This is a genomic window from Methylobacterium sp. J-001 (assembly GCF_022829565.1).
Classification (GTDB): Bacteria; Pseudomonadota; Alphaproteobacteria; order Rhizobiales; family Beijerinckiaceae; genus Methylobacterium.
The window spans coordinates 110,890-163,139 of sequence record NZ_JAKSYN010000162.1 but is presented as its reverse complement, the minus strand read 5'-3'; the positions used below and the strand labels follow the sequence as shown (position 1 = coordinate 163,139).

52 protein-coding genes and 1 tRNA gene (1 of these 53 running past the window's edge) are annotated in these 52,250 nt (G+C 67.5%); 27 read left to right on the top strand and 26 right to left on the bottom strand.

The features are described 5' to 3' along the window. The 9 genes from MKK65_RS20745 to MKK65_RS20705 all read right to left on the bottom strand — a co-directional run. A partial coding sequence (locus MKK65_RS20745; protein WP_243960012.1) for a sugar transferase occupies nucleotides 1-562 on the bottom strand: 562 nt, incomplete at its 3' end. 565 nt (nucleotides 563-1,127) lie between these two features. Further along, nucleotides 1,128-1,367 carry a hypothetical protein gene (locus MKK65_RS20740; RefSeq protein ID WP_243960011.1) on the bottom strand — a complete coding sequence of 80 codons (240 nt, stop codon included), beginning with the start codon at nucleotides 1,365-1,367 and terminating at the stop codon, nucleotides 1,128-1,130. Between the two features lie 104 nt (nucleotides 1,368-1,471). Beyond that, on the bottom strand, nucleotides 1,472-1,885 hold the full coding sequence (locus tag MKK65_RS20735) for a helix-turn-helix domain-containing protein (protein WP_243960010.1): 414 nt from the start codon (nucleotides 1,883-1,885) through the stop codon (nucleotides 1,472-1,474). A gap of 170 nt (nucleotides 1,886-2,055) precedes the next feature. Beyond that, nucleotides 2,056-2,577 (bottom strand): MucR family transcriptional regulator, encoded by a 522-nt coding sequence (locus MKK65_RS20730; protein WP_409565468.1) that lies wholly within the window; start codon nucleotides 2,575-2,577, stop codon nucleotides 2,056-2,058. A gap of 656 nt (nucleotides 2,578-3,233) precedes the next feature. After that, nucleotides 3,234-3,488, bottom strand: a complete 255-nt coding sequence (locus tag MKK65_RS20725) for a hypothetical protein (protein WP_243960009.1) — start codon at nucleotides 3,486-3,488, stop codon at nucleotides 3,234-3,236. A 220-nt stretch (nucleotides 3,489-3,708) separates the two neighbouring features. Then, entirely contained in the window at nucleotides 3,709-3,933 is a 225-nt protein-coding gene (locus MKK65_RS20720) for a hypothetical protein (protein ID WP_243960008.1), read from the bottom strand. Further along, on the bottom strand, nucleotides 3,930-4,343 hold the full coding sequence (locus MKK65_RS20715; protein WP_243960007.1) for a DUF5681 domain-containing protein: 414 nt from the start codon (nucleotides 4,341-4,343) through the stop codon (nucleotides 3,930-3,932). The genes MKK65_RS20720 and MKK65_RS20715 overlap by 4 nt, the downstream gene beginning before the upstream one ends. 161 nt (nucleotides 4,344-4,504) lie before the next feature. Next, complete coding sequence (locus MKK65_RS20710; RefSeq protein WP_243960006.1) at nucleotides 4,505-4,696, bottom strand: hypothetical protein; 192 nt, start codon at nucleotides 4,694-4,696, stop codon at nucleotides 4,505-4,507. Between the two features lie 533 nt (nucleotides 4,697-5,229). Beyond that, nucleotides 5,230-5,367: a hypothetical protein gene (locus MKK65_RS20705; protein WP_243960005.1), complete on the bottom strand. Its 138-nt coding sequence runs from the start codon at nucleotides 5,365-5,367 to the stop codon at nucleotides 5,230-5,232. 198 nt (nucleotides 5,368-5,565) lie between these two features. Between MKK65_RS20705 and MKK65_RS20700 the strand changes: the two genes are divergently transcribed. After that, nucleotides 5,566-5,826, top strand: a complete 261-nt coding sequence (locus MKK65_RS20700; protein WP_243960004.1) for a hypothetical protein — start codon at nucleotides 5,566-5,568, stop codon at nucleotides 5,824-5,826. A gap of 210 nt (nucleotides 5,827-6,036) precedes the next feature. Here MKK65_RS20700 and MKK65_RS20695 read toward each other — a convergent pair whose 3' ends face one another. Next, entirely contained in the window at nucleotides 6,037-6,300 is a 264-nt protein-coding gene (locus MKK65_RS20695) for a hypothetical protein (RefSeq protein WP_243960003.1), read from the bottom strand. A gap of 1,541 nt (nucleotides 6,301-7,841) precedes the next feature. Between MKK65_RS20695 and MKK65_RS20690 the strand changes: the two genes are divergently transcribed. Continuing rightward, a complete protein-coding gene (locus tag MKK65_RS20690) occupies nucleotides 7,842-8,018 on the top strand; it encodes a hypothetical protein (RefSeq protein WP_243960002.1) in 177 nt (58 codons plus the stop codon). 78 nt (nucleotides 8,019-8,096) lie between these two features. On the opposite strand, the gene wrbA is transcribed toward MKK65_RS20690, so the two are convergent. Continuing rightward, nucleotides 8,097-8,750, bottom strand: a complete 654-nt coding sequence (gene wrbA, locus MKK65_RS20685) for an NAD(P)H:quinone oxidoreductase (RefSeq protein ID WP_243960001.1) — start codon at nucleotides 8,748-8,750, stop codon at nucleotides 8,097-8,099. 9 nt (nucleotides 8,751-8,759) lie between these two features. Beyond that, a complete protein-coding gene (locus MKK65_RS20680) occupies nucleotides 8,760-8,957 on the bottom strand; it encodes a hypothetical protein (RefSeq protein ID WP_243960000.1) in 198 nt (65 codons plus the stop codon). 356 nt (nucleotides 8,958-9,313) lie between these two features. Here MKK65_RS20680 and MKK65_RS20675 point away from each other — a divergent pair, with 356 nt between their 5' ends. After that, the gene (locus MKK65_RS20675) at nucleotides 9,314-9,784 is read left to right on the top strand and encodes a regulator (protein WP_243959999.1); all 471 of its coding nucleotides are present in this window, start codon (nucleotides 9,314-9,316) and stop codon (nucleotides 9,782-9,784) included. Nucleotides 9,785-9,833: 49 nt separating this feature from the next. Here MKK65_RS20675 and MKK65_RS20670 read toward each other — a convergent pair whose 3' ends face one another. The 4 genes from MKK65_RS20670 to MKK65_RS20655 form a co-directional block, all read right to left on the bottom strand. Then, a complete protein-coding gene (locus MKK65_RS20670; RefSeq protein ID WP_243960026.1) occupies nucleotides 9,834-10,112 on the bottom strand; it encodes a hypothetical protein in 279 nt (92 codons plus the stop codon). A gap of 786 nt (nucleotides 10,113-10,898) precedes the next feature. Beyond that, the gene (locus MKK65_RS20665) at nucleotides 10,899-11,309 is read right to left on the bottom strand and encodes a DUF1236 domain-containing protein (protein ID WP_058190974.1); all 411 of its coding nucleotides are present in this window, start codon (nucleotides 11,307-11,309) and stop codon (nucleotides 10,899-10,901) included. A gap of 436 nt (nucleotides 11,310-11,745) precedes the next feature. Continuing rightward, nucleotides 11,746-13,137, bottom strand: coding sequence for an HD-GYP domain-containing protein (locus MKK65_RS20660; RefSeq protein ID WP_243959998.1), 1,392 nt, complete (start codon nucleotides 13,135-13,137; stop codon nucleotides 11,746-11,748). A gap of 534 nt (nucleotides 13,138-13,671) precedes the next feature. Next, entirely contained in the window at nucleotides 13,672-14,775 is a 1,104-nt protein-coding gene (locus MKK65_RS20655) for an SMP-30/gluconolactonase/LRE family protein (RefSeq protein WP_243959997.1), read from the bottom strand. 208 nt (nucleotides 14,776-14,983) lie between these two features. Between MKK65_RS20655 and MKK65_RS20650 the strand changes: the two genes are divergently transcribed. After that, entirely contained in the window at nucleotides 14,984-15,283 is a 300-nt protein-coding gene (locus MKK65_RS20650) for a hypothetical protein (RefSeq protein ID WP_243959996.1), read from the top strand. A 69-nt stretch (nucleotides 15,284-15,352) separates the two neighbouring features. Here MKK65_RS20650 and MKK65_RS20645 read toward each other — a convergent pair. Further along, nucleotides 15,353-15,427: transfer RNA gene (locus MKK65_RS20645), tRNA-Val, on the bottom strand. 318 nt (nucleotides 15,428-15,745) lie between these two features. Between MKK65_RS20645 and MKK65_RS20640 the strand changes: the two genes are divergently transcribed. The 9 genes from MKK65_RS20640 (at nucleotide 15,746) to scpA (ending at nucleotide 28,011) form a co-directional block, all read left to right on the top strand. Next, nucleotides 15,746-16,789, top strand: a complete 1,044-nt coding sequence (locus MKK65_RS20640) for a hypothetical protein (protein ID WP_243959995.1) — start codon at nucleotides 15,746-15,748, stop codon at nucleotides 16,787-16,789. Next, nucleotides 16,789-18,975 carry a glycosyltransferase family 2 protein gene (locus MKK65_RS20635; protein ID WP_243960024.1) on the top strand — a complete coding sequence of 729 codons (2,187 nt, stop codon included), beginning with the start codon at nucleotides 16,789-16,791 and terminating at the stop codon, nucleotides 18,973-18,975. Before MKK65_RS20640 ends, MKK65_RS20635 begins: the two co-directional genes overlap by 1 nt. 190 nt (nucleotides 18,976-19,165) lie before the next feature. Further along, complete coding sequence (locus MKK65_RS20630) at nucleotides 19,166-20,503, top strand: MFS transporter (protein ID WP_058190967.1); 1,338 nt, start codon at nucleotides 19,166-19,168, stop codon at nucleotides 20,501-20,503. Between the two features lie 118 nt (nucleotides 20,504-20,621). Further along, nucleotides 20,622-21,878, top strand: coding sequence for a ubiquinol oxidase subunit II (gene cyoA / locus MKK65_RS20625; protein WP_243959994.1), 1,257 nt, complete (start codon nucleotides 20,622-20,624; stop codon nucleotides 21,876-21,878). Nucleotides 21,879-21,953: 75 nt separating this feature from the next. After that, the gene (gene cyoB / locus MKK65_RS20620; protein WP_058190965.1) at nucleotides 21,954-23,954 is read left to right on the top strand and encodes a cytochrome o ubiquinol oxidase subunit I; all 2,001 of its coding nucleotides are present in this window, start codon (nucleotides 21,954-21,956) and stop codon (nucleotides 23,952-23,954) included. Between the two features lie 4 nt (nucleotides 23,955-23,958). After that, nucleotides 23,959-24,591, top strand: coding sequence for a cytochrome o ubiquinol oxidase subunit III (gene cyoC, locus MKK65_RS20615; protein WP_058190964.1), 633 nt, complete (start codon nucleotides 23,959-23,961; stop codon nucleotides 24,589-24,591). Next, a complete protein-coding gene (cyoD, locus tag MKK65_RS20610; RefSeq protein WP_058190963.1) occupies nucleotides 24,588-24,992 on the top strand; it encodes a cytochrome o ubiquinol oxidase subunit IV in 405 nt (134 codons plus the stop codon). The genes cyoC and cyoD overlap by 4 nt, the downstream gene beginning before the upstream one ends. A 14-nt stretch (nucleotides 24,993-25,006) precedes the next feature. Beyond that, on the top strand, nucleotides 25,007-25,789 hold the full coding sequence (locus MKK65_RS20605) for an SURF1 family protein (protein WP_409565467.1): 783 nt from the start codon (nucleotides 25,007-25,009) through the stop codon (nucleotides 25,787-25,789). Between the two features lie 56 nt (nucleotides 25,790-25,845). Continuing rightward, nucleotides 25,846-28,011 carry a methylmalonyl-CoA mutase gene (gene scpA / locus MKK65_RS20600; protein WP_243959992.1) on the top strand — a complete coding sequence of 722 codons (2,166 nt, stop codon included), beginning with the start codon at nucleotides 25,846-25,848 and terminating at the stop codon, nucleotides 28,009-28,011. A 43-nt stretch (nucleotides 28,012-28,054) separates the two neighbouring features. On the opposite strand, the gene MKK65_RS20595 is transcribed toward scpA, so the two are convergent. Beyond that, complete coding sequence (locus MKK65_RS20595) at nucleotides 28,055-29,179, bottom strand: alpha/beta hydrolase (protein ID WP_243959991.1); 1,125 nt, start codon at nucleotides 29,177-29,179, stop codon at nucleotides 28,055-28,057. 218 nt (nucleotides 29,180-29,397) lie between these two features. Here MKK65_RS20595 and MKK65_RS20590 point away from each other — a divergent pair, with 218 nt between their 5' ends. Then, entirely contained in the window at nucleotides 29,398-31,032 is a 1,635-nt protein-coding gene (locus MKK65_RS20590; RefSeq protein ID WP_243959990.1) for an alpha-D-glucose phosphate-specific phosphoglucomutase, read from the top strand. 66 nt (nucleotides 31,033-31,098) lie between these two features. On the opposite strand, the gene MKK65_RS20585 is transcribed toward MKK65_RS20590, so the two are convergent. From MKK65_RS20585 to MKK65_RS20575, 3 genes are all read right to left on the bottom strand, one after another. Further along, nucleotides 31,099-31,473: a VOC family protein gene (locus MKK65_RS20585; RefSeq protein ID WP_243959989.1), complete on the bottom strand. Its 375-nt coding sequence runs from the start codon at nucleotides 31,471-31,473 to the stop codon at nucleotides 31,099-31,101. A gap of 64 nt (nucleotides 31,474-31,537) precedes the next feature. Further along, nucleotides 31,538-32,233: a helix-turn-helix transcriptional regulator gene (locus MKK65_RS20580; RefSeq protein WP_243959988.1), complete on the bottom strand. Its 696-nt coding sequence runs from the start codon at nucleotides 32,231-32,233 to the stop codon at nucleotides 31,538-31,540. Nucleotides 32,234-32,283: 50 nt separating this feature from the next. Further along, nucleotides 32,284-32,781, bottom strand: a complete 498-nt coding sequence (locus tag MKK65_RS20575) for a GNAT family N-acetyltransferase (protein ID WP_243959987.1) — start codon at nucleotides 32,779-32,781, stop codon at nucleotides 32,284-32,286. Between the two features lie 199 nt (nucleotides 32,782-32,980). On the opposite strand from MKK65_RS20575, the gene rpsD reads away from it, so the two are divergent. Further along, on the top strand, nucleotides 32,981-33,598 hold the full coding sequence (gene rpsD / locus MKK65_RS20570) for a 30S ribosomal protein S4 (protein WP_058190956.1): 618 nt from the start codon (nucleotides 32,981-32,983) through the stop codon (nucleotides 33,596-33,598). A gap of 111 nt (nucleotides 33,599-33,709) precedes the next feature. On the opposite strand, the gene MKK65_RS20565 is transcribed toward rpsD, so the two are convergent. After that, the gene (locus tag MKK65_RS20565; protein WP_058190955.1) at nucleotides 33,710-33,979 is read right to left on the bottom strand and encodes a hypothetical protein; all 270 of its coding nucleotides are present in this window, start codon (nucleotides 33,977-33,979) and stop codon (nucleotides 33,710-33,712) included. 273 nt (nucleotides 33,980-34,252) lie between these two features. On the opposite strand from MKK65_RS20565, the gene MKK65_RS20560 reads away from it, so the two are divergent. The 3 genes from MKK65_RS20560 (at nucleotide 34,253) to katG (ending at nucleotide 38,607) form a co-directional block, all read left to right on the top strand. Next, nucleotides 34,253-34,600 carry a DUF2293 domain-containing protein gene (locus MKK65_RS20560; protein WP_243959986.1) on the top strand — a complete coding sequence of 116 codons (348 nt, stop codon included), beginning with the start codon at nucleotides 34,253-34,255 and terminating at the stop codon, nucleotides 34,598-34,600. Between the two features lie 616 nt (nucleotides 34,601-35,216). Further along, nucleotides 35,217-35,510 (top strand): hypothetical protein, encoded by a 294-nt coding sequence (locus MKK65_RS20555; protein ID WP_243959985.1) that lies wholly within the window; start codon nucleotides 35,217-35,219, stop codon nucleotides 35,508-35,510. A 775-nt stretch (nucleotides 35,511-36,285) separates the two neighbouring features. Further along, entirely contained in the window at nucleotides 36,286-38,607 is a 2,322-nt protein-coding gene (katG, locus tag MKK65_RS20550) for a catalase/peroxidase HPI (protein ID WP_243959984.1), read from the top strand. Between the two features lie 391 nt (nucleotides 38,608-38,998). On the opposite strand, the gene MKK65_RS20545 is transcribed toward katG, so the two are convergent. After that, entirely contained in the window at nucleotides 38,999-40,546 is a 1,548-nt protein-coding gene (locus tag MKK65_RS20545; RefSeq protein ID WP_243959983.1) for an oligosaccharide flippase family protein, read from the bottom strand. A 297-nt stretch (nucleotides 40,547-40,843) separates the two neighbouring features. Here MKK65_RS20545 and MKK65_RS20540 point away from each other — a divergent pair, with 297 nt between their 5' ends. The 4 genes from MKK65_RS20540 (at nucleotide 40,844) to MKK65_RS20525 (ending at nucleotide 44,067) form a co-directional block, all read left to right on the top strand. After that, nucleotides 40,844-41,053: a molybdopterin-binding protein gene (locus MKK65_RS20540; RefSeq protein ID WP_058195152.1), complete on the top strand. Its 210-nt coding sequence runs from the start codon at nucleotides 40,844-40,846 to the stop codon at nucleotides 41,051-41,053. 112 nt (nucleotides 41,054-41,165) lie between these two features. Next, nucleotides 41,166-42,227 carry a tRNA (adenosine(37)-N6)-threonylcarbamoyltransferase complex transferase subunit TsaD gene (gene tsaD, locus MKK65_RS20535; protein WP_243959982.1) on the top strand — a complete coding sequence of 354 codons (1,062 nt, stop codon included), beginning with the start codon at nucleotides 41,166-41,168 and terminating at the stop codon, nucleotides 42,225-42,227. After that, on the top strand, nucleotides 42,224-43,078 hold the full coding sequence (locus MKK65_RS20530; RefSeq protein WP_243959981.1) for a GNAT family N-acetyltransferase: 855 nt from the start codon (nucleotides 42,224-42,226) through the stop codon (nucleotides 43,076-43,078). The genes tsaD and MKK65_RS20530 overlap by 4 nt, the downstream gene beginning before the upstream one ends. Continuing rightward, entirely contained in the window at nucleotides 43,075-44,067 is a 993-nt protein-coding gene (locus tag MKK65_RS20525) for an NAD(P)H-dependent glycerol-3-phosphate dehydrogenase (RefSeq protein ID WP_243959980.1), read from the top strand. The genes MKK65_RS20530 and MKK65_RS20525 overlap by 4 nt, the downstream gene beginning before the upstream one ends. Before the next feature lie 138 nt (nucleotides 44,068-44,205). Here MKK65_RS20525 and MKK65_RS20520 read toward each other — a convergent pair whose 3' ends face one another. After that, entirely contained in the window at nucleotides 44,206-45,237 is a 1,032-nt protein-coding gene (locus MKK65_RS20520; protein WP_243959979.1) for a hypothetical protein, read from the bottom strand. A 246-nt stretch (nucleotides 45,238-45,483) separates the two neighbouring features. Beyond that, nucleotides 45,484-46,341 carry a LysR family transcriptional regulator gene (locus tag MKK65_RS20515; protein ID WP_243959978.1) on the bottom strand — a complete coding sequence of 286 codons (858 nt, stop codon included), beginning with the start codon at nucleotides 46,339-46,341 and terminating at the stop codon, nucleotides 45,484-45,486. A 103-nt stretch (nucleotides 46,342-46,444) separates the two neighbouring features. Between MKK65_RS20515 and MKK65_RS31405 the strand changes: the two genes are divergently transcribed. The 3 genes from MKK65_RS31405 to MKK65_RS20500 all read left to right on the top strand — a co-directional run bounded on the left by MKK65_RS31405 (nucleotide 46,445) and on the right by MKK65_RS20500 (nucleotide 48,502). Continuing rightward, on the top strand, nucleotides 46,445-46,588 hold the full coding sequence (locus MKK65_RS31405) for a hypothetical protein (protein WP_243959977.1): 144 nt from the start codon (nucleotides 46,445-46,447) through the stop codon (nucleotides 46,586-46,588). Beyond that, nucleotides 46,589-47,995: an MFS transporter gene (locus tag MKK65_RS20505; protein WP_243960023.1), complete on the top strand. Its 1,407-nt coding sequence runs from the start codon at nucleotides 46,589-46,591 to the stop codon at nucleotides 47,993-47,995. Between the two features lie 90 nt (nucleotides 47,996-48,085). Continuing rightward, complete coding sequence (locus tag MKK65_RS20500; RefSeq protein ID WP_243960022.1) at nucleotides 48,086-48,502, top strand: EVE domain-containing protein; 417 nt, start codon at nucleotides 48,086-48,088, stop codon at nucleotides 48,500-48,502. A 334-nt stretch (nucleotides 48,503-48,836) separates the two neighbouring features. Here the strand turns inward: MKK65_RS20500 and MKK65_RS20495 are convergent, their stop codons facing one another. Continuing rightward, the gene (locus MKK65_RS20495) at nucleotides 48,837-50,372 is read right to left on the bottom strand and encodes a sensor histidine kinase (RefSeq protein ID WP_243959976.1); all 1,536 of its coding nucleotides are present in this window, start codon (nucleotides 50,370-50,372) and stop codon (nucleotides 48,837-48,839) included. 277 nt (nucleotides 50,373-50,649) lie between these two features. On the opposite strand from MKK65_RS20495, the gene MKK65_RS20490 reads away from it, so the two are divergent. Both MKK65_RS20490 and MKK65_RS20485 read left to right on the top strand, forming a co-directional pair. Then, nucleotides 50,650-51,105 carry a (2Fe-2S)-binding protein gene (locus MKK65_RS20490; RefSeq protein WP_243959975.1) on the top strand — a complete coding sequence of 152 codons (456 nt, stop codon included), beginning with the start codon at nucleotides 50,650-50,652 and terminating at the stop codon, nucleotides 51,103-51,105. A gap of 43 nt (nucleotides 51,106-51,148) precedes the next feature. Beyond that, a protein-coding gene (locus MKK65_RS20485; RefSeq protein WP_243959974.1) for a xanthine dehydrogenase family protein molybdopterin-binding subunit crosses the window boundary here: on the top strand, nucleotides 51,149-52,250 show its 5' portion. Its footprint extends 1,094 nt past the window's final position; only the first 1,102 of its 2,196 coding nucleotides appear in the window; the start codon lies at nucleotides 51,149-51,151; the stop codon falls past the right edge of the window.

Below are 52,250 nucleotides of genomic sequence, written 5' to 3'. Positions count from 1 at the left end.
CCGCGCCCTGCTGCGCCTTCGCCTGCTTCGCCTTGGCTTCGCGGGCCGCTTTCAGCTTCGCTTCGCGAATCTCCTCGAGTCGCTCCTCGCGCTTCTGCTCGCGCAGCTTCTCTTCGCGGATCTTGCGAAGCTTGGCCTCGGCCTCGCGCCAGAATGCGGCCGGTCGCGCCGCCCTGGCGGCCAGATGGGCGGCGAGCACCCCCTCGCCGTCGGCCACCATCGAGCGGAACTTCAGGCAGCCGAAGCTGCGCCCGTCCCGACCCAGCCGCGTGTGCCGGAAGATCGGCGCCTTGCGGTCCCCGGCCCAGACCAGCGCGGCGATCACCAGCATCAGCGGCAGAAGCAGGAACAGCGCGGTGGCCGCCACCCCTATATCGAGCCCACGCTTGGCCGCCCATTCGAGCCGCAGCTCTCGAACCACAAAAGGCGTCTCCGGCAGGGCGGAATCTGCAACCGCGACGCTCACTTGATCAACAAAATGTTCAGCAATATCAACAACTTCGATCCCATGTTGCGGCGCAGTAGTAGCTATGGATGGCGTTGATCCAACCGAGCGCAGCATGATCGAGAGCTCCTCGAAAGTGGGTTAAGCGGGCGTTAAAATTCTATTTTCGGCCAGATAGCAGGGGAAATCATCCTCCACAAGCGTCGATGCAATTGTCTTTCAAGTTAAGAAAGTTTTAAAGTTACGTATATAATCTCACTTTGAAACAGATAGATTGAATTAGGACGAGAATATGACCGAGAAATCAGAATTATTGTCAAAATATATTCGAGATTATTAAAAATAGAAAAATCCGAAAGAGCGTCGTCTTGTTAGTAGTTTTGTTGTGCGCCGCACTCGGCGGTGGTGTAATTGGGTCCATTGTAGGTCTGGAGTGGAGCTGGATTGGTGCGCTGATCGGAGCACAACTCGGCGCGACGATTGGAACGCTCGCCGCAGCGATGATCAGTCGCCCTCGGTAAAGAATACTGAGTTTGCCGTGCGTGAGCCCTTGGCCGTCAGGCTGGTCTGCTCTGCAAGATGTAGACGGACGACGTTAGAATCCACGACGCCCAGGGGCGAACGCCCTCACAGGGCGGTTGGAACAGGCATCTCTAGTGAAGTTCAGCGAATGATGCTGAACTCAGATGACTCGGTCCATCGCCTTGGAAGACATACGCTCAGCAGAGCCGAACGGACGGCTCTTGCCATCCAAATTTCGCAGGTAGAGCAAAAGCGCGGCGGATAGGACCGCAAGGCTGCCACCGAGCGGCGCGGCCACGAGAGCCAAGAGGAAGCTGTACTGCCAGCACATCTGAAGCGCGGCTGCTCCGCCGATGTAGGCGGCGGCTATCAAGACGATGAGGCTCGTTCGCGCAGCCATGGCAACCCTCGACGTGTCGCCATGCTCGCTTATAAGTTGTATTCACTGCAATCAAACGCAATTTCTACGTAGCGTTTACCGGCGTGCTTCTCGGCTGCAGTTACTTACGAAGCGTGGCTATTGGCAGGGCCCTGCCGAAGGGTGGCCGCCGCCTTCACGATCGAAAGAACGCTGTTGCGCGTCGTCTCGTCGGAAATGCTATTGAACGCCATAACCAGTTCCATCACCTTCGGATCGGCGAAGAAGGTCGGAGCCGCAACCGCCCCATCCTCAGTGCCTAGTTGCCCAGCAAAGAAGGTCTCAACTGGCACCTGCAGCAAGTCCGCAATGGCCTGAAGCCGACCGGCACCGATGCGATTGCGGCCCTTCTCGTACTTCTGCACCTGCTGGAAGCTCACGCCGATCGCTTGCCCAAGCATCGTCTGGCTCAAGCCCTGCGCCGAGCGGAGCGCCGCGATCCGGCTTCCGATGATGCGATCGGCGTCGGTGGCCAGCTTCGGCGCATGGGTGGCGGTCATCGTAGGCAGCTTTCGAGATGCGAGGGAGCCGGGGGGGCGCCGTTGCCAACCGGACAGGAAACACAACCGCATACGGCGACATGCACGATTAAGTTGCGCAACCCCTAACTGCATTCAATGCATAGCTTGGGTGTAGCTAGCACCTGCCCCATCGTGCTTAAGCGGCAGCCTTAGATGCCCTCCGCATCTTTTGCTTTCCGCGGTCGACCCACAGCACGCTTCGGTTTGTCAGAGACGATTTCCGTAGGCGCGGCGGCCTTCGGAACCGTCTTCCGGCGCTGCAAGCCAAGGCCAAGGTTCTTGGCAAGCGTAGAGCGCTGCTCGGAGTAGCTGGTCGCGGTCATCGGGTAGTCGCGGGGAAGGCCCCACTTCTCGCGGTAGGCTTCAGGGGTCAGTCCTCTGATCGTCAGGTGGCGGCGGAGGGTCTTGTACGGCTTGCCGTCCTCGAAGCTGATCAACGCGTCGGTTGTGACCGACTTCCGGATCTGCGACGGAGTCAGCTTCTCGGTTGCCGGAGCAGCAATAACATTGCCCTGGCCAATCCCCGAGAGCGCAGCGTGGGTGCTCGCAATCAGCGTCGCAAGCTCAGCACCCTGCACGTGGTTGTTCGACACATAGGCCGAGACGATGCCGGTCGTCAGCTCGATAAGATCGACGTTTCCGACCTGAGATGTTTCGATCATGTCGTCCATGCTGCACCTAAGCGAAGAACTACCATCATTCGTTTTAAATGCGGCCAAATTCGGCGGGTTGCATCAAAACTATGTATGAACTCGGATATTGTCAGAGCGGCAGCCTCAAACGCCGATACAAATTTTGACGGTGATTGAGTGGGATAGTTCCGACGAAATAATTTGTTAACCAAGATCACAGCAGCCTGCGATTGAGCAGGTTACAGGTGTCGCCGTGAACCGAGCCTTCCCCGTCAGCGCCGAAGATCCGGCCGCCGATTGTCCGGTCCCAATCGACATGCTCAGTCGACTCTATCGCGCAGAACCAGAGGCATTGGCTGACCAGCTCGGCGGCATCCCGGAAGCCACGCGGGCCCGGTTGGCCGTCTACCTCTACGGGCGCAGCCACACACGCCAACTCGGGGTGCAGATTGCAGCGACCTGCGAGGGTGCCAGCCTTCGGCGGGTCGCTGGTTTTGTCGGAAATGCGCTACACGATCTCTCGCGACAAAACCCGAGCGCATGGGTGGATGCCAGCCCTTCGGCCGGCGGCAAGCGAGGGATCAGCCTCGCAGGGTCACGAGTTGCAGCACGCTAATGCGGGAGCTTTCGGGTTGCTCCTAAGTGCTCGATGACGAACCAGGCCGCCCACTCCTCGGCGGCCAGCCCGAATTAGTCTACTGAAGGCTGCCCCGATGGGGCGCATGGCGGGCAGCCCATTGCTCGACGGTCAGGATCGGCCCGCGCAGGACGAGAGTACTGCCAATGCGGCGGGCACGGCCGTCGGCGACCCACGTGCGCCAATCTCGAACCGCCTCGGCTGCGATCTCGGACGGGTAACCGGCGAGGTTGAGCAGGCCGGTGATCGTATCGCCGCCGCGCCGGGCCTCGATGCGGTCCAGGCGCTTGGTCAGGCCAGTGACGTTGCTCATGCCGTTGGGCTTCCTGCTTGGGCGACTGCCGGCCAGTCGGCGCGGATTGCCAGGACAGGCCAGCCTCGGCGGTGCTCGCTCCTTTCGATGAGCGCGACGAAGTGCGGGGCAGATGCTTCACCTGGCGCAAGGCGAAGCACGATCGCCCGGGGTGCTGCGGCAGGATCACCGGCTGCGCGAAGGCGCTCGATCCGGCTCAAGCGGTTTCCGAGGCTGCGGGTCATGTGTCTGCCATCATGAAGGCCTCGAACACACCTCGGGCGCGATTGCGGGGCTCCGTCTTGGGCTCTGCCTCTATCGCGGCCAGGGAGGCGGCACGAATGTCGGGACAGTCCCGCGCTGCTGCTGTCAATGCGTCGCGCTCCCGCTTGGTCAGGCGTGGCACGAACTGACGGGCCGTGTGCCGCGCTTCGACCTTGCGAAGCCGCTCGGTGATCATCCTCATGTGTGGGCCTCCAGGCGGGCGAGACGGTCCTGCACGTCGGTCAGCTCGATCCCGCGAAGAACGGTCTCGACCAACTTGCCGAAGTCGGCGGCCTCGGATGGGGTGAGCTCGCCCTCAGCGACCGCTGCCACGAGGGCAGCGCTGGCCTTCACGGCGTCGGCTGCGGTGGCGATCGCGGGAAGGGCGAACGGTACGGGGCGATCCTTGCGAGGTGGGCACAGCCGGTCGAGGCACAACCGCAGGGCAGGCCCGTCGCCGTCCAGCGCCATCTCAATCGCCTTGCGGGTCAGCGCCTCGGCCTCGCCGTCCAGCAGCGCCTCGATGGCGCGCGTGGCTTGGTTGCGGGCGCCTTTGGGCCTTCCAGCTGGGTTGCCGGATTGACCAGCTCCGAATTTTCCGCCGTTCGACATTGCCTATCGTATCACAGAAAGCCCATTGGCTTAAGCTATAGTGCGCTACCTGAAAATACAGGATGAGAACAGATCAGTGACCGTGATGCGAGGCTCCGAGTTGAGCGGCTGCCTCCGGACCATTTCAGGCGGTCCAAATAGGCACGGACGTCAAGCTTGGATCATTCCCCTTCAGGGTGCGTAGCGCTCAGAGGCGGGTAGCTGGCGAGGTAACGGGCTCGTTCCCAGAGATCGATGCCGTGGCCGTTGGACAGCATGGCCGCCACAGCCTTCGCCGCATCGTCGGTATCAGCGTCGAGGATGTCGGCTTTCCCCACGGTGCCGTCCTGACCGATGCTGAAAACGCAGTACATTCGCGGTCCAGGCTCTGGCTCATCGATACTGGTCGGCGACCCTGTCACGTGCGCGCCCGTCCAATGCAGCCGGGAGTATGACGGCTGCCCGCTCCCGATGAGAGCACCCACGCCAGCGGATCGAGGGGGTTAAAGAGACACTGGCGTGGGCGCCATCGGCTGGTCGCCGACGGGACTGGTTTTGCACAACCTATATGGGAATGCATCGCGTAAAACCACGCAGGCGTGCATATTCGCAAAGCGCGCGGTCACATTTCCGTCAATTAAAATCTCACATTTATTGCGCTTCAAATAAAATTCAAAATATTTTGCTTCAGTGCATCAATAGCAATCTAATTGATACACTACTAAAAGTATATGCGCATTTATGACGGCACACCTTGCGATCTGCATTGGAGGGTAAGCGCGTAGCTGGTACTGGGCTAAGGGCATTCTTCACTATCCGTCTGGCTTTAGGACAGACGCATATGGTGCCCCGCAGAAGCGCTGCCTGACGAGATATCGGTTTCCCACTCGTTGCAGACGCCCGGTGGTCAGGCTTCGGCCGCCTCCCGCAGCATCAGCTCCTGAGCGCTCTCGGCGAGTGCCTGCAGGACAGCGACGGCGGCCTGGTTCTGGACGCGTCCGGCATCGTCTCGAACCTCCAGGGTAATGGCGGTGGTGAGCGCCATCCGCCGGACGGCCTCTATCCCGGCGTTGTAGACGGCATACTAGCGAAGCGGCGTATGAAAAGTCAGCCTCGTTTTCATCCGTTGTGATGCGTGCGCCGCGGCACGTCACGGCGAACGATGGATACCCATCTATGTCCTGCACAAGAAGAAACAGGCCGGAATGAGCGGACTGTACCTTGTAAAGGCTAGATCTTACCCATGAAGACCCGTATCGCCGCCGCCGCCATTGGGCTTATCCTTGGCGTCGCTCCGATCTCGTCAGCCATGGCCGCCAACGGCGCCCGTTGGACCGGCTTCGTCACGCAGGATGTCACAGCCACCGGCTCACTCGGGCTCGGCGTGCACGACCATCCGAACTACGACCGTTGCCCGATGAGCTCGGCGGCGGAAGGCAACGCCGATCAGCAGACCCGCCCCGTGAAGCAGTACGGCCAGACCGCGGGCGGCTACCGCTGCTGATCCGGCAGATAGGCGATGAAGCTCAAGGCTGTTTCCTACGCGATGATCGCGGTTTTCGTGGTCGGGCTCCTCGTAACGCTCATCGGCTCGGTCAGCATGCTGCTGGGCTCGTAGCCCCGCGTCGATGGGCAGGCTGAGCCGTCGCCCAACATGACTTGATGGATTGGCGGCGGGGTGCAAACCCCGCCGTTTCCATGTCGACGGGCAGCTTCAGGCGTCCTCCGACCGCCCCTCCGCCGCGTACCAAGGCAGCAGCGCGTAATCCATCATCTCCTTGACGGCCGGCCCAGCCACGCCGCGGGGATCTTCGCTACCGGTCATCTTCAAGCTCAGTGCGAGAGCCTCGATGATGGTGTCGCGCTGCTTTTGACTCATCAGCGAGATGGCCGTCCCCAGAGTCTTCTGCAGCACCTCCACGCGGACTGTTAGGTCACGCAGCTCTTCAAGCAGGACGTTCTCAAGGGGTGAGGACATTTGGGCTCCGCAGGCTCGGTTGTCCTAGCGGTGTAGCGCGCTCGCCCACCGCCGTCTCGGCCGATAGAGGGGAGCCCTGTCCTCGCCCGGGCCCGATCCCGCGGCAAACTACGTACTCATCGATATCAATCAGGCATCTACCCCTGAATAAACTATATCCGGATGCGGGTTTAGACTGTTCCAGGCCGTGTTCAGCCTGAAAAACAGAACAGGCGGCCGACAGATGCCGATTATGGTCGATCTATCCGAGCTTCCTGCCCCGCTCGCACTCATCCTGCGTCCCTGGGGCGGCGTCTTAGAAACGGCGCCCGCTGGCATGGGAGAGAATGTTCGGACTGTAGCGGCCAACGCCGCAGCAAGCCTCTGGCGCCGGGTCGTGATGATGCCCCCGATCGAACAAGGGCTTGCGAAGGCCTTGTCCGCCTCAGCGGAGCTTGCGGCCGAGCTGAACCAGGGCGATCCGAGCCCCGCCAGCGTTCGAAATCAGGCGCTAGGCGCTTTCGATACCTTGGTGGCACTGCTGCATGAGGCGAGGCCTAACGCGCGGGCCAAGGGACTTGGGCTTGGTTGGTAGAAGCCTCACTCACGCCCACGCATCGGCGGATTGATGAACGAGCTGACCAGAACTGGTTCAGGGCGCCGGTCACATCCTGGCTGACCTGACCGGCTGGCTTTGGACCGGGCTGATTGAGAGGATCAGCCAGGACCAGAGGCGTTGGGGATCAGGCGAGGACAGATGCTTCTGGACAATGCGCACCCTGGCCGCCTCCTGTGGAGGACGTGCTGATGGAGGTCGCCCGACGCATCGAGCTGGGCTGAGGCCACGCCTGGCGTCGCCCTGGCTGCCTCTGCGGGCGACAAACGCCGTGGTGCGACTGACGCTGGTCCTCGTCGCCGTTAGGCGACGTGTGGGCCCTGGCGACTGAGTGCGAGGCTGACCTTGAGGCCGCCGGTGTCATTGATGCGCGAAGAGGACGGTAAGGGGGCGTGCGTGCGGCTGAGGAGAGCCTAGCTGTTTGGTCGCGGAAGGTTTCCGTCGGTGAGATCGCCCGGCCGATCATGCGGATCAAGGCCGACACGAGGTGCGCGACGGGTATCGGCCTTGTAAATCCTGCAGCGACCTTGACCGCCAGATGGATGCCGCGCGTGGAAAGTGTCGACAGCCGAGCGAGCCGTAGGACTGGCCGTGCTGCCCGGGCATGTGGCGAAAATGTTGAGGGCCGGGACGTTTGTCGACGCGGACCCTCGGCTTGATCGGCGCGTTGAGCGAGATGCACATCCAGCCATCAGCCTCGCCTGACCCCGCCCGTCTCGCCCTGACGGAGTCTGCCCTGGCCGTTGCGGACAGCCTGTGGCGGGCTGAGATGCGCCGAACCTATGGACCCGACGGGGTCCTGACCTACGCCTTCTCTCCTGAGGGACAGGGCGGGCTCGGGACACCGCTGCGCCGAACCTATGAGGCGCGGCGTGTGGCGGTCGCGCTGTGGCGCCACGAACGGCGGCGGGCAAGGTAGCAACTGGTGGAAACCCGAGAGGACATAATGGCCGAGACCGACAAGCCGCAGGGTGAAAGCGTCGTGCCGCCCACGGTGCCGATCCGGAATGTCAACGTGCCTGATCCGACGACGGGCAGCGAGCCTGGGAGCAAAGACCTGGTGAAGGACGCCGAGAGCACGCCCGATGATCCGGACGCGGCGGCTCAGGACGGTTTGGCTTAGACGCACCTCACAAAACGCCCGATCCTCGGGCGTCCCCCTCTGCACAAGACAGCGCAGAGGGCGTTTTGTGAGAGATTTTCAGGGGGCCTTCTGCCGGTTTGGCATTTCTCCAGCTGCGATCAAGGCGCTCGTGATCGCCACCATCCGCCGACCTTGATGGCGGGCCGCATCGAGATCCTCCGTCCGGGGCGGCCGGTTCTCTGAACCGACGATGGCGGACGCGCCATAAGGCGAGCCCGCTTCCAGCATGGCCGAATCGGTGTAGCCGGTCGGCAGGATCACCATGCCCAGATGCGCCATCGGGGCGTACAGCGAGAGCGTGACGACTTCGGATCCCCCGTGCGGCCAGGAAGCCGCCGCGAAGGCACCTCCGACTTTGCCGGCGAGCAAACCGCGTTTCCACTGTGGGCCGAGCAGGTCCAAGTAGTTCTTCAGCTCCGTCGCCATAGCTCCGAAATAGCAAGGTGTGCCGAACAGAATGGCGTCGGCCCACTCGGCATCCTCGTGTGTGGGAGCCGCGTACAAAGCATTCTGCCGGGCGGCAATCTCCGTCCACCCATCGACCTTCGCCATGACTGCCGCATCGACGACTTCGCGCGGCCTTCGCACGCGTATCTCGGCCCCTGCCTCCCGTGCAGCTTCAGCCGCAGCGGTTGCGAGGGCTTCCACGCTGCCCGTGCGCGAATAGTAGACGATCAGCAGACGAGTCGGATTCGGGGAGTTATCAGCCACACCACGCTCCTATGGGTTGACGCCATGGGCTGGCGGTTGCGGGTCGGATGAGACGTTGTGCGCCCCTGCAGGTCTGGCGGAAACCGATGAGGCATCGGCCGCATGGCCGACTGTTCGATGGGAGCTGGCCATCTGGTCGGCCATCAGCACGGTCAGCGCTGCCAGCATGAGACCGGTGCCGCCAATCACCCCGCAGAACATCGGCATGCCGGGACCACCGTGCTGACCGTTTTGACTGGAATGCCGCTCTGCCACTTGGAAACCTCGCTGATCCACAGGTGCGGATCCGAGGGGGCAACAGGTGCTCTACTCAATAGGTCCGTCCCTGTGGCGCCATGGCTCGCAGGTCGATCCGGATCGCGCATCTACAGATGCGGTCCGGATGCTTTTGACGGCCCCGAGCAGGGGGGATCCACCAGCAGCCGTGCACGTCTCAAGCAGCTGGTCTGCCCTCGGCGGGTTTGATCCTGCGAGGCGGGGCCCCAGGTTCCGTCTCGGACGAGCCACGGCTGACGGTCATGTGCCACTCGCCGCTCGCCCTAATATAAGCTGGAGGAAACCACATGGCAGCGCATAGCTTCGACCAGAGCAACATCACGTGGCGCACACTCGACTGGCTCGATCACATCGCCTTCTTCGTTTACAAGGTCGATGAGGAGAACCGCATTGTCGACGTGCTTTTCAAGTTCGCTGCCAACCAGCGGGTGATGCTGCACCGGCATCATTGCCCCTACGTCACCTTGGTTATGCACGGTGAGCTGCGGTTCTACCGTCCGGACGGTACATTGAAGGAAATTCGGCCCACCGGCAGCTTCGTCTCAGGCCCCGCCCATGGCGAGCCTCACGAAGAGGGCGCCGGCGATCAGGACGCGATCGTCTTCTTCAGCAATCGCAACATCGACGATGCGCTCTATGAGTTCCTCGACGCGCACGGGAACACGACCCAGGTGCTCGGAATCGCCGACTTCAAGGCGCAGCTCGAGGCACAGATCGCGGACGGGACAGCTGCGAAGGTCGCTGGTCGCCCCGCCTGATCGAACGTAGCCCCGCAGTTCTTCCGCTGCGGGGCCGGTGCATCCGAAATCACATGCCGGAGCGGCGCATGTGATGCCGCCGGTGGCGGGTCATGTGTCGCCGTCCCATCATTCCGGTCTGACCACCCATCCGCTTCTGAGACGAGCTCTTCACGCTGCCGGGGTTGTTCATGTTGCCTTCGGCGCTGCCGCCGCCGGCGGGCGTCTGGGCCAGTGCCGCCCCGGTGACGGCGAACGTCAGCACAGCAGCGAGAGCAAGTGTCTTCATCGACATGGCGTTTTCCTTCAGACGGATCGATTCGGTCCGTCTTGGGCTGAACATCACCACGTTCGATATTGTTCAGGCCCTCAACAGATTTGAGGTTATAAATCCTGATGCTGTCGCACGCAGTGCCAGGATCAGCGCTCCGGGCCAGAACACGAATCTGAGGACGGCGATCGGCCCGATGGGGCGGCCCTTTCCCCCATACGATCGCGGCCGGCGGGGACAGCGCGGAGATCGCCATCGCGAGGCGCGCCCAGACCTCAGCGTCTGATAGGTCCATGCGCGATTGGTAAAGGCCTCCCGTCGCTACGCCTTCTTCATGCCCGGCGGCACGGGGCCGCCACCCTGTCGATCCGCCATCCGCACCGCTTCGTCTGCCCGAGAGATTTCTGCGTGGGACAAGCTCAAAGCCCGCCCCGAACACGCAAAACGCATCGACGACAGGAACTTGAACACGATCTTGAGCGTAGAGGTCCGATTTCCCGGGATTATATCGCGATGTTTCGGCCTGCTTTGCTCGCCTTTACCTGTGTTATGGTTGTGCCGGCCACGGCCGAACCGGCGCGGTCGGTTGTCGGAGTCCAGTCGGCGCCTCTCATCGATCCTGTGACGCTCAAGGTGAACGAAGCGGCAGCCAGACGCATGGATGCCGCGAGCAAAGCTCGGGACGTCGCCTGGGACGCGAAGATCCATCGGACGATGTCAGGGGTCTGCCGCGGCTGCTGAACGGTTGAACGTAGGGCCGGGCGACCCAACGGCCTGCAAACGGTCGCCAGCCGCGCAGGCTACCAGCTTCGGGTTGCAGGCCGTATCCAGACTGCGCCGAATGTCGAAGCGTCCGGAACCTGCCTACTCGATCACCTCGACGATGCGACGCGTCCGCGGTTCGACGAGGACGGGGTGGTCGTTGACAATGGTGTAGTTGTAGTTCGGCAGAGCGAACTCGGACGGCACGTCGTAGTAGACGACGCCGTCCTCCGGCAGCACCGTTCCGACCCGCACCGATCCCGCGTAGGCGAACGATGGCCGTCGCTCGCCGATCACGTAGATGCGGAAGCGCTCGCGCCGGTCGATGCCGAGCATGCTGTTGGCGGTCCCCACGGCCGCTCCGATTGCCTCGCCGACCACGGCGCCGAGCGGTCCCGCGATGGCCTCGCCCCGCTCCCGGCCATCCTGCGCACCGCGTGCCAAGCCCTGTGCATGAGCCGGCGTCACGGCGCCGAGCATCAGCACCACCGGAAGAGAGATCCAAAGTCGCATGGCGTCCTCAGCAAGCAGCAGGAAGGGTTACGAGAATCAGCGGCACCAGGGAGCGGCTCCACACCACCGGATTGGTGCCTGATTGATGGATCCTGTGGTCACCGGATCGCCCGTTGCCGGACGCGCCAGCGCGCCCTCCACCGGCCGGTTGGCCTTCGCCAGCATCACGGCCGAGAAGCAACAGAGCGCGAGGGCTGCGACCCAGAGGGCGCCTCTCACGGTTCGGATCGTTCGTCTGGACATATCCGAGACGCTGACCGCCCTCGGTTAGCGAACTCTTGCACGGCGCGTGATGCGTTCGTGCGGATCCTCGCGGAGGAAGCCGCAGACACGCGATCATCGAAGGCCGGGGGCAGCCTCTGCGGCATCCTGCTGTTTCAGCCGTGCCGTCCCCGATGAGGCTTCAGGGGCGGCCTGCGTGGAAACCGGCTGTTCCTTACGCAGCCCGCGCCAGATCCCCCTCGATCGCGGCGAGAGCCAGTTCCAAGGCCGCGAAGCAGACCGGATCGAATGCCTTGTCTAGATCCGCTCGCAGAATGCCGAGGGCTTTCTCGAGCGGCATCGCCTTCCGGTACGGCCTGTCCGCGGTGAGCGCGTCGAACACGTCGGCAACCGAGACGATGCGCGTCTCCAGAGCAATCTCCTGCGCCTTTAGGCCACGCGGATAGCCCGCGCCGTCGAGGCGCTCGTGATGAGCGCCACCAATCCCCGCCAGATCGTGGAAAGCCGGGACTCGCTTCAGGATCGTCTCGGACAGGAGCGCGTGGGCTCGCATATCCCGCCACTCGTCCTCGTCGAGCTTGCCGTTCTTGTCGAGGATCGTGTTCGAGACGCCGAGCTTGCCGATGTCGTGCAGGAGCGCCGCGCGCCGAAGCCAGCGACGACGGTGTGGGTCGAGGCCGAGCTCCGCCGCGATCATGTCCGCGTAGACCGCGACACGCTCGGAATGGCCGGAGGTGAACGGGCTCTTCGCATCGATCACCTGAGCGAATGCGCGGGCGATATCGTCGAGGTATTCCTCGTCGATCACGATGAAGTTCTGTGCCGGCTCCAATGCCGAGACTGCACTGGTCACCCTCTCCTCGGAGCCGAGGATCGTCCAGAACTCCGACGTGTCCGCGGCCCGCTCGAAGCAGGTTACCGCGTGCGGGTCGAACCATGTGCCCGACCGGCTTCTAACCTCGGCCAGCGCCGCAGCGGGACCGGCCGCGGTGTGGAACACGTCCGCCACCTGCGCGAGCAGAGCGATGCGGGCGTAGAGCGGAATCGCCGGCCCGCCGAGCTGATCCGGACGCCCCTTGCCGTTCCAGTGCTCGTCCAACGCGTGGATGGCCGCGCACACGGCCGGCGGGAAGCGCAGGCGGGCTGCGATCTCGGCGCCGCGCTGGCAGCGGGTCTGGATCAGATCATCGACGATCGTACCGCCGTTCTGGAGGATGTTCAGCACGGCCTTGAAGCGTTCGGCCAAGCCTGCCTTCAATCCGGTATGCGAGAATACGAAGCCCAGAACCTTCGGCAAGCTGTCGCTCACCGTTTTGAAGTCGCGCTTGAACCCGATGTCGTCGGATAGATAGAGCTCGCAGATCCGGGCGGCATTGCTGGAGCAGCCCAGGTCCTTGAGCATGATGGTATAGTAGAGTTCCCACAACTCGCGGGTGGGGAGCCCCATGGCGCGCCCGACATGCATTCCGATGAAGGTCGCCCGGACGCAATGGCCGGCCGGTTGTCCCTCGGTCAGGTCGAGGGCATGGCTCAACGCCGCCAGGATGTCCGATAGTCGAACGTCGCTGCGAGATGCCGTTTCAAGGCTGCTTGCGTCATGGACCATTCTGACTGTCCTCAATCAGGGCATGACGGGGGTTATATCGTAGGCGTTAATATCCGCTGTTCAGGCCTGAATTAGCCGGCAAGACCACGGCGGTCTTGCGTATTAGGCGGACTGCTCTGGTGGTGCCGACGTCCTGTCGCCCGCTTTCAGGTTCGCAGGCATGGGTCTGGGGAGCGCCGCGCGAGCGTGACTGTCCGTGCACCCCGCCCGGTGCCGCCGCGCGTCCAGTACGACAGGCCGCGCGAACCGCCGGAAGAACCGTACGGTCTGCGGACAGGCGAGCGCCCAGCCGCGTCGGTGGACCCGGGGCGCGGGCCGGGTGGGGAGCACCGGCGGCGTCCATCGCGCCCTCCGACGACCCCCCCCAAGCATCGTCATGCGCCCGGCCTGCAGGATGTCGAGGCTTGCCGTAGTGGTCACCGCGATGAGGTGGCCCCGCTTACCCCAGCGCGGGGCTCCATCGCGATCACCGTCGCCGCTCTGATCGGAAGAGGTCGCCGCGCTCATGCTGGAGCGCAATGGTCCGCCCTTCGATCAGTTGCGCAGCGGCTTCGCGCCAATCTGCAGCCGATAGATCGTCGTGGGGAATTTCACCGCCGATGCCTCGCCGCCGTTCATCGCCGGCGTGCGGTTCATCTGCGCTGCCGGGATCCACAAGCCGCCCTGCTCGTCGATCCACATCGCGTCGACCCAGATCAAGCGCGGATCCTCTACAAGCGTGCTCATGCTCCCGTCCGGGGCGATCTTGAGGATACGCAACCCGTCCGTGTCGCTCGCGTAGATCGTGCCGTCCGCGTCGATCGCCGTCCCACCCGTCGCGACCGTGGCGGCGAACAACTTCACGTGCTTCGCCCGCTCGGCATCGCTCAGTCCGGCATCGTCCAGATAACGTGTCTCGATGCTGTAGAGGGGACCTGTGCAGGCTTGGTAGTAGAACGTCTTGCCGTCGGGGGAGACTTCGAGCTGATCGGCGTGGATGAACAGGAGCTTGCCCTTGTCGTCCCGCAAGGTGCGGCCCTGGCCGGTGAGCGGACGCTGCGCGATGGTCGACCAGTGCCCGTCGAGCGCGCGCCGCAAGGCTCCCGTGTCGAGATCGAGCACGATCAGCCCGGGCTGACCGGCATCCGTCAGGTAGACGTTGCGGCCGTTGAACCGGAAATCGTCGATGAAGCTCCGATCGGTGGTCGCCGCCTGCAGCGGGTAGACCCGGCGCACAGCGTTGGTCGCGAGGTCGATCTGCACGAGTTTGGGGCCGCCTGCGAGGGGCGCCTCGCCCATGCCGGGTGCCCCCTTGTCGACCACCCACAGGTCGCCGTCGGGGCCGATGCGGATGGCGTTGACGGCCACGAAGGCCTTGGCCGGGTCGTCGCCCTGCTTCCACGCGTTCCACGCCTCGTCCGGGAACGCGACGGGCTTGCCGTCGCGCCACTCGCCGAGCTCGATGCCCTTGCCCTTCGTCTGGCGCTGGAATGGCGAGAACGAGCGGCCATCCTTCGCCTTCGTGACGCCGTTGAAGACCAAGCTCTCCGACTGGAGCATCGGCTGGAGCGCGTCGGGACCGGCCTGAGTGTCCGCAGCGTGGCTGGGCGACGATAGGCACCCGACGAGCAGGAGGGCGAAGATCGAACGGCGGGTCATGCGCATTCACGCCTGTTGCGGGTGCAGAAAATCCTGCGGCAAGGCTTGAAGCGCCACCGGCGTTCCCAGGCGACAGCTGAAAAGAGCAGCGGCCCATACCCGCACCGGCCGGGCAGCCGTATCATCCCGGTGTGTGACGCCGGGGCGGGCCGAGGCACCGGCGGGCGTCTGTCGCAACCAGTAGGCCGGCGGTCGAGGCGCTCCGGGTTTGGCGAAGCAGACGTTGCGTTGCGTGGCCGGTACGCCGGCGAGATCGCAGTCCAATTCGGCCGAGCTACTGCAGGCGAACGGGACCGACCATCAATCCCAGGCGAAGGGCCGGCGCCATGAGTTTACCGCTCGTGATCAAGTTGCCGTCGACCTGCCAGTGCTCGAATTCGGCATCGGGCTCGACCCTATGGCCGCTGGCACGAAGCGCCTCGACGGCCTCAACAACCCGATCGCAGCTCTCGGCCATCCCTCCACCGGCATGACGTCGCGGCGGTGCTCGATCTGGATCAGGTCGTGATCTTCAGGGGGGTAAGGCGGCTCCGAGGGGCGCCATCGGCCGGTAGCGGACCGGCTCGGTCATCGAAAATGGTGGAGACGACAGGGATCGAACCTGTGACCTTTCCCATGTCAAGGGAATGCACTACCGCTGTGCTACGTCTCCGTTTCGAACTTCTCAGGTTCAGTGAACCTGAGGCCGCCGAAATAGCTTCACCGGATCAGCGACTTATCGGGAGGAACCTCTACCCTGTCAAGGTAGTGCCCGCCCGCTGAGATACGCACCCGGGCCGGTGCCGTGTCAGCACCGGTGGGCCGGGCCTATAGCCGGTGCTTGGCGGGGGCGCAAGCGGAAGGTTGGCCGTCGCGGGCCGGAAACCGCGATGGTGCACGCGGGGAAGAAAATGCGCTATGGGCCTGCCGGCCGGTATTCGGCCGGGCCGCCGAGGCGGTTCTGGCATTCCGCCGCCTCAAGCTTCGGGACATGCGCTACTTCATCGATCACGATCACGGCGACTCGATCCGCGGCTGGATCGTCCCGGACAATCCCCTCGCCATCAGCCGGGTGATGGTCTCCGTCGGCGGCCAGCGTGTGGCTGAGATCCCGGCCAGCGTCATCGACGAGGCGTTCAAGCGCAACGGCTGGCACGCCACCGGGCAATGCACCTTCGTGGTGACATCGGCCGAGGTGCCGGGCCTGCCCGATATCCCGCGGCTCGAACTCTACGATGCCGACACCAACGTTCTGGTCTATCGCCGCATGCCCCCGGACGGGCTGGTGCGGCTGCGGACCATGCTGATCAACACCGGGATCGAGCCCGAGACCGCCCTCCAGGCGGCGCTCTTCCCGCATTTCCAGCACTGCTATTTCGGCATCCACAAGCTGCCGGACGAGATCCTGACCTGCGTCCTGACCGGGCCGGCCGCCCCCTCGGCCTTTCTGTCGGGGGCGGTGACGATCCCGCGCTATGAGAACTTCATGACGCCGGACTTGATGATCACCGCGATCCTGGTGCAGGACCCCTACATCGAGCTGGCGACCCGCATGCTCTGGCTGAAGGCCCGGGCCGGCGACGCCCTCGACCCCATGTGGGGTTGGCGCCTGGGGCCGCTCGCCGAGGCCGCGTCCTTCTCGGGCGACTACGACTTCACCGACGTGAAGAGCCTCAAGCGCTATTTCCGCATGCTGCCGGAGCCGGCCTACCGGCTGCTCTACAACCCGCTGACCCGGCAGCTCGGCACCCGCATGCCGGAGGATCGCCTGCATCCGGGCAATTCCATTGCCGCTATCGAGATCCTCGCCCGGGTCGGCATCGTCGGCCACAAGACCCGGTACCACGCCTTCGCGTCGACCCTGTTCGACCACCTGGGCATCCACGCCCCCGTGCCTGTCCCGCCGCCGGTCCCGGTTGAGACCCAGGCGCTGGCCGAGCGCCTGCGGACGGTCAAGGCGGTGGAGGAGATGCTGGTGTTCGACGTTGCCATGTCGGATGCGGTGAAGGACTCGATCGACAAGAGCTGGAGCTGATCGTGCGGTCGAGCGAGACCGGGGCGCCCGAGCCGCGCCTTCCGCCGGCGCACCTGACCGGCGCCGGGCGCAAGCGCCGCCCCCTGCCGGTGCGGGCGGCGGCGGACGGCATGCGGATCGAGCTCCCGGGGCTCGCGGGCCGCTGGCTCGAGATCACCCTGTCCAACGACCCGACGGAAGGGCTGGACACGGTTCCGAGTATGGCCTTCGTCGGCCCGGAGGGCCGTCCAGGACCGCTGCTGCCCCAGGAAGCCTCAGGCGGCGGCGCCTTCACGTGGATCGGCCGCCTCCCCGAGGACGTCATGGCGCTGCGGGTGGCCGATCCCGCCGGACGGATCCCGGCTCGACTGCGACGGGTCACCGTGCGCCGCCTCTCCCGGCCGTTCCTCGTGCCGCGCGCCCTGCCCCGCGAGCCTGCGCTCGCCCTGCAGGCGCTATACTGGAGGATCCTCGGCAAGAAGGTGCGGGCGCGGGGCCTCCTTGGCCGGGCGCTGGCCTATCGCCGGGTTACCGGATACGAGGCCTGGATCCGCGCCCACGGCTACCGCCGGGCCGAGCGGGCCGGGATCGCCGCCGAGATCGCCGCCTGGGCCAACCCGCCTCTGATCTCGGTCCTGATGCCGGTGCACGACCCGGATCCGAAGGTCCTCCAGGCCGCCCTCGCCTCCCTACGGGCGCAGCTCTACCCGCATTGGGAGCTGTGCGTCGTCGACGACGCCTCGACCCAGCCCGCGATCCCGAAGATCCTCCAGCGCGCCGCCGAGGCCGACCCGCGCATCCGCCTGCATGCCCGGTCCGAGAACGGCCACATCGCCCGGGCCACCAACGACGCGCTGGGCCTCGCCCGCGGCGACGTCTGCGCCTTCATGGACCACGACGACGTGCTCACCGAGGATGCCCTCTACGAGGTCGCCCGGGCGCTCCGCCTCGATCCGGCGCTGGTGCTGATCTACAGCGATGAGGACAAGATCGACGGGCGCGGCCGGCGGTTCGACCCGCATTTCAAGCCGGGTTTCGATCGCGAATTGCTCTACGCGCAAAACTACATCAACCACCTCACCGTGGTGCGGACCGAGGCCCTGCGCGCCGTCGGCGGCCTGCGCCCGGGCTTCGAGGGCAGCCAGGACCACGACCTGCTGCTGCGCCTGACCGACGGGCTCGACCCGTCCCGCATCCGCCACATCCCCCGGGTGCTCTATCACTGGCGTGCCGCGCAGGGCTCCGGGACCTTCTCGGACCGGTCCCTGGCCAAGGCCGAAGCGGCGCGCCTGCGCGCCCTCGACGAGGTCGTGGCCCCCTGGGGCGGTCGGGCCGAGCGCGGACCCTCGGGCTTCAACCGCCTGGTTCGGCCGCTTCCGCAGCCGGCCCCCCGGGTCTCGGCGATCATCCCGACCCGGGACCGCGCCGAGATCCTGTCGGTCACCCTCGACGGATTGCTGACCGGCACCGACTATCCCGACATCGAGGTGGTGATCGTCGACAACGACAGCCGCGAGCCCGAGACCGCGGCGCTGTTCGCCCGGTATCGGGACGATCCGCGGGTGCGCGTCGTGCCCGTCCCCGGGGCCTTCAACTTCTCGGACCTGTCGAATCGCGGTGCAGCCGCTGCTGCCGGCCAGGTTCTGCTGTTCCTCAACAACGACGTCGAGGTGCTGGAGCCCGGTTGGCTCGGGGAACTGGTCCGGCATGCGGTGCGGCCGGAGATCGGCGCCGTCGGGGCGAAATTGCTCTACCCGGACCGGACGATCCAGCACGGCGGCATCGTGCTGGGAATCGGCGGCGTCGCCGGGCACAGCCATCTCGGCGTGCCGGACGCGGATCCTGGGTATTTCTGCCGCATGGTCATCGCCCATGAGGTCTCCGCGGTCACGGGGGCCTGCCTCGCCATGCGTGCCGACGTGTTCGAGGCGGTCGGCGGTTTCGACGCCGAGGCTCTGAAGGTCGCCTTCAACGACGTGGATCTGTGCCTGAAGATCCGCCGGGCCGGCTACCGCATCGTCTGGACGCCGTTCGCGAAATTGATTCACCACGAGTCCAAGAGCCGCGGGGCCGAGGACACGCCGGAGAAGCGCAAGCGCTTCGAGGGCGAGGTGCTCACCATGCTCGATCGCTGGGGACCGGAACTGCGGGCCGACCCCTACTACAACATCAACCTGTCACGGAACTCGGCGCATTACCGGGTCTAGGACGGCGCACCGGACCAGCCACGCGGGCCGGATTTCATCCCTGTCGGCGCGCCGCTCCCCCCGGGGTGGCATGCATGCGTCAGTGGGTGAACTTGCGTCGGAAGCCGGTTGCGATACCTCTGGACATGCCGCATGAGGCGGTTCCGGCCATGGTGCCCGAACGGGCGCGCGGCGAGGGCGGCAGTCAACCATGAGTGCGAACACCCCAATGGCCTCGGCCACGACTTTAGAGCGCGATGCTCAGCAGGCGATGGGAGACCACAAGGTCCACCCGAACGAGATCGCCATCGGCGTGGTCATCGGCCGCGCGTCCGAATACTTCGACTTCTTCGTGTTCGGCATCGCTTGCGTGCTGGTCTTCCCGAAGGTGTTCTTTCCGTTCGTCGATCCGCTGACCGGGACACTGTACGCGTTCTCGATCTTCGCGCTGGCCTTCATCGCCCGGCCGATCGGCTCGGTGATCTTCATGGCGATCGACCGCCGGCACGGACGCAGCGTCAAGCTCACCATCGCGCTGTTCCTGCTCGGTGCCGCGACCGCAGCGGTGAGCTTCCTGCCGCGCTACGACAGCATCGGGATTTCGTCGGTCTACATCCTGGCGGTGCTACGGGTGCTGCAGGGGCTGGCGCTCGGCGGCGCCTGGGACGGGCTCGCCTCCCTGCTCGCCATGAACGCCCCCCGGGAGCGCCGCGGCTGGTACGCGATGATCCCGCAGCTCGGCGCGCCCCTGGGCTTCATGGTCGCCAGCGCCCTGTTCGCGTTCTTCCTGGTCAACCTCGACGAGGCCGACTTCATCGATTGGGGCTGGCGGTTCCCGTTCTACTGCGCCTTCACCATCAACGTCGTCGCCCTGTTCGCCCGGCTGCGTCTGGTCGCCACCGAGGAGTTCGCCCGGATGATGGACCTCGACCGGCTGCGGCCGGTCCCGGCGCTGGAGCTGTTCCGGCACCATGCGGGCGACGTGATCCGCGGCGCCTTCGTGCCGCTCGCCGCCTTCGCGCTGTTCCATCTGGTGACGATCTTCCCGATCGCCTGGCTGGCGCTCAACAACACCCATCGCTCGCCCGGCGAGTTCCTGATCGTCCAGTTCTCGGGGGCCATCGTCTGCGCCGGCGCCATCGCGGCCTCCGGGTTGATCGCCGACCAGATCGGCCGCCGCAACTGCCTGATCATGAGTGCCTCGCTGATCGCCTTCTTCGCGCTCGGCAGCATCATCGCACCGCTCCTGTTCGGCGAGAGCGCGATCGGCCAGACGATCTACGTCACGATCGGCTTCATGCTGCTCGGCCTCGCCTACGGCCAGACCGCCGGTGCGGTGACGGCCCGGCTCGGCAACCACTATCGCTACACCGGCGCCGCGCTGACCTCCGACTTCGCCTGGCTGGTCGGTGCCGGCTTCGCGCCGCTGGTGGCTCTGTTCCTGTCGCAGCGCTACGGCCTGGCTATGGTCGGGGTCTATCTCCTGTCGGGCGCGGCCTGCACCCTTGCGGCCTTGTTCCTCGACCGGTCGGAAATGCGCCAGATGTAGTCGGCCGCCGCGCGGCGAAGGCTGCGCGGTCACCCTCCAGAATCTGCCGGGACTGCCGCGTCTTGCGCGGCACGGCAGGGACGCCGCGTCTGCGGCTTGGGATAAAGAGACGAGTGCTGTGACCTCTTCGACCCCTCTTCCGGACAGGATCGCGCCCGCCCCACGCCGGGCCGGCCTCGCGCGGCGGCTCGTGCCGCTTCTCGCCCTGCCGCCGGTCCTGGCGCTGCTGGGCGGCTGCAACCTCGTGGTCATGAGCCCGGCCGGCTACGTCGCCGAGCAGCAGCGCAACCTGGTGCTCGCTGCCACCGGGCTGATGCTCCTGATCATCATCCCGGTGATCTTCTTCACCCTGTTCTTCGCCTGGCGCTACCGCGCCACCAACGAGGACGCGGTCTACGATCCCGAATGGCACCACTCGACCCAGCTCGAGGTGCTGATCTGGACGGCGCCGCTCATGATCATCATCGCGCTGGGCGCGCTGACCTGGATCGGGACCCACACCCTCGATCCGTTCCGGCCGCTCAGCAAGATCGACGCGAAGCGCGACGTCCCGGCCGGCGTCGAGCCGCTCCAGGTCGAGGTGGTCGCCATGGATTGGAAGTGGCTGTTCCTCTACCCGCAATACGGGATCGCCTCGGTCAACGAGCTCGCCGCCCCAGTGGACCGGCCGATCCAGTTCAAGATCACCGCCACCGACGTGATGAACACGTTCTACATCCCGACGCTGGCCGGCATGGTCTACGCGATGCCGGGCATGCAGACCCAGCTCCACGCGGTGATCAACCGCGAGGGCGCTTATGAGGGCCGCTCGGCGCATTACAGCGGCGCCGGCTTCTCGAACATGTTCTTCAAGTTCAACGGCGTGACCAACGAGGCCTTCGACCAGTGGGTCGCCAAGACCAAGGCGCAGGGCGGCGAGCTGACCCAGGACGCCTATCTGGAGTTGGAAAAGCCGAGCGAGTCCGAGCCGGCGCGGTTCTACAAGTCCTACGCGAAGGGCCTGTTCGATCGGATCATCGGCATGTGCCCGCGGCCGGAGCAGATGTGCGTCGGCGAGATGGTGAAGATCGACGCCCGGGGCGGTGCTTCAGGACAGGAGGCCGAGGCGAATTACGACCGGCTCCAGTATGACAACCGCATGGCCGATCGCGGCAACGAAGCCCCCGGCGCGACCGGGCCGGCATCCGGGACCGGTCCGCACGGGCAGACGCAGCCGCAGGGCATGAAGCCCAGGCCCGATATGGGCAATCCGGACTCGCGCGGTCAGGGCGAAACCGCGCTGCCCGGGCAGGAGAAAGCGCCCGAGATCAAGGCGCCTGACAGCCAGGGCCAGAAAGAGGGCGGGCAGATCGCGCCCAAGCAGCTCAACCAGTAAGAACGCTCGCGTGAACGCGGGCCCCACACCCAAAACCCGGCGGTCGCCGTCGAACCCATTGAACGGGCCGATCCCATGTTCGCAAACTTGGACCTACAACAGTTGATCTTCGGTCGATTTACGATCGAGCAGATCCCGTATCACGAGCCGATTCTGCAGGCGACCTTCGCCGGCGTGGCCGTGGTCGGCCTCGCCGTCCTCGGCGTGATCACGTATTTCCGCTTCTGGGGGCCGCTGTGGCGTGACTGGGTCACGTCCATCGACCACAAGAAGATCGGTATCATGTACTGCATCTTCGCGCTGATCATGCTGCTGCGTGGCTTCGCCGACGCCTTGCTGATGCGCTCGCAACAGGCGGTGGCGTTCGGTTCGGAGCAGGGCTTCCTGCCGCCGCACCACTACGACCAGATCTTCACCGCCCACGGCATGATCATGATCTTCTTCGTGGCGATGCCGTTCGTCACGGGGCTCATGAACTTCGCGGTGCCGCTGCAGATCGGCGCCCGCGACGTGGCGTTCCCGTTCCTGAACAACTTCAGCTTCTGGATGACGGTGTCGGGCGGCATCCTGGTGATGGTCTCGCTCTTCGTCGGCGAGTTCTCGCGCGCCACCTGGCTCGCCTACCCGCCGCTCTCCGGGGCCGCGATGAGCCCCGGCGTCGGCGTCGACTACTACATCTGGGCGCTGCAGATCGCCGGCATCGGGACGCTGCTGTCGGGCATCAACCTGATCGCGACCATCGTGAAGATGCGCGCGCCGGGCATGACCATGATGAAGCTGCCGATCTTCGTCTGGTCGTCGCTGTGCACCAACATCCTGATCGTGGCCGCCTTCCCGATCCTGACGGCGGTTCTCGCAATGCTGTCGCTGGACCGTTACGTCGGCACGCACTTCTTCACCAACGACCTTGGCGGCAACGCCATGCTGTACTTCAACCTGATCTGGATCTGGGGTCACCCGGAGGTCTACATCCTGATCCTGCCGGCCTTCGGGGTGTTCTCCGAGATCACCTCGACCTTCTGCGGCAAGCGGTTGTTCGGCTACACCTCGATGGTCTACGCGCTGGTGGTGATCACCATCCTCGCCTACCTGGTGTGGTTGCACCACTTCTTCACCATGGGCTCGGGCGCCGACGTGAACTCGTTCTTCGGGATCACGACGATGATCATCTCGATCCCGACGGGCGCGAAGATCTTCAACTGGATGTTCACGATGTACCGCGGCCGGATCCGGTTCGAGGTGCCGATGATGTGGGTGGTGGCGTTCATCGTCACCTTCGTGATCGGCGGCATGACCGGCGTCCTGCTGGCGGTGCCCCCGGCCGACTTCGTCCTTCACAACTCGCTGTTCCTGATCGCGCACTTCCACAACGTGATCATCGGCGGCGTGCTGTTCGGCATGTTCGCCGGCGTGACCTTCTGGTTCCCCAAGGCCTTCGGGTTCAAGCTCGATGAGTTCTGGGGGAAGATGGCCCTCGTGTTCTGGGTGAGCGGGTTCTACGTCGCCTTCATGCCGCTCTACGTGCTCGGCCTGATGGGCGTGACCCGGCGCATGCAGCACTTCGACGACCCGTCGCTGCAGATCTGGTTCGTCATCGCGGCCTGCGGCGCGGGGCTCATCGCCTTGGGTATCGCCTCGCAGATCGTGATGTTCGTGGTCTCGATCCGCAACCGCGAGAAGCTGCGCGACCTGACCGGCGACCCGTGGGGCGGCCGGACCCTGGAATGGTCCACCTCCTCGCCGCCGCCGGACTACAACTTCGCCTTCACCCCAGTGGTCCACGATTCGGACGCGTGGTGGGACATGAAGAACCGCGGCTTCGCCCGGCCCATGACCGGCTACAAGCCGATCCATATGCCGAAGAATACCGCGTCCGGCGCCATCCTGGCAGGTCTGAACTTCACCTTCGGCCTGGCCATGGTCTGGTACGTCTGGTGGCTGGCGGCGCTCAGCTTCGTGGCGATCATCGTCGTCGCGATCCTCCACACCTTCAACTACAATCGCGACTTCTACATTCCCGCCGACACGGTCAGTCGGACGGAAGGGCAGCGGTCGCGCGAACTGGAAATGGCGTGATTCGATGATGCACGCAGAGACTGCACCCCCCGGCGCTGCGGCGCCGGTCTTCTACCAGACCGACGAGGAGGGCCATCATTCCGAGGGCTCGACGATGCTCGGGTTCTGGCTCTACCTGATGAGCGATTGCCTCATCTTCGCGACCCTATTCGCGACCTACGGGGTGCTCGGCCGCAGCTACGCGGCCGGGCCCACCCCCAAGGACCTGTTCGACCTGTCGGGCATCGCGGTGAACACCGCCATGCTGCTGTTCTCGTCCATTACCTACGGCTTCGCCATGCTGGAGATGGACCGGGACCGGATCAAGCAGACCCAGATCTGGCTCGCGATCACCGGCCTGTTCGGCGTGGCCTTCGTGGCCCTGGAGATCCGGGAATTCGTCCACCTGTTCCATGAGGGCGCCCCGCCCTGGCGCAGCGCCTTCCTGTCGTCGTTCTACACCCTGGTGGCGACGCACGGCCTGCACGTCTCGGTGGGCATCCTCTGGCTGGTCGTGCTCCTGGTGCAGCTGCGCAAGCACGGCCTCATCGTCGAGAACAAGCGCCGGCTGATGTGCCTGTCGATGTTCTGGCACTTCCTCGATCTGATCTGGATCGGGGTCTTCACCGTCGTCTACCTGATGGGAGTGCTCGAATGAGCGCCGACGCGCACCACCTCACCGGTCACGGTGAGGGCACGCATGACCCGCACGCCCACAGCGAGGGCGGGCACGGCTCCTTCAGCAGCTACATCACCGGCTTCGCCCTGTCGGTGATCCTGACGGTGATCCCGTTCTGGCTGGTGATGGGCAACGTGCTCGACAACAGCCTCGTCACCAGCCTGGTGATCCTGGCCCTGGGCGGCGTGCAGATGGTCGTGCACATCATCTACTTCCTGCACATGAACACCAAGTCGGAGGGCGGCTGGACCTTCCTGGCGCTGATCTTCACCATCATGGTGGTGGTGATCATGCTCGCCGGCTCGGTGTGGGTGATGTACCACCTCAACCACAACATGATGCCGATGGATGCCCACGACGTCATGAACAACGCCCGCTGAGCGCGCGTCCGGCGATGAGGCCCGCGGGGTCGGGAGGGGGGGCTGAGCCGGGCTCGGCCCCCTCCCCGGCCCCGCTGTCGTTGTTGCGGCGCGTCGTGTTCGGCGTCGCCATGGGCCTCGTGTTCGTCGTCCTGCTGGGGCTCGGGACCTGGCAGGTCCAGCGCCGGACCTGGAAGCTCGATCTGATCGCCCGGGTCGATGCCCGCGTCCACGCGCCGGCCGTGCCAGCCCCCGGCCCCGCCGCGTGGCCGCAGGTCGGCTCTGAGGACGCCTACAGGCACGTGTCGCTCTCGGGCGTCTTCCTCCATGACCGGGAGACGTTGGTGCAGGCCGTGACCGAGCGGGGCGCCGGCTTCTGGGTGCTGACACCCCTGCGCCGGCCCGACGGCAGCCTGGTGCTGGTCAATCGCGGCTTCGTGCCGAGCGCGAACCGGGATCCTGCGACCCGGCAGGCCGGGCAGGTGGCGGGCGAGACACGCGTGACGGGCCTCCTGCGACTGACCGAGCCGGGCGGCGCGTTCCTGCGGTCGAACGACCCGAAGGACGGGCGCTGGTACTCGCGCGACGTGGCCGCCATCGCGGCGGCACGGGGCCTCACCGACGTCGCTCCCTATTTCGTCGACGCCGACGCCGCGCCCAATCCCGGCGGCCTGCCGGTGGGCGGGCTCACGGTGATCGCCTTCCCGAACAGCCACCTGATCTACGCCCTGACCTGGTACGGAATGGCGCTGATGCTGGCGGGCGCGGTGATCTACATCCTCCGCGGCCGTCGGACGTCTAGACCTGTGGGGGAGTAGCCCGGTTTCCGGGGGCGTCTATAATGAGGTGACAAACGCCATAACGAGTCACCGCCATGACCACCCGCATTCCGAACTTCGCCGAGATTCCTTGGGTCGGCGAGCCGCTTGCGGTGGCAGCGCCGGTTTTGCCTGAGCCTTGGATGACGCCGGAGGGCATTCCGGTGAAGGGCCGGTACGGGCCCGAGGATCGCGAGGGCATCGAGTTCCTCGATACCTATCCGGGCATCGCGCCGTTCCTGCGCGGCCCCTACCCGACCATGTATGTCACCCAGCCCTGGACGATTCGGCAATATGCCGGCTTCTCCACGGCCGAGGATTCGAACGCCTTCTACCGGCGCAACCTCGCGGCCGGGCAGAAGGGCCTCTCGGTGGCCTTCGATCTCGCCACCCACCGCGGCTACGATTCCGACCATCCCCGCGTCTCCGGCGATGTCGGCATGGCCGGCGTGGCGATCGACTCGATCTACGACATGCGGACGCTGTTCTCCGGCATCCCGCTCGACGAGATGACCGTGTCGATGACGATGAACGGCGCGGTGCTGCCGATCCTCGCCCTTTACATCGTCGCCGCGGAAGAACAGGGCGTGCCGCCGCAAAAGCTCGCCGGCACGATCCAGAACGACATCCTCAAGGAGTTCATGGTCCGCAACACCTACATCTATCCCCCCAAGGGATCGATGCGGATCATCTCGGACATCTTCGCGTATACGTCGCAGAACATGCCGAAGTTCAACTCGATCTCGATCTCCGGCTACCACATGCAGGAGGCCGGGGCGACGAACGACTTGGAGCTTGCCTACACGCTGGCGGACGGCGTCGAGTACATCAAGGCGGGGCTGGCCGCCGGCCTGACCATCGACCAGTTCGCCCCACGCCTGTCGTTCTTCTGGGCGATCTCGACCAACTTCTTCATGGAGATCGCCAAGATGCGGGCCGCGCGCCTGATCTGGGCCAAGCTCGTGAAGGGGTTCGATCCGAAATCGGAAAAATCCCTGGCCCTGCGCACCCACTCGCAGACCTCGGGCTGGTCGCTCACCGCCCAGGACGTGTTCAACAACGTCACCCGCACCAATATCGAGGCGATGGCGGCGACGCAGGGCGGCACGCAATCCCTGCACACCAATGCCCTCGACGAGGCGCTGGCGCTCCCCACCGACTTCTCGGCCCGGATCGCCCGCAACACCCAGCTGTTCCTGCAGCAGGAAAGCGGCACTAGCCGGATCGTCGACCCGTGGGGCGGCTCCTACTACGTGGAGAAGCTCACCGCCGATATCGTGGCGCGGGCCTGGGAGCATATCCGCGAGGTCGACCAGCTTGGCGGCATGGCCAAGGCGATCGAGGCCGGCATCCCCAAGCTGCGGATCGAGGAGGCCGCCGCCCGGGCCCAGGCCCGGATCGATTCCGGCCGGCAGACGATCGTGGGCATCAACAAGTTCAAGGCCGACGACGACATGGCCATCGACCTCCTGCGGGTCGACAACGGCAATGTCCGCCGCCTCCAGATCGACAAGCTCAAGCGCCTGCGCTCCGAGCGCGACGAGGCCGCCGTCACGGCCCGGCTCGAGGCGCTCACCAAGGCCGCCGACACGAACGAGAACCTGCTGGCGCTGGCGGTCGACGCGGCCCGGGCCAAGGCGACCGTGGGTGAGATTTCCGAGGCCCTGGAGAAGGCCTGGGGCCGGCACCGCGCCGAGATCCGCTCGATCTCCGGCGTCTACAAGCGCGAGGTGGGGGGCATGTCGCCAGTGGTCGAGGAAGTCCGGGTCCTGGTGGAAGCGTTCGAGGAGAATGACGGCCGCCGGCCGCGCATCCTGGTCGCCAAGATGGGCCAGGACGGGCACGACCGCGGCCAGAAGGTCATCGCCTCGGCGTTCGCCGACCTTGGCTTCGACGTGGATATCGGGCCGCTCTTCGCCACCCCGGCCGAGGCGGCCCGGCAGGCGGTGGAGAACGACGTGCACATCGTCGGCGTCTCCTCGCTGGCGGCCGGGCACCTCACCCTGGTGCCGGAGCTGAAGGCGGCGCTCACCGAGCAGGGCCGCGACGACGTGATGATCGCCATTGGCGGCGTGATCCCGCCGGGCGACTACGACGCCCTGGTGGCGGCCGGTGCCTCGGCGATCTTCCCGCCCGGCACGGTGATCGCCGAGGCCGCGGTCAAGCTCATCCGTGCGCTGAACGAGCGGCTGGGCTACGCGGCGCGCCAGGCGGCGGAGTAGGGTCGGGTCCCGTCTCCCCGATCGCGGGGAGACGGGAGGACACTCAGTTCAACGCCTGCGGGTCGGCCTCCGTGAGGAAGGCCGCCACCGCGTGGAGGAACTGCATGCGGTTCTTCTCCATCATCACCGTATGGGTGCCCTCCCCGAGCTCGATGAAGCGCTTGTAGGGGGCGTGGGTGAGCTGGGTGAAGTATTCCTGCGCCTGGTAGCTCGGCAGGTCCGCATCCCACTCGGCGTGGATGAGCAGCACGGGCACGCGGATGTCGCCCGGATCGTAGAGCGGCTTGCCCGCCGCCCAGTAGGCGTCCTTGTCGGCCACGGTGCCGTTCGGCGCACGCAGCACCGGCGGCGATTGCCGGGCACCGACCGGGTCGCTGGCGAAGGTCGCGTCGGCCCATTGGTCGAACCAGCCGGGCGGGATCAGGTCGGCCTGCTTGTCCTCGGGCACCCCGGTGAGCCAGCGCACCTTGGCGCTGTCCCGGCTGACGCTGCGATAGGCGCCCAACGGCCCGGGACCGCCGCTCATCAGGGCCGGCGTGCGCGCCAGCCATTGCGGCGCGTACAGGACCAGCCGGTTGACCCGTTCGTTATGGGTGCTGGTGTAGAGCCCCATGGTCGAGGTTCCCCAGGACCAGCCCATCAGGTCGATCTTGTCGACGCTGCGCCGCTTCAGGATGAAGTCGACGACCTGTCCCACCACCTTGGCCGCGTCCGGCGTGCGCATGAACGGCGTGTTGTCGGCGGCCGGGGCGCTCATCGGGGCGGGGCGCCCGGATTGCCCGTAGCCCGGCAGGTCCACGAGGTAGACGTCGAACCCCTGGCCGGCGAAATAGTCCATCGCCGACATCCCACCGAGCGGCAGGTCGAAGGCCGTGGAGGCCGGGTAGGTCGAACCGTGCACGAACAGCAGGATCCGGTCGCCCGGGAACCGGTCCGTGCCGGCCGGGTGCTTGTTGCGCACGTAGATGTCGATGCCCGGCTCGCTCCACGGCAGGCGGAATTCCTCCGTCTGCAGCCGTGCCGTCGGTGCAGCCGTCGCGGCGGCGGGTGGCAGGGTGGCGGCGAGGCCCGCCGCCGCGAGCGCCCCGAACATTTGTCGCCGCGGCAATCCGGTCTCCACTTGTGTCCTGCCCAGGCGCGGGCGCGTCTGCGATGGTTCGTCCGACATGGATCCTCCCGGCCGCCTTATCTGGCAGCTCGGGCGATACAACCGTCGCGACCTGGCGGGCGCAACCGCTGGTGAACCGGACCGACACACGAAGAACCGGTTTCGTCGGCCGATCCGTTCAAACCGCTGTGACAAAGATGGCGCGATGGTGCGCTGCACGGGTGACGCCGGGTCCCAGGGCGGGCATGGAGGCGGGAGATCCAGGGAGACGCCCGTCCATGACGACTCCGACGACCGTCGACACCACGCCCTTCCCCGACCAGAAGCCGGGCACCTCCGGGCTGCGCAAGAAAGTGCCGGTGTTCCGGCAGCCGAACTACGTCGAGAACTTCGTCCAGGCGATCTTCGACACCCTGCCCGACAAGGCGGGCGCCACCCTGGTGCTCGGCGGCGACGGGCGCTTCCTGAACCGCGAGGTGGTGCAGAAGACCCTCCGGCTCGCCGCCGGCAACGGCTTCGGCCGGGTGCTGGTCGGGCGCGGCGGCCTGCTCTCGACCCCGGCGGCCTCCTGCGTGATCCGCAAGTCGAAGGCGATCGGCGGCATCGTCCTGTCGGCGAGCCACAATCCGGGCGGGCCGGACGGCGATTTCGGCATCAAGTTCAACGCTGCCAATGGCGGCCCGGCGCCCGAGACCGTCACCGACGCGATCTTCGAGCGGGCCAAGGCGCTCACCCGCTACAGCCTGGTCGAGGCCCCGGATCTCGACCTCGACACTTTGGGCGAGACCCGTCTCGGCGCCATGACGGTCGCGGTCATCGACCCGGTGGCCGACTACGCCGAACTGATGCGCACGCTGATCGATTTCGACGCGGTGTCGCGCCTGTTCGCCTCGGGCTTCCGCATGCGCTTCGATGCGATGAGTGCGGTCACCGGTCCCTACGCCACCGCGATCCTGGAGGGGATGCTCGGCGCGCCTCAGGGCACGGTGGTCAACGCCATTCCAAAAGAGGATTTCGGCGGCCATCACCCGGATCCGAACCCGGTCCATTGCCACGACCTGTTCGACCTGATGCAGGGGCCGGACGCCCCCGATTTCGGCGCCGCCTCGGACGGCGACGGCGACCGCAACATGATCGTGGCCCCGGGCTTGTTCGTGACGCCGAGCGACAGCCTCGCCCTGCTCGCCGCCCATGCTCACCGGGCGCCGGGCTATGCGGGCGGCTTGGCCGGCATCGCCCGGTCGATGCCCACGAGCCGCGCCGCCGACCGGGTCGCGGCAGCTTTGGGCATCCAGGCCTACGAGACGCCCACCGGCTGGAAGTTCTTCGGCAACCTGCTCGATGCCGGGTTGATTACCCTGTGCGGCGAGGAGAGCGCCGGCACCGGCTCGAACCACGTGCGCGAGAAGGACGGGCTCTGGGCGGTTCTGCTCTGGCTCAACATCCTGGCCGCCACCGGCGAGCGCGCCGACGCCCTGGTCCGGGCGCATTGGCGGACCCACGGTCGCGACTACTATGCCCGCCACGATTACGAGGAGGTGGATTCGGACGCCGCCAACGGCCTGATGGACGCGCTGCGCGAAAAACTCGCCGGGCTGCCGGGCACGCGGCTCGGCGACCTCACGGTCTCGACGGCCGACGAGTTCGCCTATCGCGATCCCGTCGACGGCTCGCTCACCGAGCGCCAGGGCATCCGCATCGCCTTCGCCGAGGATGCCCGCGTGGTCTTCCGCCTCTCGGGCACCGGCACCGCCGGGGCGACGCTCCGGGTCTATCTGGAGCGCTACGAGGCCGATCCGGCCTGGCTGGACCGCCCCGTCGCCGAGGTGCTGGCGCCGGTCGTGGCGGCGGCCCGCGCCCTCGCGGAGATCGAGCCCCGCACCGGCCGGGTCGAGCCGAGCGTGGTGACCTGAGCGGTTCGGGTTTCCAAAGGGTTCAGCCCTTTGGCGGGGTATCGGGGTGGAGCCCGATCGCAGCTTTCATTGGTCCTCGGCGCGCGCATAGACCCGCAGGCGGTGCCCGTCGGGATCGACCGCGACGAAGCTCCGGCCGAAATCGAGATCCGTCGGCGCCAGGACGATCTCGGCCCCCGTCGCCAGCCAGTCGGCGTGGAGTGCATCCACGCGGGCGGCCGTGTCCACCCGGAAGCCGATCTCGCTGCCGCCGCCGGGCGTGGTGGAGGCGGGTACGACACCGCTTCGTGCCCACAGGCTCAGCGCCAGCCCCGAGGGCAGCGCGAACAGCACGAAGGTTGGGCTCGCCTCGACCGGCTCCCGGCCGAGCAGGCGCGCGTAGAGGCGCGCGCTGGCCTCCGGGTCGGTGACGTAGAGAAGGATGTTGCTGGGCTCGGTCATCGGTCGCTCCTGTCGGTGAGGGCGGAACCCCGATATCCGGCGCAGCTGCCAGATTCCGGCAGCATTAAGCAGCGGGATCAGTGATCCCCTCGACCTGCCGCCAGTCCTTGAGCAGGGCCTGCCGGCGCTTCGGGTAGCGGGCGTCGAGCAGGTCCGCGGCGGCGATCCGGTCGGTGCGGAAGTGCCGGAAGCCCTGGCGCAGCTCGCACCAGCCCAGCAGGATGCGGGCAGCGTCGAAGAACGCCAGCGCGAACGGCCAGACGATCCGCTCGGACACCGCGCCCGCCCCGTCGCGATAGCGGAGCGCCAGCTTGCGCTCGGTGCGGATCGCCCTGCGCAGCAGCGCGGGAGCGACCGCCTCAGGTGGGGCGGGCGTGCCGGGGCCGACCAGCGGCGCCGCGCTCTCGAAGGTCTCGCGCAGGTCGTCGGGCAGGACCGCGCCGATCCGGGCGAGGGCGCTCCGGGCCGCGCCGCTCAGCCGGTCGTCGGCGCGGTCGGCGACCCAGCGGGAGCCCAGGACCAGCGCCTCGATCTCCTCCGGGCTGAACATCAGCGGCGGCAGCAGAAAGCCCGGCTTCAGGACGTACCCGACTCCGGGTTCCCCCGCGATGAGGGCGCCCATCGCCTGGAGGCTCGCGATGTCCCGGTAGAGGGTGCGCAGGCTCACGCCTATCTCTTCCGCCAGCACGCACCCGCTGACCGGACGCCGGTGCCGCCGCAGGACGTGGAGCAGGTCGAACAGGCGTTCCGAGCGGGACATCGGTCGCGTCTACGCCCGGGTCACTGCCAGCGGATGACAGCATCCAACATTCAGGCTCGATGCCGGCTCGGGCCGAGATCCTTGACCATATGCACGGTGATGTCGTCGTCCAGCGTCCGCCCCGGGCCGCCGTAGAGTTCCTCCCGCTCCACCCGGTAGCCGAGGGCGGCGTAGAGGCGCAGGTTCGCCGTGTATTTTTTATTCGTGTAGAGGCGCAGCCGTGGGAGCCCGGCTTCGGCGGCGATCGACTCGGCGTGGGCCAGGAGCTCGGTGCCGTAGCCTCGGCCCTGATCATTCGGATGGACCGCGATGTTGACGATCAGCAGATCGTCGTCTCTGCGCAGAGTCTCGATCAGCGCGGCCAATCCTTCGCCGGATTGGAGCAGGTCGAAGCGGTGATTCAGCACTGCCTGCGCATAATTGGCCTGCATCGGCGTCGGCAGGCGGCCGATCAGCGGGATCCACTTGGCGTAGGCCGCGTCCACCAGCGTCCGGATCGCCGCCGCGTCCGCCGGTTCCGCCTGTCTGATCCGGAATGTTTCCGCCACCCTCAAAGGACCTCCTGTGGTTGACCCGGGCGGGTCCATCCCCTAAAGACCCGGCCGTCGATGGGGCTCCGCACGGGGCCCCGTCGCGTTTTCACGCGCACCCGTGGGCGGGATCCTCCCGCCCTGTCGTCCCGGCCCTCAAGGGTCCGGGAAAAGGAGGGCGCGTTCCTCAATCTCGGTCACGAGAGGACGCGAAACAATGTCGAAGCGGATTCAGGCGAAGCACAAGCTCGACCGCCGCATGGGCCAGAACATCTGGGGCCGCCCGAAGAGCCCCGTCAACCGCCGCGAATACGGCCCCGGCCAGCACGGCCAGCGCCGCAAGGGCAAGATGAGCGACTTCGGCACGCAGCTGCGCGCCAAGCAGAAGCTCAAGGGCTATTACGGCAACATCACCGAGAAGCAGTTCCGCCGCTACTACGCCGAGGCGATCCGCCTGCGCGGCGATTCCGGCGAGAACTTGGTCGGCCTGCTCGAGCGGCGCCTCGACGCCGTCGTGTACCGGGCGAAGTTCGTGGCGACCCCGTTCGCGGCGCGCCAGTTCGTCAACCACGGCCACGTCAAGGTCAACGGCATCCGGGTGAACATCCCGAGCTATCAGGTGAAGGCCGGCGACCTCATCGAGGTCAAGGAATCCTCCCGCCAGCTGGAGATCGTCATCGTGGCGACCCAGCTGCCGGAGCGCGACGTGCCGGACTACATCGAGGCCGATCACGCCAAGATGACCGCCCGCGTCACCCGCATCCCCAGCCTGTCCGAGGTGCCCTACCCGGTGCAGATGGAGCCGAACCTCGTCATCGAGTTCTACTCCCGCTGAGTTGCCGGGATGCGCCCCCCGAGGCCGAGCCGGCATCGGGGTGTGCTACGGGACTGTAACCGACGCAAACAAAGGGGCTGCCCGCAGGGGCGGCCCCTTTCCGTATCGGGCTCAGCAGCCGCTGCAGATCGTGCCCATCGTGTGGCGCATCTTGCTGTCCCAGGCCTTCGAGCGGGCTTCCGCGGCCTTCTGCGCCTTGATCATCGCGACCTCGTTGATAGGCCGGGGCGCACCCGTGACCGCCGGGCTCGGCGGCTTGGTCTGCCCGGTGGCCGTGACCCGGCGGCCGAGCCCGGCGCCGTCGGGAGCCGGGCTCTGGGCGAGGGCCGGCGCCGCCCCGAGCAGGACGCCCAGGATCACCGCGTGACGGATCGTTGCCATGGACCTGATCTCCCCGTCGGCGGGCTGTCTGAGGGCCACGCCACATTTGTCGACGACCTTAGGGCTGCCACCGCTCGCGGCGCAATCCGGGGCGGCCCTAAGCCTCTGGCCTGACGCGCGCACTTGCGCAGGACCGGTCTTCGTTTCGGCTGTGCGCATCCTCGCCGGTCGCGGCGGCAAAATCATGGTGCCCGGGGCCGCGCTCGATCGCGCCCGCGCGCGCCCAAGCGGCATCCGCTTCGGCGGCGCGCGCTCCAGGCCGGGAGGCGCCCGGTGAGCGGCGCCCCGCCCCTGCCCCGGAACCGCCGCGAGGCCGTGGCCGCGGCCCTGGCCCGCCTCGCCCCGCGCCTGCCCGCCTTCGAGGCCGATGCCGCCCTCGACCGGGCGCTGGCGAGCCCGGGCCTGCGCGGCGCCGCCCCGGAGACGGCCGCGCGCCTCGCCCTGGTGGCCTATGCCCGCCACGTCTTTACCGATTACGACGACCTCCTGGGCGAGGGCTATGACCGCGACAGCGCCCGGCACTTCGTCCTCGACGACCTCAACGCGACGCTGACCGCCTGGGGGGCCGCGCCGATCCCGGAAGCGGACGCCGAGGCCGATCCGGAGGAGGATCCGGCTTAGGGCGCGTGCCTCCGAAAGGCTGCCGCCGACCTGGGCCGCCCGTGGAACAGGCCCCGGCTGAGACCGGACGTGATCGTTCCGCCCGCGGATTGCTGACGATGCAGGCAGGACATCGCCGCGTGTGGAACCAAGCCGGTCACCCTGAGTTCGGCCCTTGTTTCTAGAATGTATCTCGAAATTCAGGGGTCTATCGATCATGGCACTCCGGTTCATGGGTGTGTCAGCCGGCCTGGTGCTGGCTGCGATGAGTCTCGCCACGCCGGCTACCGCGTCCGCTGGTGCGCGCGCTGTGGACCTCAACGGGGCTCCGACAAGCTGGGCCAGAATGACCCGCCATCGCACGAAGGCGCATCGCCGGACCATGATGAACAAGGATGCAGGGACGGCCTCATCCTCCGCGCCGAACGGTCGCGGGATCGGCATGGGACCGACCGGACAGCCGAGCGGGGTCAAGTAAGGCACACCGCCGGCGCGATGCGACGCGCCGAGCCGCGTGGGTCATCGCGCCTCCGATCCATGTCGGCAGGGCCCCGCGCCGCATTCGTGCGGGGCCGATCCGCAATCGAATCCCTCGAGGAGAGCCCCATTGTCGATGCGACCCGTGCCTGCCCGGCCGATGACCCTCGCCGCCGCCGGTGGCCTCGGCCTGATGATCCTGACCCTGTCGGGTGCCGCGCACGCGCAGTCGGTCAACAGCCAGATCGATCAACCGACCCCGGCGACCCTGCCTTCGGGGACCCATCATGCCGACAGTCCGGTCTCTCCGGCGCATCAGCCGACGGGGCAGGTCGCGCCGCCGAGCACCATCCGTGCGTCGACCGACGTTATGAAGGGCGGCTCCGTGCAGGGGAGCGGTGGCAGCGGCCCGGTCAATCCGATCCAGCACTTGCCCAAGGATATGCAGCGCTGATCACACGGCTCGAGCCGCGAAACGACGTCTGCGCGGAGGTGGGCGGCCTTCGCCGGCCTTCGGTCAGCGTGCGTGAAGAGGCCCGCGCGATGCAGGGCTTCCAGGCCCTGTCTGCCGTCGCCCGGCAGTGATCGCGCGGTGATGATCTCGGGGCAGTGTTCGCGCGGGACGCTCTCGATCGCGTCTTCCCCCGTGACGGCAGCCGGGCCGGCAACCTGCGATGAGGCCATTGGCAAAGCCGTGACGGTCGAGCCTCGCCGAACCATCGGCAAGGATGCCGGCTTCGCCATCGCGCCACGCGACGCGATCGCCTGCATCACCGTGGCGACGTCGAAGCAGAACCCGCATCCGGCGATCCGTGTCTGCCATGGCATGCCGGACGTCATCGCAGGCTGGAGCTGGGCCGCCCCGACCCCGGAGCGTGCCGCCTCTCGTCGCCGCACTTCACAGGGTGGATGGCGTGCGGCGTGTCTCGTCGGAGGACTTGGCTTGATGACGGACGAGCGATCTCCAGCCGCACGAGCGCACCGTCTGCACAGTGCCGCATCGCGCAAATGTGAGGCGCCTCGCCCTCTGAGAGGTCGGTTGGCGTCTAGCCTAAAACGGCGGCCGCGACATCTTGCTTTTAGGACTGAGCGCCTGATTTCGCCCGTGATGTCGGATCGCGCAGACAGGCGCTTCCGCGAAGACGAGTCGCACGTGTCGCGCCTTTGGCAGCGACAGGCCGGCGGCCCGATCCGCCGGGCGACAAGGTCCTACGCCTAAGGGGATATTGATGGACGAGATGACGATCGACAAGACCAATACCGAATCGTACCCAATGGAAGGCAAGTGCCCCTTCGGGGGCGACCGCATCGGCGGAGCTCTCGGCAGCCGTCCGGCACTCGAGAATTGGTATCCGCACCGCCTGAGGGTCGAGCTTCTGCATCAGAACGGCGTCGCCGCCGATCCCCTTGGCCCTGATTTCGACTACGCGGCCGCATTCAATACGATCGACCTCGACGCCCTCAAGAGCGATATCAAGCAGTTTCTGACCTCGTCGGTGGCGTGGTGGCCGTCCGATTACAGCAATTACGGCCCGCAGATGATCCGCATGGCCTGGCATTCGGCCGGCACGTACCGCATCGCGGACGGGCGGGGCGGCGCCGGTACCGGGATGCAGCGGTTCGCGCCGATCTCAAGCTGGTGGGACAACGGCAACACCGACAAGTCGCGTCGTCTCCTGCAGCCCATCAAGCACAAGTACGGCAACGCCCTCTCCTGGGCCGACCTCATGGTGCTCACCGGCAACTGCGCCCTGGAGATCATGGGCCTGCCGACCTACGGATTCGGCGGCGGGCGCCTGGACGCCTGGGAGGCGGACAACGCCACCTACTGGGGCCCCGAAGTCGTCGAGATGGGTTCGGTGTCGAGCTTCGACGACATGGTGAACCGCGACAAGCGCTGGCGCGGCAAGAACGGCGACGCCGACTACGACCTGGAAAACCCGCTCGCGGCTTCTCACCAGGCGCTGATCTACGTGAACCCCGAGGGGCCTTACGCGAACGGTGACCCGCAGGGCTCGGCCAACGACATCCGGGTGACGTTCACGCGCATGGCCATGAACGACGAGGAGACGGTGGCGCTGATCGCCGGCGGCCATGCCTTCGGCAAGAGCCACGGCATGACCCCCGCCAAGGAGATCGGACCACCGCCGGAAATGGCGCCGATGGAGGCGATGGGGCTCGGCTGGCACAACCCGAAGGGCACCGGCTCCGGCAAGGACACGATGACCAACGGCATCGAGGGCAGCTGGACCCCCGATCCGACCAAGTGGGACAATGCCTACTTGGAGAACCTCTTCAAGTTCGAGTGGGAGCAGACCAAAAGCCCGGCCGGCGCCCTGCAGTGGACGCCGAAGGACCCGAACGCGCCCAAGACCCCCGACGCCCATGTCGCGGGCCAAATGCATCCCCTCATGATGATGACGTCCGACATCGCCCTGAAGGTCGATCCGGAGTACCGCAAGGTCTGTGAGAAGTTCCTCAACGACTTCGACGCCTTCACGCAGGCTTTTTCCAAGGCGTGGTACAAGCTCACCCACCGCGACATGGGGCCCAAGCACCGCTACCTCGGTCCGGAGGTGACGATCGAGGACGGCCTGCTGTGGCAGGATCCGATCCCCGATGCCCCCTACACGCCGATCGGCGCGGACGAGGTCGCGGCCCTCAAGCAGGCGATCCTCACCACGGGCCTTTCCGTCTCGGACCTGGCCTTCACCGCTTTCTCGGCGGCTTCGACCTACCGCGACAGCGACAAGCGCGGCGGTGCCAACGGCGGCCGTATCGCCCTCGCCCCGCAGAAGGATTGGATCGTCAACCGCCGGGCGGCACCTGTGGTCGAGGCGCTCCGCTCGGTCATGGCTGCGTTCAATGGCGGGCGCACCGATGGCAAGCAGGTCTCGCTGGCCGACCTCATCGTGCTCGGCGGCTGCGTCGCCGTGGAGAAGGCCGCCAAGGAGGCCGGGGTCGACACGTCCGTGCCGTTCTCGCCCGGCCGGGTCGACACCACGCAGGACCTGACGGACATCGAGATGTTCGAGTGGCTGAAGCCCGTGGTGGACGGGTTTCGCAACTACGTCGATGACGGGTTCGGTGCGATGGCACAGAGCCTGTCGCCGGAGGAGATGTTCCTCGACAAGGCCAACCTGCTGACGCTGACCGCGCCGGAATGGGTGGTGTTGACCGGCGGCCTGCGGGCCCTCAACGCCAATCACGACGGGTCGAACCGCGGCATCTTCACCGATCGGGTGGGGGGGCTGACGACGGACTTCTTCCGCCACCTGACCGACACAGGTCTGGTCTGGGAGAAGGTCGACGCGGCTGGAACAGCCTTCACACTCAAGGACCGCGAAAGTGGAACGGTGAAGTTCGAGGCCACGCGCAACGATCTCGTCTTCGGGTCGAACGCGCAGTTGCGCAACATCGCCGATGCCTATGCCGGCAGCGACGGCCAACGTCGGTTCGTGGCGGATTTCGTGCGGGTTTGGGACAAGGTGATGATGCTCGACCGCTACGACGTGAAGGGGCACCGGCGCTACGGGCCTATGGCGGCCTGATCGACGGCGGCCTCGCCAGCCCACAACCCCGTCCCGCCGTCCGGCGGGGCGGGGTTCCCTTGGATATGCGCGTCCACGGCCACAGACGAACGCAGTGACGCCGGGTTATCCGCCCAACGAGATCCGCGCATGCGCGCACAGATGGTCCTCGCACCATTGCGGCGCAGCCTCTCAGGACGGTGGAGACGGAGCGTGTGAGGCAAATCCGCAGCCGGGCGCAGGCGATAGTCTGCGGCGATCGGCTGTTCGCCTATTGTCAAACCGATGAGGCCTTACCCTCCGCGAGGGCCTCCTGCGCGAGCGGAAATCGACTCGACGCGGTCATGCTGCCTCAGCCCCGGCCGACCCGGCGGCGTTCAGCCGAAGCTCCGGCATCCCGCACGATCCGCGATCAGGGACTGCCGAGCGCGAGCCGCAACCTGCCGACCTTCCGGATGAGCGGACGGGATCGCGCGACGAGATCCCCGAACACGTCCCGGGAGAAGAGCCGCAGCAGGGCGACATAGATGGTCAGGGCGATCGAGCTGGCCACCAGAATGTCGAGGAGCTCGTGGGCATCGAAGACGGGATGGCTGGTCAGCCAGGCCGCCAGCCCGACGGCCGCCGATGCGTAGAGGGCCGGGACGAGATGGATGACCGCGACCTGCCTCAGCGTGGCACCGCCGCGCCGCAGGATGACATAGGCGTAGAGCGGCTGGACGAGCACGTAATAGGTCAGCATCGCGAAGGCGATGTTGACGTCCATCCTGGCGTGCGGGGCGAGATGGACGCCCAGGCCGATGATCAGCAGCAGGCAGCCGGAGAAGACGATCTCCAGGATGAGATCCAGGCCGAACGCCCCCTGCGCCTGAACGAGCGCCCCGGAAATCCACGAGACCGAGAAAAAGGCCAAGCCGATGCACTGGGCCTTGACGACGATTCCGGTGGCGGACCACCTTTCCCCGAACAGCAGGGCGATGGCCGGCTCGGCGATCAGGATCGGGATGAAGCAGGTCGGCATGACGATGAAGGCCAGCAGGCGGGACGACCGGAGCGCCGCCTGGGTCTGGCCGTGGACGTCGTTGCGCAGGCGCGACAGGGTGGCCTGCATCACGCCCGTGATGCTACCGGCGAGGACCCGGACCGGCTGGATCGCCAGCCGATAAGCGAACACGTAGAGGCCGGCCTCCGTCGTGGTCGCGAAGATGCCGAGCAGGATGAGGTCGGCCTGCCCGCTGAAGGTCGACAGGATGCGGCTGCCCACCAGCGCGATGCTGCGCCGGGCGATGTGCCGCCACCGGCGCACGAACGGCCGGGCTCCGATCGCCTGCGGACAGAGGCGCCACAGATAGGCCGTCCGGGCGGCCGCGATGATCGGGACCGGCAGGGCGAAGCTGTAGGCGCCGCATCCGGCCGTCGCGAAGGCGATCGTCAGCACCTGCAGGCCGAGCAGCTCCAGGAACGCGACCCGGGCCACGATGTCGAAGCGCAGGGCCAGGTTGATCGCCGCCGATGGGATCGTGCCGAGTTGCCGGATCGGCAAAGCGAGCGCCTGGATGACGATCAGCCCCGTCACCGCGGGCGCGCCGTACAGCATCGCGAAGAACGGGCTCGCCGCGATACAGGCGACGGCGAGGACGAGCCCGATGGTGAGGCTCATCCAGAACGCGGCGGTGCGCCAGAGGCGCATCGTCTGTTGCCGCTGGACCAGGATCTCCTCGAGGCCGAAATCCGCAAACGAGCTGACGATCGCGATGGCGCCGGTGGCCAGGGCGATGGTGCCGTAATCGGAGGGGAGCAGGATCTTCGCCAGGATGATCTGGCTGACGAAGCCGACGATGCGGGTTCCGACGTTCTGGAGGGCGAGCCACGCGATCCCGATCGATGCCGTCGTGCCCAGCGAGGGCTGGGCCGGGGCCGCCGTGACGGCGCGGTGCGGGTCGCCACTTTGTCCAGCCATCCGGCCCCCTCGCGGTCCGGCTGATCGGCCGGTGTACTGTATTTATTAATACAATAGCCTAAATCTACATGGCTTAGTGTCGGTCCTACTCAGATAAGCAGGATTGAGGGCGTCAACGTCGAATTGAGGCCCGCCGGTCATCCATTAGGGGTATGCGGGCGGGTCCGCCCGGGCGCTTGCACCGGGCTGGTTTCGCCCCCCGCGACGCGGCGCCGGGGTGGTCGCGCCGGTCCGCGCCATGTTGTAGGAGACCCGCCGGAGGCCGCCCCGTGCGGCCAGGGAGCTTTGCGGCACATCATGAAGATCAGCGCACGCAACGTCATCAAGGGCACGGTGGTCTCCGTCGACAAGGGATCGACCACGGCCCACGTGAAGATCGAGATCAGCCCCGGTCAGGTGATCACCGCCGCGATCACCAACGAGGCGGTCGATTCGCTCAAGCTCGTGGCCGGCGGCCCGGCCTACGCGGTGGTGAAGGCCTCCGACGTGATGATCGCGGTCGACTGAGCGGCCCTTCGGCGCCCGGGCGGTCATTGCGCCCGCCCGGCGCCCGGATTACCCCCGGCCCGGCAGGTTCTCCGGCGGGGGCGTGCAGGTCCGTTGATCGAGGGAGTGGCCCGTGAAAACCGTGCTCGGCATCGAGACCACCTGCGACGAGACCGCCGCTTCCGTGGTGTCCGTCGATGAGGACGGGCTCGGGCAGATCCGCGCCAACGAGGTCCTGAGCCAGATCGCCGAGCATGCCGTCTATGGCGGCGTCGTGCCCGAGATCGCCGCCCGCGCCCATGTCGAGGTGCTCGACCGGCTGATCGCCCGCGCCCTCGACAAGGCCGGGATCGGGTTCCCGGATCTCGACGGGATCGCGGTGGCGGCCGGGCCCGGGCTGATCGGCGGCGTGCTGGTCGGCCTCGTCACGGCCAAGACCCTGGCGCTGGTCACCCGCAAGCCGCTGCTCGCCGTGAACCATCTCGAGGCCCACGCGCTGACCGCGCGGCTGACCGACAACCTGCCCTTCCCGTACCTGCTGCTGCTGGCCTCGGGCGGCCACACCCAGCTCGTCGCCGTGCGCGGGGTCGGCGATTACGTGCGCCTCGGCTCGACGGTGGACGACGCCATCGGCGAGGCCTTCGACAAGGCGGCCAAGCTGCTGGGCCTCGGCTATCCCGGCGGACCCGAGGTCGAGCGCATGGCCGAATCCGGCGATCCCGAGCGCTTCGCCCTGCCCCGGCCGATGCTGGGCCGGCGCGAGGCGGACTTCTCCCTGTCGGGCCTCAAGACCGCCCTGCGGATCGAGGCCGAGCGGATCGCCCCGCTGGCCGAGCGCGACGTCGCCGACCTCTGCGCCAGCTTCCAGGCCGCCGTGGTCGACGTGGTGGTGGACCGCGCCCGGGTGGCCCTGCGGGCCTTCTCGGGCGTCGCCGGCCGGCCCACCGCCCTGGTGGCGGCGGGCGGCGTCTCGGCCAACGGGGCGATCCGGCGGGCACTGGCGGCGCTGGCCGGCGAGGCCGGCCTCGGCTTCGTCGCCCCGCCCCTGCCGCTCTGCGGCGACAACGGCGCCATGATCGCCTGGGCCGGGCTGGAGCGGCTGCGCCTCGGGCTCGTGGACGACCTGACCGCCCCGGCCCGCCCCCGCTGGCCGCTCGCCGCCGACCCGGCCCGGGATGCGGTCCCGGCCGGATGAGTGCGGCCGCCGACCGGCGCGCGCAGTGGCGGGACCTCGTCGCGCGCCGCCTGCCCGAGGCCGCCCGGCCCGGCTGGCCGGTCCATCTCGACCATTGCTTCGCCCGCATCCTCCTCGACAATGCCTGCGGCGGGCCCTGGCGCGACAGCGTGGCCCCGCCCGCCCACGCCAACATGCCCGCCGACGACCTGGAGCACGCGATCGACCTCGGCGAGGCGGTGCTCGACGGCCGCGCCGATCTCGCCCTTCTGAACCGGCGCTCCCTGGCCTGGCGGGGCAAGATCGCCACCGCCCCGGTGCCCGAGGGCCTCCGGGACGGCGACCTGCTCCTGCGCCGCTGGCGCCCGGACGATACGGCCCCGTTCGCGGCGCTCAACGCCGACCCAATGGTGATGGAGTTCTTCCCCCGGCTGCGGACGGAGACGGAGAGCGCCGTCGAGGCGGTCCGCTGCGACCGGCGCTTCGTGGCGGACGGGTTCGGCCCCTGGGCGGTCGAGCGGGACGGGCGCTTCGTCGGCTTCGTCGGCGCCTTCCGGATCATGCAGGCCATGCCGTTCCCGGGGGGCGAGCGGATCGGCGCGACGATCGAGCTGGGCTGGCGCCTCGCCCGGGATGCCTGGGGCCACGGGATCGCCACGCGGGCCGCGCGGCTGACGCTGGCCGACCTCGCCGGGCGCTGCGGCCTCCGCACCGTCGTGGCCTACACGGCCTCCGGCAACGACCGCTCCCGCGCGGTGATGGAACGGCTCGGGATGGCCCCGTCCGGGACCTTCCCGCATCCGGCGGTGCCGGACGGGCCGCTGCGCACCCACCGGCTTTACCGGCTCGACCCCGTGGAGGTTTCGGCATGAGCGCGTCGATCAACGTCGTCGGCGGCGGCGCCTGGGGGACGGCGCTCGCCAACGCGGCTGCCGCGGCCGGGCACCCGGTCACCCTCTGGCTGCGCGACCCGCAGGCCGCCGCCAGGCTCCAGGCCGAGCGGGAAAACCCGCGCTACCTGCCGGGCGTGCCGCTCCAAGCTGGCATCCACGCGACCGCCCGATCCGAAAAACTCGCCGGCGCCCGGGCGACCCTGCTGGTCGTGCCGGCCCAGACCGTGCGCGGCGTGCTGGAAGCCCTGCGCGGCCCCCTGGCCTCGGCCGGGCCGGTGATCCTCTGCGCCAAGGGCATCGAGCGCGGCACCGACAGCTTTTTGAGCGCGGTGGCCGAGCAGGTCCTGCCCCCGGGAACGCCGGTCGCGGTCCTGTCCGGCCCGAGCTTCGCGGCCGACGTCGCCCGCGGCCTGCCCACCGCCGTGACCCTGGCGGCCACCGATCCCGGCCTCGCCGCTACGCTGAGCACGCTGCTCTCGGGGCCGAGCTTCCGGCTCTACCACACCGACGACGTGCGCGGCGTCGAGATCGGCGGCGCCGGCAAGAACGTGCTGGCCATCGCGTGCGGGATCGTGGCGGGCCGGGGGCTGGGCGAGAGCGCCCGGGCGGCCCTGATCGCCCGCGCCTTCGCCGAGCTGATGCGCTTCGCCCGCGCCTTCGGCGGCCGGCCCGAGACGCTGATGGGCCTTTCGGGCCTCGGCGACCTCGTGCTCACCGCCTCCTCGCCGCAATCGCGCAACTTCGCCTTCGGCCAGCGGCTTGGCGCCGGTGCCGGCCCGGAGGAGGCCGCCGGCGGCAAGCTCGCCGAGGGCGCCTTCACGGCCGCGGCGCTCGCCGGCCTCGCGGCGGCAAGGGGCATCGAGATGCCGGTGGCCCAGGCGGTAGCGGCGATCGTGGCCGGCGAGGCCGGCGTCGAGGACGTGATCGCCGGCCTGCTGGCCCGGCCGCTGCGCGGCGAGACGGATTAGGGTCTGAGCTCGCGCAGCTTGACCCTGAGGTCTGTGCTTTCGACCTAGGCCAGCCGTGCGTACGGCCATACGGGCCTTCCTGAAAAGCTGGCCTGTGCTGGGCGCCAAGCAAGGTCGGCGTGAGGTGGAAAGCCGTCGTCAGGAGGGATGCTTCACAGGCGCCGATACCCATCCGCTCGTCGTCCGAATCTCTTCGTCGATACCGATCTCCAGACGACAGGTTGGGCTGTAGAGAGTGAGCGTGGCTGCGGTGTCCGCGTCGTTGTAGGTGATGGATGCCCCGAACGGCACGAGAGACTCCGAGCCGGAGGGGGATGCCAGAGGGTCTGCACGCTGGAACAGAGGGCGGTAGGTCAATCGCAAGCCGGAGGGCCCGACCTCCATGTAGCCGCTCGCCTCGAAGCAAGGCTCGTTCGTGTCGGTGAGCCAGAACTCGTCCATGTAGCCGGAGTCCGAGAATTCGCGGGGCCACCGCTTCTCGTCGACCGCGGTTGCGCGAGCCGGATCGCGCTGGCGCATCTCGTCCATCAAGGCTTTCTGGCGTGGGGCGTGCCAATCGTTCAAGCGCTTCTCCCAAGCACGCTGCTCGACCGTGAAACGCTGGCGTGCGGCCTCTTGCGCTTGGGGGTCTGAGACATCGGCCTCAGGCTGCGAGGGGAAAGGTCCGGGTCCTCCGTTCTGAGACCAGACATCGGCCCGAGACCAGGCCGCCACCCGGTGCCAAGTGCCATCACCATCTCGTATGGCCTTGCTGATGCGCAACGTGATGCGGCAGCGCGGAGCCTGGAGCGTCAGGAGGTGGACGTTGTGCGGAGCGTGGGCCTGACTGGAATAGGTCGTGAACCCCACTTGAGGGGCGGAAAGATCGACGCCGACGCGGCCGGCGTGGAATCCGAAGAGGTACTCGGGGCAGTTGCCCTCATTGGGAACCTCGAAGGCCGCACGCGCCGTCACCTTCGATGTCGGCATGGCGAAGGGCTGGAGGATGGTTTGACCGGCGGGAGGCGACCAGTCAGAGGGCAGCGTCTCGCCGAGGTGCTTGAGATCGAAGTACCATGCGATGGGGCGATAATCGCTCGGTCCTGCTGCTCCTGGTCCGAGGACCGCAAGGCTGCTGAGAACGGCCACGCACGTTGCGGCAACACGAACTCGAGTTGTCTTGTCGCTCATGGTCTTCCCCTTCTAGATTTCGCAAAGGGTCGAGGCAGGCGCGATGGCAGCGTCTGCTTCTCGGAACGCTTGCTCGGAAGCGGACAGTTGCAAAATCACTCTTCTCGGACATGGTCATGACCAAGCGGATTGGATTCTGACCCTGGCGTTTCAAGGTCCGGGACCTCTTGCGGCTCCAGGGCCGTGTCCCGGGTTCCCTGGGTCCGGTGCCTCTCGCGCTGCACCCCGGACGACACGATCGGGCCGCTAACCCCGCCGATGCTCGCGGAATGCCGCCGTGATCGCCCGGAGCGCGTCCTTGCTCCGCGGGTCGGTCAGGGACGAGTGCAGCACGAGGGCGAGGGAGGGGATCGGCGGGAGCCTGAGCGCGTCGCCGACGTCGATCACGTCGGCCGGGGCGAGCCGGCGTGGGAAGGCCGCGACCGCCAGGCCGGCCGACAGGGCGGCGCTGATCGCCGCGGTGCCGCCGACGAAGACTTCCGTCCAGGGAATGCCGGCCCGGTCCAGGAGCTGGGTGGCGACGTCCCGGATGGAGCAGCAGGGCGAGGTCGCGGCCAGCCGCAGCGTCTCGCCGGCCCGGTGCTCGAAATGCGGTGCCGCGAACCAGCCGAAAGGCTCCGGCCCCAGGATCTCGCCCTCGCGCCGGTCGTCGTCGCTGCGGATGATCACCGCGTCGAGCGTGCCGGCCTCGAACCCGTCGAGCAGGGGGCGGGCATTGTCGAGCAGCACCTCGATCGCCAGCGCCGGATCGAGGCACTTCAACCGGGCGAGCAGGCCCGGCACCTCCGGGCCCATGACGTGGGCGGCGATCCCGAGCCGGAACCGGCGGCGCGGTTCCGCCAGGCCCGCCACGGCCCGCTCATGCGCGGCCAGGAACTCGCGCGCCGCGCCGATGAAGATCTGGCCCTGCGCCGAGAGCCGGACCTGACGCGGCGTGCGCTCGATCAGCCTTTGGCCGAGCCGGTCCTCCAGGCGCCGCAGCTTCACGCTGACGGCCCCCTGCGTCACCCCGAGCGCCTCGGCGGCGCGGGTGAAGCTCCTGTGGTCCGCCACCGTCACGAAGGTCCGCACCGCGTCGACGTCGAGGGTCAGCACCGGCACCATCCCGTTTCGTCATCACTGAAATAGATTTGTATTCGATTGTGTTGTGATCAAGCACGCGCCAGGGTCCGCTACGTTCTCGTATCACCCGTGACGGTGCGGATTCATGCCGAGCAAGCTTGGTGACCTTCAAGACATTCCGGATTTCCTGCCCGGTTCCGGGTCGGATCACGGTCCCATCGATCGCAAGACCGGAAATAGCCTGGCGCTGGCGGCCGTCTGCCTCTCGGCCCTGATGCTGGAGCTGTAGATCTCCAGCATCCCGTCGATCCTGCCGACCCTGGAGCGGGTCCTGGGGGCGGATTTCCGGCAGCTCCAGTGGATCATGAACGCCTACACGGTGGCGATGACCACCTGCCTGATGGCCATGGGGACCCTGGCCGACCGGTTCGGCCGCAAGCGGGTGTTCCTGATCGGCGTGACGGCGTTCGGGGCGGCCTCCCTCGTCTGCGGGCTGGCGCCGAGCGCCCCGGTCCTGATCGCGGCCCGGTTCCTTCAAGGATTGAGCGCCGCCGCGATGCTGGCCTGCCAGACCGCCGTGCTGTCGCACCAGTTCCGGGACGGGCGCGAGCGCGGGACGGCCTTCGGCTGGTGGGGGATCGTGTTCGGCTTCGGTCTGGGCTTCGGCCCGCTGATCGGCGGCGTCACCGTGGCGGCCCTGAGCTGGGAATGGGTCTTTCTGGTCCACGTCCTCCTGGCGCTGGTCGCCCTGGGCCTGGCGCGGGCCGGTGTCGTCGAATCCCGTGATCCGCACGCCCGGCGCGTCGACGTCCCCGGCATCGCGACGCTGTCGGTGGCGGTGTTCAGCCTGGTCTACCTGATCACCCGGGGGCAGCCGCTCCAATGGGACGATCCGGCGAGCCTGCTGGCGCTCGCCGGCACCGTGAGCTTCGTGGCGTTCGTCGTCGTGGAGACCCGGGCGGCGCGGCCGATGTTCGACTTCGCCGCCTTCCGGAACCGCCGCTTCGCGGGGGCCCTGCTCGGATCGAGCGCGATGAACTTCAGCTTCTGGCCGTTCGTAATCTACCTGCCGATCTACTTCCAGGCGGTGCTGGGCTACGACAGCGTGACCGCGGGCCTCGCGCTCCTGGCCTATACCCTGCCGACCCTGGTGGTGCCGCCCTTGGCCGAGCGGCTGCTCCTGCGCCACGGCCCGGGGCTGGTCATCCCGCTCGGCCTGTTCACCATCGGCGCCGGCTTCCTGCTGATGCGCCTGGCCGCCGCCGGCGCGGAGGCGGGCTGGCTGACGCTGCTGCCCGGCTGCATCCTGGCCGGCACCGGGCTCGGCCTCACCAACACGCCGGTCACCAACACCGCCACGGGCGCCCTGCCCCCGGAACGCGCCGGGATGGCCTCGGGCATGGACATGAGCGCGCGGATGATCGCGCTCGCCGTCAACATCGCCCTGATGGGCTTCCTCCTGCTCCACGGCGTCCGGTCCGGCCTCGGCCCGCTGGCGCAGGGGACGGCGCTCGACGCCCTCGCGGAGGCGGTCGCCGCCGGCAACCTCGCGGTGGCCGGGGCCGCGGATCTCACCGAATCGATCGCCCGGCAGGCGCTGGTCCGGGGCTTCGACGGGGTGATGCTCTATGGCGGGCTCTGCGCCTGGGCCTTCGCGGGGGCGAGCCGGCTCGTGCTCGGCCGCAACGGGCGGTGAGCGGTTGCCCGAGGGGCCTGTGCGCATCGGGGAGAGCTGCGCTATGGGGGCCGGGCCGCCGCGACGGGGCGGCCCACGAGAGACGGCGTGATGGCGTACTGGCTGTTCAAATCCGAGCCCGCGACCTGGTCGTGGGATCAGCAGGTCGCGGCCGGTGAGGCCGGGACGCATTGGAACGGCGTGCGCAACCACCTCGCCAAGAAGCAGCTGATGGCCATGCAAGTCGGCGAGCAGGGCTTCTTCTACCACTCGAACGAGGGCAAGGCGGTGGTCGGCATCGTCGCGGTGATCCGGCCCTACTACCCCGACCACACCGACGAGACCGGCCGCTTCGGCATGGTCGACGTGAAGGCCGTCGAGGCCCTGCCCCGGCCGGTGACGCTGGACGCGATCAAGGCCGATCCGGCGCTGGCCGACATGGTGCTGGTGAACAATTCGCGCCTGTCGGTGCAGCCGGTCACCGAGGCGGAGTGGGAGCGCATCCGCGCCCTGGCCGCGACCCCGTAAGGTCCCGGTTTCAAAAGGTCGATGACCAGCGCCTTCAAAGTGTCTGGCTAGGTGTGCGTCTTGGGATCGGCGCTACCGAGCCGATCACGCGCGCCCCTTTCCCGGACAGGTGAAGCGAAGCGGAACCTGATCCGGGACCCAGCACACGAAGCGCCGCGCCAGCGGCACAGGTCGATCAGGCGGACGCTGCGCGCCGTATTGTGCTGGGTCCCGGGTCGCATTCCGCTGGCGCTGCATGCGCCCGGGAAAAGGGCCGTGCCGACCGGCCCAACGCCACGGCCTGACTCTCAGAGCAGCCTCTTGAAAGGGCTTGCCCTTTGGGAACCCCTTTTCCTCAGGCGGCGCGGTTGAAGGCGTTGCGGACCGGCACGAACGTGTCCGCGCCGACATCGACCGGCGGCAGCGTGTCCATCACCCGGGAGGCCGGCAGGGTCACGATCACCTCGGTGCCCTCGCGCGGCCGCGAGGACAGCTGGAACTGGCCGCCGTGGAGCTCCACCAGCCCCTTCACGATCGGCAGGCCGAGGCCCGAGCCCTGCTCGGCGGTCTTGATCGCCAGGGAGCCGCGGCCGAACGAGGACATCACGGTGCCGAGCTCGTCCTCGGGGATGCCGGGGCCGCTGTCCTTCACCGAGACGTACTGCCCGCCTGAGGCGGTCCAGCCGACCTTCAGCCAGATCTCGCCGCCGGGCGGCGTGAACTTCACGGCGTTCGACAGGAGGTTCAGCACGATCTGGCGCAGGGCCCGCTCGTCGGCCCAGAGCCGCGGCAGCGAGCCGTCGACCAGATCGTGGAAGGTCTGGTTCTTCGCCTTGGCCCGCAGGCCCATCATGTGGCGGCACTCCTCCACGATGTGGGCGAGCTGCACCGCCTCCTCGTTGAGCTCGTAGCGGCCCGCCTCGATGCGCGACAGGTCGAGGATCTCGTTGATCAGGTTGAGGAGGTGCATCCCGCTGTCGTGGATGTCGTTCGAGTACTCGCGGTAGGACGGCGCCGTGTGGATGCCGAACACCTCGTTCTTCATCACCTCCGAGAAGCCCAGGATGGCGTTGAGCGGCGTGCGCAGCTCGTGGCTCATGGTGGCGAGGAAGCGGGACTTGGCGAGGTTCGCCTCCTCGGCCCGGCGGCGCGCCTCGTCGGAATTGGCCTTGGCCTGCTCCAATTCGCCGAACACCGCATCCTTCTCGGCGCGCGAGCGCAGGGCGCCCACCGTCGAGGCATAGAGGCGGCGGGACAAGCCCAGGAAGAAGATCTGCGCGCCCCCGGCCATCGCAACCAGCAGCAGCGCGTCCATGCCCTTGGAGAAGGCGGCCAGCGACGCGGTGGCCAGCGCCAGCGGCACCAGAGCGGTCACCGCCGCCGCCGGTACGGTGGCGGCCAGCATGGTGGTGACGGCGGCCGCGATCACCAGGCCGAACAGCGCGAAGGTCCAGCCACCGGTGGCGCCGAGGCCGATCATCGCCGACCACGACAGGCTCTGCAGCACCTCGCCGATCAGGAACCGGCGGCGCCAGCGGGCGAGCGGGATCGTCGCCGCGTCGGCGCGCAGGAAGCTGCGGCTCAGCGTGGTGTTGAGCGTGATCATCAGGAACACGCCGAGCGCCCAGAGGGCGGCGACGACCGGCGCGATCCAGAAGGTCGCGGCCGTGGCCATGGTCGCGGCGAACAGGACCAGCGGGATGCCGGCCCCGGCCCGGTACTGGGCGTAATGGCGCAGCAGCTCGTGGTCGAAGGCCCGCTCCAGGCCGGTCTGCGAGGTCAGCTTCTCGCGGGCCGAGCGGATCTCGCGGGCGACACCGAGGCGTCGCGCCGCCTCCTCCGTCGAAGGGCCGCGACCGCGCTGCACCATCTCGACGGTGAGATCGGACATGGGTCTCTTGAAACTCGGCTCGAACGCGGCGCGGGCCAGCTGGGAAGGGTTGGTGATGGCGCCAGGATGGGGCGGATGTCTTAAGAAGCGGCTGCCGACATCGGTCGCATCTTACGCATCGGCCCCGGTTTCGCGGCGGCCCGTACTCGGGGCGTCCGTGCGCTGCCACACATCGTTGCCGGCCCGGGGCCGATTACGGTAAACGACACGCGTGGCGGGCCGAGTGCCGCGATCCGGTGCGCGCCGGGTTCCGCGTGTCGACCGAGGGCCGCCGACCATGCCGAAGCTCACCGTCAACGGCGTCACCCACGCGATCGACGCCGATCCGGACATGCCGCTGCTCTGGGTCCTGCGCGACCGCCTCGACGCCACCGGCACCAAGTACGGCTGCGGTATCGCGCAATGCGGCGCCTGCACGGTCCATCTCGACGGGCAGCCGGTGCGGTCCTGCCAGACGAAGTTGGGCGATGTCGGCACCGCCCAGGTGACGACCATCGAGGGCATCTCGGGCCGGGTGGCCGAGGCCGTCCAGGCCGCGTGGCGCAAGCTCGACGTCGTGCAGTGCGGCTACTGCCAGTCCGGGCAGATCATGTCGGCGATCGGGCTCCTATCCGGCAACGCCAAGCCCAGCGACGCCGACATCGACGGCGCCATGGACGGCAACATCTGCCGCTGCGGCACCTACCAGCGCATCCGCGCCGCGATCCACGAGGCCGCGCGCGACCTCGCCTGAAGACCCTGCCCCTCCCCGCGGTCCTGACCGGAGCATCGCCGCCATGCTGAACGCCCGTCGACCGAACGCATCGCCCGTCCGACCCAGCCGCCGCGGCCTCCTGGCCGGTGCCGGCGCCATCGTGGTCGCCTTCCGGCTGGACGCGAAACCCGCCCGGGCCGCCGCCGGCCCGGACCTCGCGAGCGTCAAGGCCCAGCCCAACGCTTTCGTGCGGATCGCCCCGGACGACACCGTCACGGTGGTGATCAAGCATCTCGACATGGGCCAGGGCAACACCACCGGGCTGGCCACGATCCTGGCCGACGAGCTCGGCGCCGACTGGAAGACGGTCCGCACCGAGTTCGCGCCCGCGGACGCGACGCTCTACAACAACAGCCTGATGGGCCCGATCCAAGGCACCGGCGGCTCCACCGCGGTGGCCAATTCCTGGTTCCAGCTGCGCAAGGCCGGCGCCGCCGCCCGGGAGATGCTGATGGCCGAGGCCGCCTTCCGCTGGAAGGTCCCGGTGGCGCAGATCACGGTGGCCGAGGGCGTGGTCCGCCACGAGCCCTCGGGCCGGCAGGCCCGGTTCGGCGAACTCGCCGCCTCGGCCGCCTCCCTGCCGGTCCCGTCCGAGCCGCGGCTCAAGGACCCGAGCGAGTGGAAACTCATCGGCCAGAAGGTGCCGCGCCTCGATTCCGTGGCCAAGACCAACGGCTCGGCGATCTACTCCCTCGACATCCGCCGCCCGAACCAGGTCACCGCCGTGGTGGCCCGCGCGCCGCGCTTCGGCGCCACCGTGACGGGTTTCGACGCCGCCGCGGCCCGGAAGGTCGCGGGCGTCCTCGACGTGGTGCAGGTCCCCACCGGCGTGGCGGTGATCGCCCGGGACACCTGGGCGGCCATGAAGGGCCGCGAGGCGCTGACCGTCACCTGGGACGACAGCACCGCCGAGACCCGCTCGTCGGACGCGATCCTGGCCGAGTACCGGGAGCGCGCCAAGGGGCCCGGCCTCGCCGCCTCCGAGCGCGGCGACCCGCAGACCGCGCTCAAGGGCGCCGCCAAGGTGATCGAGGCCGAGTTCACCTTCCCGTACCTCGCCCACGCGGCGATGGAGCCCCTGAACGCCACGATCGAGCGGGCTGCCGACGGCGGCTACGACGTCT

What these genes read in the sequence shown, in the direction of transcription:
- MKK65_RS20595 (WP_243959991.1), bottom strand. Translation starts at nt 29,179, where the DNA reads ATGTCGGACGAACCATCGCAGACGCGCCCGCGCCTGGGCAGGACACAA.
- cyoD (WP_058190963.1), top strand. Translation starts at nt 24,588, where the DNA reads ATGAGCGCCGACGCGCACCACCTCACCGGTCACGGTGAGGGCACGCAT.
- MKK65_RS20665 (WP_058190974.1), bottom strand. Translation starts at nt 11,309, where the DNA reads ATGCGACTTTGGATCTCTCTTCCGGTGGTGCTGATGCTCGGCGCCGTG.
- MKK65_RS20630 (WP_058190967.1), top strand. Translation starts at nt 19,166, where the DNA reads ATGAGTGCGAACACCCCAATGGCCTCGGCCACGACTTTAGAGCGCGAT.
- MKK65_RS20495 (WP_243959976.1), bottom strand. Translation starts at nt 50,372, where the DNA reads ATGTCCGATCTCACCGTCGAGATGGTGCAGCGCGGTCGCGGCCCTTCG.
- MKK65_RS20590 (WP_243959990.1), top strand. Translation starts at nt 29,398, where the DNA reads ATGACGACTCCGACGACCGTCGACACCACGCCCTTCCCCGACCAGAAG.
- katG (WP_243959984.1), top strand. Translation starts at nt 36,286, where the DNA reads ATGGACGAGATGACGATCGACAAGACCAATACCGAATCGTACCCAATG.
- rpsD (WP_058190956.1), top strand. Translation starts at nt 32,981, where the DNA reads ATGTCGAAGCGGATTCAGGCGAAGCACAAGCTCGACCGCCGCATGGGC.
- MKK65_RS20525 (WP_243959980.1), top strand. Translation starts at nt 43,075, where the DNA reads ATGAGCGCGTCGATCAACGTCGTCGGCGGCGGCGCCTGGGGGACGGCG.
- MKK65_RS20710 (WP_243960006.1), bottom strand. Translation starts at nt 4,696, where the DNA reads ATGTACTGCGTTTTCAGCATCGGTCAGGACGGCACCGTGGGGAAAGCC.
- MKK65_RS20675 (WP_243959999.1), top strand. Translation starts at nt 9,314, where the DNA reads ATGGCAGCGCATAGCTTCGACCAGAGCAACATCACGTGGCGCACACTC.
- MKK65_RS20530 (WP_243959981.1), top strand. Translation starts at nt 42,224, where the DNA reads ATGAGTGCGGCCGCCGACCGGCGCGCGCAGTGGCGGGACCTCGTCGCG.
- MKK65_RS20565 (WP_058190955.1), bottom strand. Translation starts at nt 33,979, where the DNA reads ATGGCAACGATCCGTCACGCGGTGATCCTGGGCGTCCTGCTCGGGGCG.
- MKK65_RS20730 (WP_409565468.1), bottom strand. Translation starts at nt 2,577, where the DNA reads ATGGACGACATGATCGAAACATCTCAGGTCGGAAACGTCGATCTTATC.
- MKK65_RS20700 (WP_243960004.1), top strand. Translation starts at nt 5,566, where the DNA reads ATGAAGACCCGTATCGCCGCCGCCGCCATTGGGCTTATCCTTGGCGTC.
- MKK65_RS20680 (WP_243960000.1), bottom strand. Translation starts at nt 8,957, where the DNA reads ATGCCGATGTTCTGCGGGGTGATTGGCGGCACCGGTCTCATGCTGGCA.
- MKK65_RS20500 (WP_243960022.1), top strand. Translation starts at nt 48,086, where the DNA reads ATGGCGTACTGGCTGTTCAAATCCGAGCCCGCGACCTGGTCGTGGGAT.
- MKK65_RS20540 (WP_058195152.1), top strand. Translation starts at nt 40,844, where the DNA reads ATGAAGATCAGCGCACGCAACGTCATCAAGGGCACGGTGGTCTCCGTC.
- MKK65_RS20690 (WP_243960002.1), top strand. Translation starts at nt 7,842, where the DNA reads ATGGCCGAGACCGACAAGCCGCAGGGTGAAAGCGTCGTGCCGCCCACG.
- MKK65_RS20545 (WP_243959983.1), bottom strand. Translation starts at nt 40,546, where the DNA reads ATGGCTGGACAAAGTGGCGACCCGCACCGCGCCGTCACGGCGGCCCCG.
- cyoC (WP_058190964.1), top strand. Translation starts at nt 23,959, where the DNA reads ATGATGCACGCAGAGACTGCACCCCCCGGCGCTGCGGCGCCGGTCTTC.
- MKK65_RS20735 (WP_243960010.1), bottom strand. Translation starts at nt 1,885, where the DNA reads ATGACCGCCACCCATGCGCCGAAGCTGGCCACCGACGCCGATCGCATC.
- MKK65_RS20490 (WP_243959975.1), top strand. Translation starts at nt 50,650, where the DNA reads ATGCCGAAGCTCACCGTCAACGGCGTCACCCACGCGATCGACGCCGAT.
- MKK65_RS20515 (WP_243959978.1), bottom strand. Translation starts at nt 46,341, where the DNA reads ATGGTGCCGGTGCTGACCCTCGACGTCGACGCGGTGCGGACCTTCGTG.
- MKK65_RS20605 (WP_409565467.1), top strand. Translation starts at nt 25,007, where the DNA reads ATGAGGCCCGCGGGGTCGGGAGGGGGGGCTGAGCCGGGCTCGGCCCCC.
- MKK65_RS20705 (WP_243960005.1), bottom strand. Translation starts at nt 5,367, where the DNA reads ATGGCGCTCACCACCGCCATTACCCTGGAGGTTCGAGACGATGCCGGA.
- MKK65_RS20725 (WP_243960009.1), bottom strand. Translation starts at nt 3,488, where the DNA reads ATGAGCAACGTCACTGGCCTGACCAAGCGCCTGGACCGCATCGAGGCC.
- MKK65_RS20555 (WP_243959985.1), top strand. Translation starts at nt 35,217, where the DNA reads ATGACCCTCGCCGCCGCCGGTGGCCTCGGCCTGATGATCCTGACCCTG.
- MKK65_RS20585 (WP_243959989.1), bottom strand. Translation starts at nt 31,473, where the DNA reads ATGACCGAGCCCAGCAACATCCTTCTCTACGTCACCGACCCGGAGGCC.
- MKK65_RS20740 (WP_243960011.1), bottom strand. Translation starts at nt 1,367, where the DNA reads ATGGCTGCGCGAACGAGCCTCATCGTCTTGATAGCCGCCGCCTACATC.
- MKK65_RS20720 (WP_243960008.1), bottom strand. Translation starts at nt 3,933, where the DNA reads ATGAGGATGATCACCGAGCGGCTTCGCAAGGTCGAAGCGCGGCACACG.
- MKK65_RS20640 (WP_243959995.1), top strand. Translation starts at nt 15,746, where the DNA reads ATGCGCTACTTCATCGATCACGATCACGGCGACTCGATCCGCGGCTGG.
- MKK65_RS20580 (WP_243959988.1), bottom strand. Translation starts at nt 32,233, where the DNA reads ATGTCCCGCTCGGAACGCCTGTTCGACCTGCTCCACGTCCTGCGGCGG.
- MKK65_RS20655 (WP_243959997.1), bottom strand. Translation starts at nt 14,775, where the DNA reads ATGACCCGCCGTTCGATCTTCGCCCTCCTGCTCGTCGGGTGCCTATCG.
- MKK65_RS31405 (WP_243959977.1), top strand. Translation starts at nt 46,445, where the DNA reads ATGCCGAGCAAGCTTGGTGACCTTCAAGACATTCCGGATTTCCTGCCC.
- scpA (WP_243959992.1), top strand. Translation starts at nt 25,846, where the DNA reads ATGACCACCCGCATTCCGAACTTCGCCGAGATTCCTTGGGTCGGCGAG.
- cyoB (WP_058190965.1), top strand. Translation starts at nt 21,954, where the DNA reads ATGTTCGCAAACTTGGACCTACAACAGTTGATCTTCGGTCGATTTACG.
- MKK65_RS20715 (WP_243960007.1), bottom strand. Translation starts at nt 4,343, where the DNA reads ATGTCGAACGGCGGAAAATTCGGAGCTGGTCAATCCGGCAACCCAGCT.
- MKK65_RS20695 (WP_243960003.1), bottom strand. Translation starts at nt 6,300, where the DNA reads ATGTCCTCACCCCTTGAGAACGTCCTGCTTGAAGAGCTGCGTGACCTA.
- MKK65_RS20520 (WP_243959979.1), bottom strand. Translation starts at nt 45,237, where the DNA reads ATGAGCGACAAGACAACTCGAGTTCGTGTTGCCGCAACGTGCGTGGCC.
- MKK65_RS20660 (WP_243959998.1), bottom strand. Translation starts at nt 13,137, where the DNA reads ATGGTCCATGACGCAAGCAGCCTTGAAACGGCATCTCGCAGCGACGTT.